50 protein-coding genes (2 of these 50 running past the window's edge) are annotated in these 57,671 nt (G+C 53.3%); 19 read left to right on the forward strand and 31 right to left on the reverse strand.

What is annotated here, in order from left to right:
• From LWL52_RS11935 to LWL52_RS11955, 4 genes are all read left to right on the forward strand, one after another.
• On the forward strand, positions 1–1,143 hold the 3' portion of the coding sequence (locus LWL52_RS11935; RefSeq protein ID WP_242920091.1) for a neutral/alkaline non-lysosomal ceramidase N-terminal domain-containing protein. Its footprint begins 219 nt before the window's first position; only the last 1,143 of its 1,362 coding nucleotides appear in the window; the start codon falls outside the window, past its left edge; it ends in the stop codon at positions 1,141–1,143.
• A 689-nt stretch (positions 1,144–1,832) separates the two neighbouring features.
• A complete protein-coding gene (locus LWL52_RS11940; RefSeq protein WP_302467790.1) occupies positions 1,833–5,471 on the forward strand; it encodes a T9SS-dependent M36 family metallopeptidase in 3,639 nt (1,212 codons plus the stop codon).
• Between the two features lie 298 nt (positions 5,472–5,769).
• Positions 5,770–5,991, forward strand: coding sequence for a hypothetical protein (locus LWL52_RS11950; protein WP_242920093.1), 222 nt, complete (start codon positions 5,770–5,772; stop codon positions 5,989–5,991).
• A 279-nt stretch (positions 5,992–6,270) separates the two neighbouring features.
• Positions 6,271–6,831 (forward strand): hypothetical protein, encoded by a 561-nt coding sequence (locus LWL52_RS11955; RefSeq protein ID WP_242920095.1) that lies wholly within the window; start codon positions 6,271–6,273, stop codon positions 6,829–6,831.
• Positions 6,832–6,920: 89 nt separating this feature from the next.
• Here LWL52_RS11955 and LWL52_RS11960 read toward each other — a convergent pair whose 3' ends face one another.
• Positions 6,921–7,391: a peroxiredoxin gene (locus LWL52_RS11960; protein WP_242920097.1), complete on the reverse strand. Its 471-nt coding sequence runs from the start codon at positions 7,389–7,391 to the stop codon at positions 6,921–6,923.
• 417 nt (positions 7,392–7,808) lie between these two features.
• Here LWL52_RS11960 and LWL52_RS11965 point away from each other — a divergent pair, with 417 nt between their 5' ends.
• Positions 7,809–9,137 carry an MptA/MptB family glycosyltransferase gene (locus tag LWL52_RS11965; RefSeq protein ID WP_242920099.1) on the forward strand — a complete coding sequence of 443 codons (1,329 nt, stop codon included), beginning with the start codon at positions 7,809–7,811 and terminating at the stop codon, positions 9,135–9,137.
• A gap of 1 nt (position 9,138) precedes the next feature.
• On the opposite strand, the gene LWL52_RS11970 is transcribed toward LWL52_RS11965, so the two are convergent.
• A complete protein-coding gene (locus tag LWL52_RS11970) occupies positions 9,139–9,819 on the reverse strand; it encodes a DUF2461 domain-containing protein (RefSeq protein ID WP_242920101.1) in 681 nt (226 codons plus the stop codon).
• Positions 9,820–10,030: 211 nt separating this feature from the next.
• On the opposite strand from LWL52_RS11970, the gene LWL52_RS11975 reads away from it, so the two are divergent.
• Entirely contained in the window at positions 10,031–11,188 is a 1,158-nt protein-coding gene (locus LWL52_RS11975; protein ID WP_242920103.1) for a L,D-transpeptidase family protein, read from the forward strand.
• Positions 11,189–11,352: 164 nt separating this feature from the next.
• Positions 11,353–12,717: an NAD-dependent succinate-semialdehyde dehydrogenase gene (locus LWL52_RS11980; RefSeq protein WP_242920105.1), complete on the forward strand. Its 1,365-nt coding sequence runs from the start codon at positions 11,353–11,355 to the stop codon at positions 12,715–12,717.
• A gap of 95 nt (positions 12,718–12,812) precedes the next feature.
• Here the strand turns inward: LWL52_RS11980 and LWL52_RS11985 are convergent, their stop codons facing one another.
• From LWL52_RS11985 to LWL52_RS12000, 4 genes are all read right to left on the reverse strand, one after another.
• The gene (locus LWL52_RS11985) at positions 12,813–13,577 is read right to left on the reverse strand and encodes a YdcF family protein (protein WP_242920107.1); all 765 of its coding nucleotides are present in this window, start codon (positions 13,575–13,577) and stop codon (positions 12,813–12,815) included.
• A gap of 151 nt (positions 13,578–13,728) precedes the next feature.
• Positions 13,729–13,950 carry a DUF2905 domain-containing protein gene (locus LWL52_RS11990; protein ID WP_242920109.1) on the reverse strand — a complete coding sequence of 74 codons (222 nt, stop codon included), beginning with the start codon at positions 13,948–13,950 and terminating at the stop codon, positions 13,729–13,731.
• A gap of 23 nt (positions 13,951–13,973) precedes the next feature.
• Positions 13,974–14,582, reverse strand: coding sequence for a hypothetical protein (locus LWL52_RS11995; protein WP_242920111.1), 609 nt, complete (start codon positions 14,580–14,582; stop codon positions 13,974–13,976).
• A 13-nt stretch (positions 14,583–14,595) separates the two neighbouring features.
• Positions 14,596–15,423, reverse strand: a complete 828-nt coding sequence (locus LWL52_RS12000; RefSeq protein ID WP_242920113.1) for a metallophosphoesterase family protein — start codon at positions 15,421–15,423, stop codon at positions 14,596–14,598.
• Positions 15,424–16,639: 1,216 nt separating this feature from the next.
• Here LWL52_RS12000 and LWL52_RS12005 point away from each other — a divergent pair.
• A complete protein-coding gene (locus LWL52_RS12005) occupies positions 16,640–19,087 on the forward strand; it encodes a type IA DNA topoisomerase (RefSeq protein WP_242920115.1) in 2,448 nt (815 codons plus the stop codon).
• A 141-nt stretch (positions 19,088–19,228) separates the two neighbouring features.
• Here the strand turns inward: LWL52_RS12005 and hemA are convergent, their stop codons facing one another.
• The 5 genes from hemA to LWL52_RS12030 form a co-directional block, all read right to left on the reverse strand.
• Positions 19,229–20,497: a glutamyl-tRNA reductase gene (hemA, locus tag LWL52_RS12010; protein ID WP_242920694.1), complete on the reverse strand. Its 1,269-nt coding sequence runs from the start codon at positions 20,495–20,497 to the stop codon at positions 19,229–19,231.
• A gap of 999 nt (positions 20,498–21,496) precedes the next feature.
• Positions 21,497–22,558 carry a response regulator gene (locus LWL52_RS12015; protein WP_242920116.1) on the reverse strand — a complete coding sequence of 354 codons (1,062 nt, stop codon included), beginning with the start codon at positions 22,556–22,558 and terminating at the stop codon, positions 21,497–21,499.
• The gene (locus LWL52_RS12020; protein ID WP_242920117.1) at positions 22,555–23,790 is read right to left on the reverse strand and encodes a hybrid sensor histidine kinase/response regulator; all 1,236 of its coding nucleotides are present in this window, start codon (positions 23,788–23,790) and stop codon (positions 22,555–22,557) included. Before LWL52_RS12020 ends, LWL52_RS12015 begins: the two co-directional genes overlap by 4 nt.
• A 300-nt stretch (positions 23,791–24,090) precedes the next feature.
• Positions 24,091–24,537 (reverse strand): response regulator, encoded by a 447-nt coding sequence (locus LWL52_RS12025; protein ID WP_242920118.1) that lies wholly within the window; start codon positions 24,535–24,537, stop codon positions 24,091–24,093.
• Between the two features lie 8 nt (positions 24,538–24,545).
• Positions 24,546–26,057 (reverse strand): sensor histidine kinase, encoded by a 1,512-nt coding sequence (locus tag LWL52_RS12030; RefSeq protein WP_242920119.1) that lies wholly within the window; start codon positions 26,055–26,057, stop codon positions 24,546–24,548.
• 253 nt (positions 26,058–26,310) lie between these two features.
• On the opposite strand from LWL52_RS12030, the gene LWL52_RS12035 reads away from it, so the two are divergent.
• Positions 26,311–27,054, forward strand: a complete 744-nt coding sequence (locus LWL52_RS12035; protein ID WP_242920120.1) for a universal stress protein — start codon at positions 26,311–26,313, stop codon at positions 27,052–27,054.
• Between the two features lie 23 nt (positions 27,055–27,077).
• Here the strand turns inward: LWL52_RS12035 and LWL52_RS12040 are convergent, their stop codons facing one another.
• The 6 genes from LWL52_RS12040 to ric form a co-directional block, all read right to left on the reverse strand.
• Complete coding sequence (locus LWL52_RS12040) at positions 27,078–27,536, reverse strand: RrF2 family transcriptional regulator (RefSeq protein ID WP_242920121.1); 459 nt, start codon at positions 27,534–27,536, stop codon at positions 27,078–27,080.
• Between the two features lie 144 nt (positions 27,537–27,680).
• A complete protein-coding gene (locus tag LWL52_RS12045; protein WP_242920123.1) occupies positions 27,681–27,995 on the reverse strand; it encodes a metal-sulfur cluster assembly factor in 315 nt (104 codons plus the stop codon).
• Positions 27,976–29,283, reverse strand: coding sequence for a cytochrome C oxidase subunit I (locus LWL52_RS12050; protein ID WP_242920125.1), 1,308 nt, complete (start codon positions 29,281–29,283; stop codon positions 27,976–27,978). Before LWL52_RS12050 ends, LWL52_RS12045 begins: the two co-directional genes overlap by 20 nt.
• A gap of 4 nt (positions 29,284–29,287) precedes the next feature.
• Entirely contained in the window at positions 29,288–30,118 is an 831-nt protein-coding gene (locus tag LWL52_RS12055) for a DUF2249 domain-containing protein (RefSeq protein WP_242920127.1), read from the reverse strand.
• Entirely contained in the window at positions 30,115–30,627 is a 513-nt protein-coding gene (locus tag LWL52_RS12060) for a hemerythrin domain-containing protein (protein ID WP_242920129.1), read from the reverse strand. Before LWL52_RS12060 ends, LWL52_RS12055 begins: the two co-directional genes overlap by 4 nt.
• Before the next feature lie 112 nt (positions 30,628–30,739).
• On the reverse strand, positions 30,740–31,699 hold the full coding sequence (ric, locus tag LWL52_RS12065; protein WP_242920132.1) for an iron-sulfur cluster repair di-iron protein: 960 nt from the start codon (positions 31,697–31,699) through the stop codon (positions 30,740–30,742).
• Between the two features lie 196 nt (positions 31,700–31,895).
• On the opposite strand from ric, the gene LWL52_RS12070 reads away from it, so the two are divergent.
• Positions 31,896–35,174: a vitamin B12-dependent ribonucleotide reductase gene (locus LWL52_RS12070; protein WP_242920134.1), complete on the forward strand. Its 3,279-nt coding sequence runs from the start codon at positions 31,896–31,898 to the stop codon at positions 35,172–35,174.
• A gap of 197 nt (positions 35,175–35,371) precedes the next feature.
• On the opposite strand, the gene LWL52_RS12075 is transcribed toward LWL52_RS12070, so the two are convergent.
• On the reverse strand, positions 35,372–36,670 hold the full coding sequence (locus LWL52_RS12075; protein WP_242920135.1) for a hypothetical protein: 1,299 nt from the start codon (positions 36,668–36,670) through the stop codon (positions 35,372–35,374).
• A gap of 17 nt (positions 36,671–36,687) precedes the next feature.
• Positions 36,688–37,329: a thioredoxin family protein gene (locus LWL52_RS12080; RefSeq protein ID WP_242920137.1), complete on the reverse strand. Its 642-nt coding sequence runs from the start codon at positions 37,327–37,329 to the stop codon at positions 36,688–36,690.
• Between the two features lie 229 nt (positions 37,330–37,558).
• Between LWL52_RS12080 and LWL52_RS12085 the strand changes: the two genes are divergently transcribed.
• Both LWL52_RS12085 and LWL52_RS12090 read left to right on the forward strand, forming a co-directional pair.
• Positions 37,559–39,373, forward strand: coding sequence for a hypothetical protein (locus LWL52_RS12085; protein WP_242920139.1), 1,815 nt, complete (start codon positions 37,559–37,561; stop codon positions 39,371–39,373).
• Entirely contained in the window at positions 39,370–39,819 is a 450-nt protein-coding gene (locus tag LWL52_RS12090) for a 6-pyruvoyl trahydropterin synthase family protein (protein WP_242920140.1), read from the forward strand. Before LWL52_RS12085 ends, LWL52_RS12090 begins: the two co-directional genes overlap by 4 nt.
• A gap of 135 nt (positions 39,820–39,954) precedes the next feature.
• Here LWL52_RS12090 and LWL52_RS12095 read toward each other — a convergent pair whose 3' ends face one another.
• The 7 genes from LWL52_RS12095 to LWL52_RS12125 form a co-directional block, all read right to left on the reverse strand.
• Positions 39,955–40,722: an ABC transporter permease gene (locus tag LWL52_RS12095; protein WP_242920141.1), complete on the reverse strand. Its 768-nt coding sequence runs from the start codon at positions 40,720–40,722 to the stop codon at positions 39,955–39,957.
• A gap of 3 nt (positions 40,723–40,725) precedes the next feature.
• Positions 40,726–41,436, reverse strand: a complete 711-nt coding sequence (locus tag LWL52_RS12100) for an ABC transporter ATP-binding protein (protein WP_242920142.1) — start codon at positions 41,434–41,436, stop codon at positions 40,726–40,728.
• Positions 41,433–42,689 carry a nitrous oxide reductase family maturation protein NosD gene (locus LWL52_RS12105; RefSeq protein WP_242920143.1) on the reverse strand — a complete coding sequence of 419 codons (1,257 nt, stop codon included), beginning with the start codon at positions 42,687–42,689 and terminating at the stop codon, positions 41,433–41,435. Before LWL52_RS12105 ends, LWL52_RS12100 begins: the two co-directional genes overlap by 4 nt.
• Complete coding sequence (locus LWL52_RS12110; RefSeq protein ID WP_242920144.1) at positions 42,673–43,131, reverse strand: nitrous oxide reductase accessory protein NosL; 459 nt, start codon at positions 43,129–43,131, stop codon at positions 42,673–42,675. The genes LWL52_RS12105 and LWL52_RS12110 overlap by 17 nt, the downstream gene beginning before the upstream one ends.
• Entirely contained in the window at positions 43,128–43,739 is a 612-nt protein-coding gene (locus LWL52_RS12115; protein WP_242920146.1) for a hypothetical protein, read from the reverse strand. The genes LWL52_RS12110 and LWL52_RS12115 overlap by 4 nt, the downstream gene beginning before the upstream one ends.
• 67 nt (positions 43,740–43,806) lie before the next feature.
• Positions 43,807–45,819 (reverse strand): Sec-dependent nitrous-oxide reductase, encoded by a 2,013-nt coding sequence (nosZ, locus tag LWL52_RS12120; protein WP_242920148.1) that lies wholly within the window; start codon positions 45,817–45,819, stop codon positions 43,807–43,809.
• Between the two features lie 24 nt (positions 45,820–45,843).
• Positions 45,844–46,377, reverse strand: a complete 534-nt coding sequence (locus tag LWL52_RS12125) for a c-type cytochrome (protein ID WP_242920150.1) — start codon at positions 46,375–46,377, stop codon at positions 45,844–45,846.
• Positions 46,378–46,546: 169 nt separating this feature from the next.
• On the opposite strand from LWL52_RS12125, the gene LWL52_RS12130 reads away from it, so the two are divergent.
• The 7 genes from LWL52_RS12130 to LWL52_RS12160 all read left to right on the forward strand — a co-directional run bounded on the left by LWL52_RS12130 (position 46,547) and on the right by LWL52_RS12160 (position 54,667).
• A complete protein-coding gene (locus tag LWL52_RS12130; RefSeq protein ID WP_242920152.1) occupies positions 46,547–46,918 on the forward strand; it encodes a hypothetical protein in 372 nt (123 codons plus the stop codon).
• Positions 46,919–46,980: 62 nt separating this feature from the next.
• A complete protein-coding gene (locus LWL52_RS12135) occupies positions 46,981–47,898 on the forward strand; it encodes a hypothetical protein (protein WP_242920154.1) in 918 nt (305 codons plus the stop codon).
• A 73-nt stretch (positions 47,899–47,971) separates the two neighbouring features.
• Positions 47,972–50,269, forward strand: a complete 2,298-nt coding sequence (locus tag LWL52_RS12140; RefSeq protein WP_242920156.1) for a nitric-oxide reductase large subunit — start codon at positions 47,972–47,974, stop codon at positions 50,267–50,269.
• Positions 50,270–50,470: 201 nt separating this feature from the next.
• Positions 50,471–51,202 carry a YoaK family protein gene (locus LWL52_RS12145; protein ID WP_242920159.1) on the forward strand — a complete coding sequence of 244 codons (732 nt, stop codon included), beginning with the start codon at positions 50,471–50,473 and terminating at the stop codon, positions 51,200–51,202.
• A gap of 266 nt (positions 51,203–51,468) precedes the next feature.
• Positions 51,469–52,947 carry a copper-containing nitrite reductase gene (gene nirK / locus LWL52_RS12150; RefSeq protein WP_242920161.1) on the forward strand — a complete coding sequence of 493 codons (1,479 nt, stop codon included), beginning with the start codon at positions 51,469–51,471 and terminating at the stop codon, positions 52,945–52,947.
• Positions 52,948–52,958: 11 nt separating this feature from the next.
• A complete protein-coding gene (locus tag LWL52_RS12155) occupies positions 52,959–53,756 on the forward strand; it encodes a formylglycine-generating enzyme family protein (protein WP_242920163.1) in 798 nt (265 codons plus the stop codon).
• A 257-nt stretch (positions 53,757–54,013) separates the two neighbouring features.
• Positions 54,014–54,667 carry an SCO family protein gene (locus LWL52_RS12160; protein ID WP_242920165.1) on the forward strand — a complete coding sequence of 218 codons (654 nt, stop codon included), beginning with the start codon at positions 54,014–54,016 and terminating at the stop codon, positions 54,665–54,667.
• Positions 54,668–54,914: 247 nt separating this feature from the next.
• On the opposite strand, the gene LWL52_RS12165 is transcribed toward LWL52_RS12160, so the two are convergent.
• The 5 genes from LWL52_RS12165 to LWL52_RS12185 all read right to left on the reverse strand — a co-directional run.
• Entirely contained in the window at positions 54,915–55,829 is a 915-nt protein-coding gene (locus LWL52_RS12165; RefSeq protein WP_242920167.1) for a universal stress protein, read from the reverse strand.
• Positions 55,830–56,168: 339 nt separating this feature from the next.
• Complete coding sequence (locus LWL52_RS12170; protein WP_242920169.1) at positions 56,169–56,465, reverse strand: cupin domain-containing protein; 297 nt, start codon at positions 56,463–56,465, stop codon at positions 56,169–56,171.
• 64 nt (positions 56,466–56,529) lie between these two features.
• Positions 56,530–56,772: a 2Fe-2S iron-sulfur cluster-binding protein gene (locus LWL52_RS12175; protein WP_242920171.1), complete on the reverse strand. Its 243-nt coding sequence runs from the start codon at positions 56,770–56,772 to the stop codon at positions 56,530–56,532.
• A gap of 125 nt (positions 56,773–56,897) precedes the next feature.
• A complete protein-coding gene (locus LWL52_RS12180; protein WP_242920173.1) occupies positions 56,898–57,335 on the reverse strand; it encodes an RrF2 family transcriptional regulator in 438 nt (145 codons plus the stop codon).
• A 109-nt stretch (positions 57,336–57,444) separates the two neighbouring features.
• Positions 57,445–57,671, reverse strand: partial view of a cupin domain-containing protein gene (locus tag LWL52_RS12185; RefSeq protein WP_242920175.1) — the 3' portion only. The gene runs 55 nt beyond the window's last position; only the last 227 of its 282 coding nucleotides appear in the window; its start codon lies beyond the right edge, outside the window; it ends in the stop codon at positions 57,445–57,447.

The raw sequence follows: 57,671 nt of genomic DNA on the forward strand, positions 1-57,671 counted from the left end.
GGCACACCGCTGGCAGGGTATGGCAAACGCCGCGGTATGCGCTACGGGCAGGTACACGACTCGGCCTGGGTTCGCACCTTTGCCCTCAGCAACGGCAACACCACCGCTTATATAGTAGCACTGGACATGCTCATTGCACCTATGAGCGTAGAAAAGCAGCTGGCAAAGGAATATACAAAGCTTGGCTTACGCCCGGATCAGGTATACCTTACAGCCACCCACACGCACAGCAGTTTTGGAGGTTGGCAGAAAAAGCTGGCCGGCCGGCTCATGGCAGGTAAGTATAGCAAAACCGTAGTGCAGCAAACGGTAAACCACATCTTGCAAAGTATGCAACTGGCGCAACAGCGCCAGTTGCCCGCCCGCATTGGCTATGGCCAGATAAGCGCAGCGGCCCTTGTTAAAAATCGCCTCACCGGCACCACCACCAACCTTGACTCTACCTTGCGCTTTGTAAAGTTTGAACAGGCAGACGGCCGGACGGCCCTGCTTTGTACCTTTTCGGCGCATCCCACCATTCTGCCTTCCATGCAGCCAGTGCTGTCCAGAGATTACCCCGGCGAACTGGTGGATACACTGGAACATGAGGTAACTTTCGCGGCGTTTGCGGCCGGAGCGGTAGGCAGCCACCAGGCACAGCATCCGGATGAAAGCTTCGAAAGCACTGCGGCCGTGGGCCGGCAACTGGCGCAAAAAATTCTGCAGCAGTTATCTACGCTTCCCACAGCGTATACTGCTGTGCTCCGCACGGCACAGGTACCGTTGCAACTGCCCACTCCTCAGTGGCGGCTTGGGGAGCGCAAGCGTTTTGCGCCGGCGCTGTTTTATACTTTCTTTGGCCGGTATACTGCCTTTATCAGCTCGATGCAGGTGGGCAATACTATCCTGCTGGGCGTACCGGCTGATTACTCAGGAGAGTTTATGCCCCGGTTGGCGGAACAAGCTAGGCAGCAAGGACAAGAGGTGCTTGTAACCGGATTTAACGGCGGGTATGTAGGCTACCTGATTCCGGACAAACACTACGGCTTGCACAAGTATGAAGCCCGCGCCATGAACTTTTACGGCCCGCACAGCGGCAGTTACGTTACAGCTGTTTTGCAACAGGTGCTCACCCGTTTCTCCCCTGCTGCCCGGAACGATTAATTAACGCAGGTTGCGCTTACCCCAATCCTCCTAAAACGAGCATCACCTCCTCTTTTGCGAAAATCCTACTCCTGGGAGGTCTTTAATGAATTTACATTTGCACAGCACTTGATAAGTGCAACTTACGTTCGTTTCATAGCATTACGCGGATCGTTCAGCATTTTTTTCTGAGCTGAATAGTATAATTTTTAATATTTATGAAGGCCTTATCTTGTTGTACAATCCCCTACCTAAACCAAGCAAACCACATTACCACTACATTAACATAACACAATTTTTTATTTTTATTTTAAAATATGTAAAAAAACAACAAATATAACTTTCCTTTGTTTCTATTCACCAGGCTTACTTTTCTATTTAGCGTTTAAACAATTACTTAGAAGTCTGCCACAGCTGCCAGGTAGTGCCGAAATTGGATTTATCTTCATTAGGGTGCCTCAAATAAGTGCTAAACAGCGTCTAATTCTATTCTGTTGCCGATATCCGGCTTTTATTCATTCCCGTATCTAAGTCATTGCTGAGGCAGAAAGTAATATTATACTTTGAATCGAACTGCATTTTTCAGGGAGATACCTTTTCTTCAGCAAAGTACCTGACTACAAATATTGCAACACCCTGCTTTCAATCTTTATTATCGATTACCCAATTAAATAGCGCTATGTAACACTTCTAAATCTAACCTTCAACTTATGAAACGAAATGCTTTGTACAATTTGCTCAGCCTGCTGAGCTTGTTCCTACTCCTGCTGCCGCTCACGGCAAATGCGCAGTCGGCCCTGCAGACTGCCTTACGCCACATCGACGAAACCAAAAAGGACTATAAACTAAGTGCTGCCGATATTGCTGATTATGTGGTAACAGACCAGTATGTGAGCAAAAACAACGGCATCACGCACCTCTACCTGCGCCAACGCTTCCAAGGCATCGAAGTAGAAGGAGCCAACATCAACATCAACATAGACCGTGACGGCAATGTTATTAACATTGGCAACCGTTTTATCCCGAACCTGCAGGGGCTCATTAAAAGCAGCCGAGCTTCGTTGTCGCCTGAACAGGCAGCCCAGGCAGCCGCTTCCCACCTGAAACTGAAAGTACAGAAGCCTATTGCGGTAAAAGAAAAGAAAGCGCCCACGGCCAAGCTTCCGGCGGCAGCCAAGGCGGTGCTGCTCAGCGACGGGGGCGTTTCCCTCTCTCCTATCCCGGCTAAACTAACGTACCAGCCCCTGCCTGACGGCAGTATAAAACTTGCCTGGGAAGTAGGCATTTACACGACCGATGCGCAGCACTACTGGCAGGTGAAGGTAGACGCTGCCTCGGGCAATGTGCTGCAGCAATCGGACCTGGTGGTGCATGATACCTGGGGACCCGAAGTAGTGACCGATGCCGCTGTAGCGAACGCCCCTGCGGCGAAAGCCACTATGGCTTCCCGCACGAAAGCTGCGGAGCTAAAAGCCCGGCAAGCCATATACAAACAGTTGTTTGCGCCACAGACCCAGGCAGCCGCCGCTACGGCAGCGCCGCTTTTGGCCACCAGCGGCACGTACCGCATCCTGGATGCGCCTTTTGAAGCACCTAACTTTGGCGAGCGATCGCTGGTAACAACAAAAGAAAATGCGGCTGCCTCACCCCTGGGCTGGCACAACGATGGCCTTGTATCTTACACTATTACCAAGGGCAACAACGTGCATGCCTACGAAGACCGCACTGGCGCCAATGCCGGTACCAGCCCGGATGGGGGCCTGAATTTGACTTTCGACTTCCCGATTGATTTTGCCAAAGAGCCCGATACCTATGTAAAGGCGGCCGTGACCAATTTGTTTTACTGGAATAACCTGATGCACGACGTCTTTTACCAGTTTGGCTTTGACGAAGTAAGCGGCAACTTCCAGCAAACCAACCTGACCGGCGCCGGTCAGGGACTGGATGGTGTAATGGCAGAAGCACAGGATGGCGGCGGCACCAACAATGCCAACTTCCTGACCTTGCAGGATGGCATTCCGGGCCGCATGCAGATGTATTTGTGGTCTTCGTCGCTGCCTGCCGAGCTGCTGCACATCGATGCACCGGCTTCTGTAGCGGGTGCTTACATTGGCGTGCAGGCAGGCTTTGGTCCGGCCATTGATGCCACAGGTGTGGCCGGCAAAATCGTGCTGGCCGACCCTAGCAACGGCTGCAGCGGCCTACCGGCCCTGCCAAAAGGCTCCGTGCCAGTGCCCTTCACGAATCAGGCGGCCATACTGGGCAACATCGCTTTGATAGACCGCGGCGAGTGCACGTTCCAGGAGAAAGCGCTAAATGCGCAGGCTTCCGGCGCCACAGGCGTGATCGTAGTGAACAATGCCGATGGAGAGCCAATCTCGATGGGTGGCGATGAAGTGGGCGCGGGTATCCTGATCCCGGCCATTATGATCAGCAAAGCCGATGGCGTCAAGCTGAAAGCTGCCCTGGCGCAAGGCTTAACGGGCGCTTTACGCCGCGACGGTGGCGTGCCGCCCCTTCGGGATGGTGACCTGGACAACGGTATCATTTCGCACGAGTACGGCCATGGTATTTCTACCCGCTTAACAGGCGGCCCCAGCACGCAATGCATCAGCAACGCCGAACAGGGCGGAGAAGGCTGGAGCGATTATTTTGCACTTTACATGACGATGAAGCCCGGAGATACCGGTTCGCAGGGCCGTGGGATTGGCACCTATGTGCAGTCGCAGGCACCTACCGGCCTGGGCATTCGTCCGGCCCCTTACAGCACCGACATGAGTATCAACCCTTATACGTATGGCAACATCAAAAACCCGGAACTTGCCGAAGCGCACGGGGTGGGCTTTTTGTGGGCCACCATCTTATGGGAGCTCAACTGGAGCCTGATTGAGGAGTATGGCTACGACCCGGATATTTACCACGGAAAAGGCGGCAACAACCTGGCCCTGCAGCTGGTTATGGACGGTTTGAAGCTGCAACCCTGCAGCCCTGGTTTCATAGACTCGCGCGATGCCATACTGGCTGCCGACAAGATCAACAACGGCGGCGCCAACCAATGCTACATCTGGCGGGCATTTGCCAAACGCGGCCTGGGCTACAGCGCCACACAAGGCAGCAGCGATGACCTGCTGGACGGTACCGAGGCATTTGATATGCCCCCAAGCTGCAACCCGCAGCTGGCCATCGACCTGAGCGCCAACCCAACCCCGGTGGTAGACGGACAGGTGCTTACCTACAACATCGCCGTTAAAAACAATACCGCTAGCGCCTTGTCGGGTGTGGCCATCAGCAGCCTGCTGCCTGCCGGAACCACTTTTGTGCAGGAATCAGGCAAAGAGGCGCCGAAGCTCTCCGGAGGCAAAGTAACTTTCAAGGACCTGAAAATGGCCGCCGGCGAATCGGTTACCAAATCCTATAAAGTAACCGTGAAAAAAGGCGATGGCACGAACGTCTTCTTCCAGGATAACATGGAAAATGGCGGCACGAAATGGAAAACGGCGCATGGCCTGGGCCTGAGCGACTGGCAGCTGAACACGAAAAACCCACACAGTGGCAAAACCGCTTGGTTTGCCGTAGATCCGGATGCTATCAGCGACCAGTACCTGCGCTTTGCAACACCGGTAACTGTGGGCGAGAATACCTTGCTGCGCTTCTGGCACAGCTATGCTTCGGAGGCCGGCTTCGATGGCGGCGTAGTAGAGATCAGCACAAACAGCGGCCTGACCTGGACCAACCTGGGCGATAAAATGATCCAGAACGGGTATAACAGCCAGATTCCGCTGGAGAACGCCTCCACTATCAACGGACCCGCCTTTACCGGTGGCAGCAACGGCTACATCCAGACAATTGCAGACCTGAGCAGCTACAAAGGGCAGAAAGTGCTGATCCGCTTCAGAATGGGTTCCGATATTCTGACAGGGGCAACAGGCTGGTATGTGGATGATGTAGAGATAGTTTCTAACCCGACCACCGTTACTGGCATCGCTTCCGTTACCACCAAATGGGGCGGCAATGCTTCGGACACGCTTGAAACCATGGTGCTGAAAGCCGGCACGCTGGCAACAACGCAGGTAGCTAATGCCGTGATGCCTGTCCAGCAAGCCACACTCCTGTACCCGAACCCGGCCCAGCAAAACGTAAAACTGCAACTAGCCAGCGGCATTACCGGAATGGTGGATGTGCAGGTGGTAAACGTATTTGGCCAGCAAGTGATGCAGAAACAGCTACAGGCTGCCGAAGCCCGCAACGGGGCTGTGCTGGCGCTGGATAAGCTGACCAATGGAATTTACTACGTGACTATTACAGCAAACGGAAAATCAGAAACGCAGAAACTAGTCATCCGGAAGTAGCACAGCAAAGTATATCCAGCAAAAGCCACTCCCCTCTCGGGAGTGGCTTTTGCTGGATATACTTTGCCGATAACAGGGCCGGGTAAAAGGGGCAGCATAGTTGTTTTAGCGATGCTCCATCAGAGCCGGAGGCACTTGATTAGGGTAAAATACTATTCAACCATACCAAATTATCAAATAATCCAATGCTTATCTTCAAATAGTAATAAACAAATTGGCTTCTACGGCTGTTAAACAAGTATACCTGCCGTACTGACGCAGGAATGTGAAACTTAAGATGAGAATGATGGAGGCGATAATGGCAATGATACCAAATATGATTTTCCTGGGTATGGTGGTCCTGTACCTGACACTGCTCAGCTTTATGCTGACGTGGGTATACTTTGATGCAGAGCAGCGCGGAATAAATGGCTGGGTGATTGTTTTATTCACTTTTTTATCCGGAACCCTGGCCGGCATACTGGGCTGGCTGCTACTCAGGCCAAAACTGCAACCGCAACCTATACCCGTTCGGAAATAAGCTAATTAACGAAAAGATTCTTTTAAGCGACAGCCGAAGGAAAGTATAAACGCTTTCTCTTCGGCTGTCGCATTTTTATGCCTGCAGGCCGGGCAAAGTATAACAGCCATAGCGCAGCAGCCTTTATACCATACCCCAATCTTTGCCGGAAAGGCACGGGCCCAGCGCTAAATATTTTGGCGGCATGCAACCCTTCTGTGCGTTCAAGGGTCGTGTTGATGATTCGTTCTTATTTTGAATAAACAATTTTATACCTTTATCTCTACCCTTTCTACTTTTATGAAAAGATCTTTAAGTGTTGGTTTCGCCCTGCTGCTGGGCACCGTGCTGTTCTCCTCCTGCGATACCTGTGATCCGGCCACGATCACGCCGCTGCAAACTGGCGATGAGGCCTGGCTAACGTATGAGCGCGGCGATACGATACGCTTTATCAACGAAACGAACCAGCCTGTTACCTACCTCTGTGTGGATTTATCCGGCGGCAATGTGCCTGCCGTGGGGTATGAAGGAGAGAAGTGCATCGCTAAAATGGATACCCAGGCAGGCGCTATTATCCAGGATACCAAAAACAAATACCTGGCTATGGGCACTTTCATCACACGCAGGCCCGAGAACTTTACCCTGCAGCTGGCAGTAGAAAACCGTGGCACCTGGGAAGTAGATGAAAACAACCCCAAATACCCAACACTGCAGGTAAACGGCGTTAATTATAACAATGTGTTTGAGGTAAAGCTGGACAGCACCAAAGCAAGCGATCTGAAACGCCTGCTCTATAGCAAGGAAAAAGGCTTTATCAGTGTGGAATATTACGATGGCAAAAAGCTGCTGAAGCAACCCTAAGGCAAATTGATCTATAACCAGAAAGGCCGGCTACTGAAGCCGGCCTTTCTGGTTTAAAGCCTAAGCATCCATTATACTTCTCTTCTACTTTATACTGCTGCTAGTTCCTGCAGCATTTTCAAGGCGTTGTGCACATGCTCCAGCGGCTTCGTCATGGAGTTAAAAATATAGCGCACCGTGCCGCTTTTATCGATGATGTAGGTAACGCGGCCAGGCAGCAAACCCAGCTTGCGGGGCACGCCGAATAGTTCGCGGGTGCGCCCTCCCACATCGCTCAGCAGCAGGAAAGGCAACTGAAAAGCCTGCTCAAAACGCTGATGCGACGCCCTGCTGTCTGAGCTGATGCCAACTACCTCCGCTCCATGTTCCCGGAACACTTCATACTGATCCCGAAACTCGCAGGCTTGCTTGGTACATCCCGGCGTGTTATCTTTTGGGTAAAAGTACAGGACCACGTTGCGTTCTTTCAACAGGTCGTAGAGGCGAAACAGGGTTCCATCCTGGCGCTGCAGTTCAAAGTCAGGGGCCTTGTCGCCTACTTTTATCGCATTATCTTTCATTGTTGTAGCTGCTTTTGTAAGTATAACCCGCCGCGGGCTATAATGTTATGGCTGTAAAGGAACAGCCTTCCGGTCGAAATGCCAAATAAGTCCAATATACGTGCCGTCAGCCGCAGGCAAAGCCTTTTCCCTCCCAGACTCTTAAATAGGTTTTGAACTTATTTCACCGGTTTTTTTTTCGGGATTCCTCAGCCGGAAAGCGCCTAAAAACATTTGAAATTTGGGCCCGCCACGTGAGGTGAAAACATGCTTTGCTGAACCAAAGTATATGTACCTTACCGAAACGGAAGCGGCTGCCTGCGCCATACTATGCCAGGCCATATGGGTTGGAAAACAGGGTAAAAAGGCATGCATTTACGTTCGCATGCGTTGCTTCCGCATCGCTTAAAATCATGCCGTTTATCCTGGCCAAGTAACATGAAGCCTTTAAAAAGCAACTTGCTCCCTTATATTTTGCTGCTGCTCTCGGCTGTGGCCTACGTTGCGCTGGGTTATGCTACGCAGCGTACCAGCTTTACGCAACTGCTGCTGTTGTATGGCTTTTGCTTTGGCGCTTATGTATATCTTATCAACCAGAAACTGCCCCTGTGGCTGGGGCTGGGAGCGGCCATCTTGTTCCGCATCCTACTGCTCTTAGCCCTGCCGGCCCTATCCGAAAACTTTTACCGCTATGTATGGGATGGGCGTCTATTGGCTGCCGGCATAAACCCCTACCTATACTTGCCCGCGCAGCTGTCGCGACCACTACCGGCAGGCCTTACCGAGAACCTGGTCCAACAGCTGCCTTCTGCACAGGTATACAGCACCTATTTGCCGGTGCCGCAGGCAGTATTCTGGCTGGGGGCCAGGCTGTTCCCGGCAAACCTGTTGGGCAGTGTGGTCGTGATCCGTTGCGTGCTGCTGCTGGCCGAGGTCGGCAGCCTGTTGTTGCTGCTGCGGCTGCTGCGCAAAATGGCTCTGCCTGAAAAATACCTGCTGCTCTATGCCCTCAACCCGCTGGTTATTCTGGAGCTCACGGGCAACCTGCACCTGGAGGCGCTGCTGATCTTTTTCCTGCTGCTGGCCCTGCTCCAGCTGTTCCACCGGCGGTTGGTGCTGGCGGGCATTGCCTTTGGCCTGGCAGTAGGAGTTAAGCTGTTGCCCCTGTTGTTTCTGCCCTTTATACTCCGGCGCCTCGATCTGAAAAGGTTTATGCTTTTTGGGGGCGTGATGCTGGTAACGGTGCTGGCGCTGTATTACCCGCTGGCCACTGCCGGCATGGCACAGCACCAGCTGCAAAGTATACAGGCATACTTCCACCACAATGCGTTTAATGCCAGCGTGTATTACATGCTGCGCTGGCTGGGTTTCCGCCTGGCCGGCTATGACCTGGCTGGTAGTCTGGCACCGCTCCTGGCGGCTGTTACCCTGGGCGCCGTTTTGTCCATGGCCTCTGTTAAGCGGTTGGGCTCCACGCAGCGCCTGATGGGCTACATGGCCGCTGCCCTGGCCGTATACTTTTTTTTAGCCCCATCGGTGTACCCCTGGCACCTGACGACGCTGCTGGCCCTAACCGTGGTGAGCCACTTCCGGTTTGCCGTGGTCTGGTCGGGGCTGGCCATACTTGCGTATGCAGCGTACCGCAGCCCGGCACATCAGGAAGATGTGCTGTTGCTTACGCTGGAATATATGACGGTTTTGCTGTGGCTGGTAGTTGAGTTATACCTCTACCGTAAGCGCCGCCAGCATGCCAACCTGGCCACCTGAGCTAGTTTCCTACTTCACGGAGCGGCGCCAGCAGAAATTCATTTAATGGTTGGATGGCCCGGAAGCCGTCCAACACTGCCTGCATAAAATCATCTCCCAGCACCACCTTGTCGGGCAAAGGCATCACGGCGTTCCAGCTTTTAAAGCGCAGGTAATGGATGGCCGGGTTCTCTTTGTCGTAGCCTTTAGGTGTGGTTTTGAGTTGTTCGCCCTGTATGGCGCCAAAGCGCTTTTTAAAATCCGCAGCCTCCACTATACTTGTAAACGCATCCAGGTTATAGTCCAGCTCCTGCCGGACGGCTTTTAGCTGCTCTGCCGGCGGAAACCACAGCCCCCCGGCCAGAAACGAATTGTTACCTCCTGCCAGGTGCAGGTAATAACCCGGCAGAATGGATTTGCGCCCGCCTTCGGCTACGTAGGCGCCAAAATGATCTTTGTACGGCCGCTTGTCGTTGGAGAAACGCACATCCCGGTAAATACGGAAGACCAGGTCTTTGCCCTGCTGGCCCCGTGCCGCCGGTTCAAAATGCTGCATTTCCTGCAGCAGCTCATCCAGAAACGTAATGTAGTTCTTTCGGGCAGCATCGTAGCGTTTCTTATGTTCGCCAAACCACTCGCGCGTATTATGGGTTGCCAGGTCGGCCAGAAAGGCAAGGGTGCTTTTATCTATTGTTGCAGCCATATCGGGTTGTTTGCTATACTTTAAATGATGTCTTTTCCTGCTTTATACTTGCCGAATCCGGCATCAGGCAGAACAGCACCGGCAGGAGACGGCACGTTCCTCCTCTCAACAAACTCAGGCAAAATTAGTTATAAAGCGGCACATACCACAGACCCCATCGAATTCCGTACATAGAAGCAAGCTTGCTTTCTACTTTCTTGCGATGGTGCCTTTGTGGATTTTTGTACTCTGCCTCGTCAGTACACCCCTGCTCTACGGCCAGGCCCTGCCTGCGCCTGCCGTGGTCCTTGATGCCCAGCAACAACGTTTCCTGCAGGTTATCGCCCAATATGAGAAACTGGCCGAAGCAAAGACCTGGCATACTTTCCCGGATACCCTGCTTTTAAGGCCGGGAGATAAAAATAGTTTCGTGCCGCTGCTCCAGGAGAACCTGGTGCTGGCCGGCGACTTGCCGGGAGAGAAAAAGAGTGAAAATTCAGTATACACGCCGGCAATTGAAGCCGCTGTAAAACGCTTTCAGCAACGGCATGGCCTCCGGGCCGACGGCTATATGGGGCCGCAAACCGTCCGGGCGATGAATATCCCGCCTTACCATCGGCTGTTACAGTTAGAATGGAGCCTCACCCGTTGGAATGCCGCCTCGGTGCATCTGGCGCAGCCGTATGTATTGATCAACATTCCGGACTATAGCCTGCAGGTAATAGACAGCAACCGCACCCTGCTGCACATGGCCGTTATTGTGGGCAAACCTTCTCTGCCGACCTACCCGGTGGCTAGTAAGCTAAACATGGTGGTGCTCCGCCCCGAGTGGAATGTGCCGCGCTCCATTGCTGTAAAAGAGCTTTTGCCCATCCTGCGGCGCAACCCCGGCTACCTGTCGCGCAAGCACATGCAGCTGCTAAAAGACAGGAGCGATGGCAGTGCTGTTCGCTTAAATCCCTGGCGCATAAACTGGAATAACATCAACAGCAGCAATTACAACTTCCGGATTGTGCAACTGCCTGGCAGCGACAACGAGCTCGGCCAGGTAAAGTTCTTATTTCCCAACCGCGTGGCCCAGTACATGCACGACACGCCGCATAAAGCCTTGTTTCAGACTTTCCCAAGGGCCTACAGCCACGGGTGCATGCGCCTCGAAAAACCTATACAGCTAGCCGATTACCTGCTAAAGAAAAGCTTTGGGTACAGCGATGCTGATGTTGCCCACCTCATTGCCACGTCTAAACCCAACAGCTACATCCGCCTGCGGCAGCCGTTGCCTTTAGTGATCGTGTATATGACGGCCTGGGCAGATGAGCACATGCAGGTGCAGTTCCGTGAAGATGTGTATGGCTGGGATAAAATACAGCCTATCCTCCATATAAAATAGGTTATACTTGCAAGCGGTTGCGCTTACAACTTGTTTTAACCTACGGCCCCTGGTTCACAAAACCGTATGAAATGCATACTTTGGTTTCGGCAGGCAGCGTGAAAAACAGCAACAACATACTTTGAGCGCCGTTTCTAATAAATTTACAGCACAACAAAAACAACATGGGCATAGTAACAATAAACCCGGCTACCGGCGAGCTGGTCAAGACATTTGAACCCCACACGCCTGAAGAAGTAACCCAGAAGATCCAGAGGGGGGAAAACGCTTTTCAGCAGTGGAAAAAGGTAAGCTTTGACGAGCGGGCAAAATGCATGCAGCAGCAGGCGGCTATTTTAGAGAATGAGGCAGAGAAGTATGGCCGCATCATCAGCCTGGAAATGGGCAAGCCGGTAAAGGATGCCATTGCCGAAGTAAAAAAATGCGCCAGTGTATGCCGCTACTACGCTGCCAACGCAGCTGACTTCCTCAAAGACGAAGAGATCGACACCCGGGCCTCCAAAAGCCTGATTGCCTTCGAGCCCCTGGGCATTGTGCTGGCCGTGATGCCGTGGAATTTCCCCTTCTGGCAGGTATACCGCTTCCTGGCCCCGGCACTGATGGCCGGTAACGTTGGCCTGCTGAAGCACTCTTCTAACGTGCCGCAATGCGCCCTGGCAATTGAAGAGATTGTCCGGAAAGCGGGCTTTCCGGACGACGTGTTCCAGGCGCTGCTCATCGGCTCCAAAGACGTGGATGCCGTGATTGCGCACCCGCTGGTAAAAGCCGTGACCCTGACTGGCAGTGAGGCTGCCGGCTCGAAGGTAGCCGAAAAGGCCGGGCAGGAGATAAAGAAAACCGTGCTGGAGCTGGGGGGCAGCGATGCCTTTATTGTGCTGGAAGATGCGGACCTGGAGCAGGCCGCCACCTTCGCGGTAAAATCGCGAATGGTGAACACTGGCCAAAGCTGCATTGCTGCTAAACGGTTTATTGTGGTGGAAGCTGTCGCCGACGAGTTTCTGAAGCAAATGAAGGAAAAGATGGCGAACCTGAAAACGGGCGATCCGCTGACCGAAGACTGTGACTACGGGCCCATGGCCCGCAAAGACCTGGCCGTGGAGCTGGAGCAACAGGTGCAGGACTCCGTTAAAAAAGGCGCCCAAGTGGTGCTGGAAGGCGGGCGCACCGACACGAACAGCGCCTACTTCAAACCCATGATCCTCAAGAACGTGGCGCCCGGAATGCCTGCCTACGACGAGGAAATGTTTGGCCCGGTAGCAGCCGTTTTTATCGCCCGCGACGAGGAAGAGGCTATCCGCATTGCCAACGACTCGCGTTACGGGCTGGGCGGCGCCGTGTGGACCACCGACAAAGAACGCGGACTACGTGTAGCGCGCCAGGTAGAAACCGGCGCCATGTTCGTGAATGCCATGGTCGCCTCATCTCCCGAAATGCCTTTCGGCGGAATCAAAAAGTCCGGCTATGGCCGCGAGCTCTCCTACCTGGGCATCCGCGAATTTGTAAACCAGAAAAGTATCTGGGTGGAGTGATTGGTTTGATGATGTGGAAATTTGAAGGTGTGAAAATTTGAAAATGCTTTTCATCAAATCTACTCATCTTCAAATTTCCACATCTCCAAATTTTCTTAACAATAACCCAGCACCTTATACACCAGGTAGCCCGAGATCTCGTGGATGAGCAGGTGCCAGCTCCCGAAAGCATCTACGCTGGGGATAATCAGTTCGTCGGGGGTGAACTGGCGAGGCTTGGAATAGAAATCGGTACTGAAGCTTGTTGCCGCTACGCCTGCCTTAGCGAAGCAGCCGGCTGCACGCCGCATATGGAAAGCAGAGGTTACCAGCAACAAGCGATTGATACCGGGGTGCTGCTGCAGTAGGGATGCCGTGTTAAGCGCATTTTCGTGGGTATTCCGGCTGTTGCTTTCGGTAATGATCGCCTCTGCGGGTATGCCGGCCATCAGCAGCACTTTCTCTATCTGGTCGGCTTCCGGCACGCCTCCTCCCAGCACTTTTCCATGGCCACCGGTTATAATAAATTTATCGATCTTATGCGCCCGGTAGAGCTGCAAAGGGTGCAGAAAGCGGTCAGATCCTCTGGAGGTGTTGATCCGGTCGGGGATGTCTTCGCGGTAGGAAGTCACACCAGTTAAAATAACAGCGGCATCATAATGCCCTATCGTACGGATCGGGACAGCTGCTACTTCCCAGGCACGCCAGGCTTCGTTACTCAGGAAAGGGGTGGAGAGCACAACAAGTATAACCAGCACTGCAACAAGGCAAATGCGTTTCTTTTGCGCTGACCGCAGAAAAAGGGCACCAAGAAGGAGCGCCAGCACCCATAGGAAAGGCATCAGCAGAAAATGCAGGGTTTTGGAGAGGATAAAAAACATACAGCTTGGTTCAGAACAGTAGTCAGTGCCGCCGCAATTGCAGTCCCTCCGCCAGCAAGGCAAGCACATTTACCGGCTATATCAGGTGCATAAAAGTTGACGGCACTTTGGAAGCAGCAAGATAGGAAAGTATAACGAATACGAAAATATCTTAAAAGAACCGGCGGAACAGCCAAAGCAGCAGCGACAACAGGATGCTGAGCAGCAGCATGCTCATAAAGGGCGCATAAAAGCGAACGTTCTTCCGCTCGATGCGGATATCGCCGGGCAAGTGCCCAAACCAGTTCAACTTATCGCCGGCCAGCCAGACCACCAGCCCGACAAGCACCAACACGATTCCAAGTATAACGATTGTCTTTCCGATAGGCTGCATCTGCCTGTTCTTTCAAACCATACTTACCTGATACTTATCCGTACACCCACTGCAAAATTAAGAATATCCCAGGTGGTCAGTGTCTTATCTTTGAACGCAGAAGTAGCGATGAGGTCATAGGTACCTACGTCGCCATAAAGGCTTAGTTCTTTAAAGGTGCTGCTGTTGGGCAGGGTATAATTCAGGGCCGGTCCTAAACCGCCGGTCAGCCGCAGGCTACTGGTCCACCAATAATAATCGCTGGTAGGGTACGCATTGGACCAGTTGGTAGAGAACTGGCTTCTGAAATAATAGCTCAGCCCCAGCCCTACACGCAGCGGTGTTACCGAAAAATCGTTGGTTAAAGGTACTTTCCCGAATGGCTTGTAAACGCCTTTTAAGGTGAGTAGGTGCAGGGCTTCGTCGGCATCAAATTTAGGCACAAAGCCATAGAACAACTCGGCCGTAATTTTATCGTGCGCAAAATCATAACTGGGTGCCACGGACAACAAGCCTATGTTACCGGCAAACTGCAGTGTAACCCCATCCGGCGCATACCATTTGCGCGAGGAAGTTGTGTCTGCCTCCTGGCTGCGGGCGAGGGAAGGCAATGCCATCAGGCAAACCATCCCGATCAGTAATTTTAACTTCATGGAGGTAGGGCTCTTAAAAATTGACGCGTTCAAAACTTACGTACTCCCCTGTTACCGTAAACACCAGGTACTCGCGATCTTCGGCGGCAGCGGTTTGCACATAAGGCACGGTGCCATCGTAGGGGTAATAGGCATTGAACTTATGGTTGTGGCCGTGCAATGAATAGGTAACATGATACTGGCTCATGAGCTGTTCGTAACGGGCGCGGTTCTCCTTCCCAAACTCATAGTTTCCGGGCGGTATATGCGATAAGACAAAAATATTCTTGTAACCGGCAGAGGCCGCCAGCTCTTTCTCCAACCAATCCAGGTCGGGCACCTGCTTGTCGAACTCTATATAATTTGTATTCAGCAGTATAAACCTGCTGTTGCCTATCGCAAAGCTGGTATTAAAATCACCGTACATGGCTTTGAAGGCCTGCTGCCCGTTGTTCACCGCATCATGGTTGCCTACAACCGCTACATACGGCATATGCAGGGTCCCAAAATCTTCGTTGATCAGCTTGAATTCCTTTGCCAGCCCGAAGTCTGTCAGGTCGCCGCCCAGCAGCAGAAAAGCGATATCGTTTCGCCGGTTGATATTTTTGACCATGGCCTCGTTCTCTTCATAAAACCCCTGCACATCCGAAGCCAGAATAAATTGGAATGTATCCTCGGGGGCAATGTTCAGGGCCTCAATGCGGGCGATGTTGCGTTGGTTGATCTGTTTCTCTCCCTCCTCCAGCCGAACCTCGTAGGGGCTGTACTCAAATTCTTCGCAGGCCTGGTTACTCAGTGCCAGCAGCAGAAGTAAGGCCGGGCCAAGGGCAGTGTGACCATACTGTTTTAGCTTTATAAACATAAGTGTATATATCTCTATACTTGTTGCTTCATTGTACCGTCCGGAGGGTCGGAATGTTTCGATGCAGCCGCTATCCCTTCTTTATTGTTTGTTTATATTATCAGGAAATAGCTTTTGGCTGCCACCTTCCTCTAATAAAGTTGTACTTGTTTAGGCCGAGTATCTTTTCATACTTGTTAGCCCCTGCTGGCTCCTGCCACATCATAGGGACCTGATTTATACTTTGGGTGATGGAGAACAGAATTTGACTGGTGGTTCTTGCTAAAGTATAAGCGGAGTGGTACCGGGTCCAACCACCTCTGGCCCCTCCTTGTTTTTTAAAGAGGGCCCCTACCCCCAGGAGGGGAGCTTATACTTACTTTGGCTTAAGTATAAGCAGTGTAGATACGGGCTGTTGAGAAAAGAGTAACTCGCTCCTTGCTATCATCTCGACGATAGGAGAGATGTGTCCAGAATTCCTTCAAGTGTTTGTAACACATTTCTCCTTGCGTCGAAATGACAGTTTGTAGATGGTTTTGCTAGTAAGCATACTTTAGTCAAAGTAAAAGCAGCTTAGGTTAGGTGATACCTTCCCCCTACCCCCTTCAAAGGGGGACATTGGGTTGATGGAGAAGGAACAGAACGCCTGCGTAGTAGTGGCTTCTCTCTCTTCCACCAAGATCCTTTCAGGATGACAAAAAGAGAGTAAGTTCATACTTAGGTTATACTTTCAGAGCGGCTGCCTTCGCGCGGACAGGTCGCGACCTGTCCCTACGAGTAACGGTCGTGATAGACAGTAGCTATCGAATGATTCCAGTCCTTGGGTGGAGCGCCTTGGTGTGTTGCGGTGCCCGTCAGGGCAGCCCACAGTGTAGCGAGGAGCAGCTTCACGCCACAGCGCGATGCCCAAGGACGAGGCCCCGCGGGCTTGGAGCGTTCCAAAGCTAAAGATGAAACAAGCCAAGTATAAAACTGAGGAATACAGCTAGCTACATAGTACAGCCAAAAAAACCAGCCGCCGAAAGAAAGTATAGCTGAAAGTATAAACCCAAGCGTTGAACATCCACTACCAAATATCGCAGCAAACAAAACGGAAGAATAGCAACTAGCAGATAACCTCAGCAAAAGCACCCTTTATGCCACTTACCCCCTCCGTTTTATACATCATAAAATTCGCACATACGCCTTAAAAACCGTAAATTTGACTTCTCTAGAATCCTGTAATCCTTAGAAAAGCGTGAAAGTATGCATTGCTGAAAAACCGAGCGTGGCCCGCGAAATAGCCCAGGTACTTGGCGCCAAAGCCCGCAAAGACGGCTATTTTGAAGGCAACGGCTACCAGGTTACCTGGACCTTCGGGCATTTCTGCACTTTGCGCGAGCCCGACGATTACCGCCCTGAGTGGAAGCGCTGGAGCCTCTACGACCTGCCCATGCTACCCGAAAAGTATGGTATCAAGCTGATGAAGGACAGTGGTGTGCAAAAGCAGTTCAAAATCATCAAGGAGTTGCTCGACAAGGCCGACGAGGTAATCAACTGCGGGGATGCCGGTCAGGAAGGGGAAGTGATCCAGCGCTGGGTACTAACCGAAGCGAAGTATAACAAGCCTTTTAAACGCCTTTGGATCTCATCGCTCACCGAAGACGCTATCCGTCAGGGTTTTGCCCGGCTGAAGGACGGTTCCGAGTTCGATCTGCTATACCAGGCAGGCAAGAGCCGCGCCATTGGCGACTGGCTGCTGGGCCTGAATGCCACCCGATTGTTTACACTCAAGTATGCCCAGGGCCGCCAGATGCTTTCTATCGGCCGGGTACAAACTCCCACGCTGGCCATGCTGGTGAACCGCCACCACGAAATTGCCAACTTTGTGCCCCAGCCCTACTGGGAGCTCAAAACCGTTTACCGGGACACCACCTTCTCGAGCACCAACGGCCGCTTTCAGAAAGAGGAAGAAGCCCAACAGATCATGGAAGCCATTAAAGAGGCGGAACTGACGGTAACGGACGTGGAAACCAAGAAGGGCACCGAGTCCGCGCCCCGGCTCTTCGACCTGACCTCGCTGCAGATCGAGTGCAACAACAAGCTGAGCATGTCGGCCGATGAAACCCTGAAAACGGTGCAGAGCCTCTACGAGAAAAAAGTAGTTTCTTACCCGCGGGTGGATACCGTGTTTCTGCCCGACGATATTTACCCCAAGATACCAGCCATTTTGCAGGGCCTGGGCAATTACCAGCAGGAAGTTGCCCCGCTGCTGCAGGAAAAGATCCGTAAGAGCAAAAAGGTATTTAACAACAACAAAGTTACCGACCACCACGCCATCATCCCCACCGGGGCAGCCGCAAACAGCCTGTATGGCCGCGAGGCCGATGTATACGATATCATTACGCGCCGCTTTCTGGCCGCTTTCTACCCCGACTGTATTGTGAGCAATACCACGGTGCTGGCCGAATCGGCGGGCTATGCGTTCCGGGTGCGTGGCAAGCAGATCCTGGAACCAGGCTGGCGCGTGCTCTATGGCGCAGAAGACATCAAGTCTGAGCCTGTAAGCAGCAAAGAAGGCGAGAACAAGGAAGAGGAAGAAATGGCCAGGGTGCTGCCCCACTTCGACAAAGGCGAACACGGGCCTCATGCCCCGCTCCTGGACAAGAAGATGACCAACCCGCCGAAAGAATATACCGAGGCCACGCTACTGCGCGCCATGGAAACAGCCGGCCGCCAGATAGACGACGAAGCGCTGAAAGAGGCGCTGAAAGAAAATGGCATTGGCCGCCCTTCTACCCGCGCTGCTATCATCGAAACGCTGTTCAAGCGCCAGTATATCCGCAAGGAGAAAAAGAAGCTGGTGCCTACCCAGATGGGCATCGACCTGATCGGTGTGATCCCGAACCAAACGCTCAAATCAGCAGAAATGACGGGGCAATGGGAACGCAAGCTTCGCCAGATAGAGGGCGGCGAGTTTAAAGCCGATGCCTTTCTGCGGGAGCTGCAGGAATTTGTGGTGAGCCTAGTGCAGGAAGTAAAGTATGACAAAGCCACCGTAACGCTGGAGCCCCAGCAGCAGGAGCAGAAACCCGCCGCCAAAGGTGCCAAAAAAACGCCCACTGCCGCCGCTCCGAAAGCCGCTGCTGTGGCAGGCCCGGGACTTGGCGCCTGCCCGGCCTGCCAGCAAGGCCACATTCTAAAAGGTTCCAAAGCCTACGGCTGCAGCCGCTACAAAGAAGGCTGCCGCTTCCTGCTCCCCATCGAGCAGCAGGGCAAGCAACTCACCGAAAAGCAGGTGCAGGCATTGCTCAGCAAAGGTAAAACACCTGTTATCAAAGGGTTTAAAGACGGACAGGGCGAGAGTTTTGATGCCATTCTTACACTGGATGCCAGTAAACAGGTGGTACTGGAAAAAGTAGCCAAAGCAGAAGCAAAGGACCCGTTGGCTCAATGCCCGCGCTGCAAGCAAGGCCGGTTGCTCAAAGGCAAATCGGCTTACGGCTGCAGCCGTTTCCGGGAAGGCTGCCAGTTTCTTGTGCCGTTTGAGAAAGGCGGCAAGCAGCTCACCGACAAGCATATCCATGCCTTGTTGCTGAAAGGAAAAACACCCACGATCAAAGGCTTCATCTCTGAAAAGACAGGCCAACCCTTCGACGCGGCCCTCGCGCTAAACGAGCAGTGGCAGGTGGTTTACCAGTTTTAGGGAAAGAAGGTCTTGCTGATCAGCTGCAAGTATAAACCTGGCACATCCTACCTAAAATATAAAAGCCCGGCAGAAAGCACATACTTTCTGCCGGGCTTTTATATTTGTTATAGCTGATGCCGCAACTGCTGTTAAAAGTACCTATGCCTTTACGTGGGTTTGCTCCAGGTCAAACAACAGGCGCAGGCTTTCTACCAGGGCATCGGCATCGCCACGCTGGCAAGCGGCTTTCAGTTCCAGCGCCGGCATTTTCACGATCTTGTTCAGTATATTCTGTGTGATGGCTTCTACCATTTCTTTTTCTTCGGCACCCAGCTTTTTCATGTAGCGGGCAAGTTCCTGCTGACGGATAACCTCCAGCCGGGTTTTAAATTGCTGCAGCGCCGGCGACATGATCATTTCGCGTGTCCAGTTCTGGAACTCCGCTATGGCTTCGGCCACGATCTGGTGCACCTGCGGAATGGCTGCCAGGCGTAATGCCAGCGCTTCGGTGGTTCGGTTGCGAATACCATCAATGTTGTAAACACAAGTACCAGGCAACATTTCCAGTTCCTTGTCGATGCTGCGCGGCATGGAGAGGTCGATGAAGAATTGGGGGGAGAGCTGCTTCTGTTTTTCCACGTCCGCTTTGCTGATAAAAAAGCAATCGCCGGGTACCGAAGAAATTACCACATCAGCCTGCTTTATCTCTTCCCACACGTTCTCCCAGTAAGCTGCTTTGGCCTGGCATTTCTGCGCCAGCTCCAGCGCCTTGTGGTGGGTACGGTTTACAATGGTAATGTTGCCGATACGTGATTTGCCGAAGTTATCGCACACGTTGGCCCCGATCTCGCCCACACCGATCATCAGTACCCGTGGGTCTGGCAGGTGTTGCGTGAGCTCCTCTACTAGCTCTACCGTAGCATAGGCTACCGAAGCGGCGCCATCTCGGAAGGCCGTCTCATTGGAAACACGCTTGTTTGTAAAGAAGATCGTGTGCATGAGGCGGTGGAGAAACGGGCCGGCCATACCAGCATCTGCTGCCCATTGGTAGGCGTTCTTTACCTGGTTCATGATCTGCATATCGCCCACTACCTGCGACTCCAGCCCCAGCGATACCCGGAATAAATGCTGCACTGCCTCGGCCGGGTCCGTGATGGAGAGGAAGTATGGCTGGATGCGTTTGGTAGCGACAAAGCCTTTTTCGATGGCCAGCAGCTTTACGATCTCGCGCGAAAGGTCTTTTTCAGAGGCATAGTATACTTCCGTGCGGTTGCAGGTAGAAAGCACCAGCACCTCCCGGGCCCCGGTAAACTCCCGGATCTTGTCCAGCAGGTTACGGCAGCCGATTTCGTTCAGAGCCACCTCTTCGCGAATAGCGATTGGGGCATTTTTGTAGGATAGGGTAAGTGCTTTAAACTGGTTTTGCATGGTGATCGGGTCGATTACAAATGCAAATTTCAGCAAGACCGCCCCCGGAAAACATGACAAATGTCAGTTAATATCAGGATTAATGTCAATCCGGGGAGTTTAGCTGCTCTTGGTTTTACCTCTTTTTATTGAGGAGCTTTTACATAAAACCGGGAAGGATTAGGCTGATGGTGCTTTTGAAGTATGAGCGTTGTAGTACCGGGTCCAACCACCCCTACCCTCCTTGTTTTTTAAAGAGGGCCTCTACCCCAGGAGGGGAGCTTGATATTACTTCCATTCAAGTATAAGCTTTGTGGATTAGGGCAATTGCGAAAGGAGTCACTCCGGCCATGCTGTCATCTCGACGTAAGGAGAGATCTGTTTGATATTCCTTTAGGATTCGGTTTCAGATTTCTCCTAGCGTCGAAATGACAGTTTGCTTATAGTTTTTGCCTGTGAGAACGCAAGTATACTTGCGCTGAAGTATAAACGGGTTAGTTTAGGATCAAGAGGAACATTCCCCTACCCCCTTCAAAGGGGGATTTTGGGCTGATGTAGGAGGAACAGAACGTCTTGCTTAGCATAAGTTTCATCTCCCTTCCACCAAGATCCTTTCAGGATGACAAAACAAAGAAAGAGGCAGAGAGGGCAAGTTTATACTTATACTTCTGCTGAAGTTTCATAGCTGGTGCTATCGCGCGGACAGGTCGCTACCTGTCCCTACGGGCACCGCAAACAAAGGCAGCTGCTATCGAGTTGATCCCAGTCCTTGGGTTGAGCGCCTTGGTGTGTTGCGGTGCCCGTCAGGGCAGCCCGCAGCGCCAGCGAGGAGCAGCTTCACGCCACAGCGCGAAACGCAAGGACGAGCCCTCGCGGGCTTGGAGCGCTCCAAAGCTAGAAATGAAACAAGGCAGGTCTAAGTCTGAGGAAGAAAGGCTGCTACATAGAATAGCCAGAAGTATAAACCCGCATAATACCACCAGCTACCAAACTCTGCCTGATTCCTTAAAAACAAAAAAATCAGTTCCGCATGCGTTTGAGCTTCTCCAGGTTCAGGATCATGATCTTGCTGCCCTGGCTGTCGATGAGCTTTTCGTCCTTGAAATCCGCCAGCGTGCGGATCACGGTTTCTTTGGAGGCGCCCACAATGCTGGCCAGGTCTTCGCGCGAAATCACGACCTGCGACACGTTCTGCTCTTCTTTTTTATACTGCTTTTCGACAAAGACCAGCGCTTCGGCCACGCGCTTGCGCACCGAGTTGTAGGCCAGGCGCAGCAGGCGCTCTTCCCGTTCGGCCAGGTTGTCGGACAGGAGGCGGATAAACTGGTTTGCCACCAGCCGGTTGTTATGCAGCAACATGAAAAAGTCTTCTTTGGAAATCACGTAAATTTCCGAATCTTCCATCACCATGGCCGACTCGCGGTACGCTTTTTCTTCAATCAGGTCGAGGTAGCCGATAAAGTCGCCGTCCTTGTAGAGGTTGGTGATGTACTCGCGCCCTTCCTCATTCGATTTATAGGTTTTCACCTTGCCCTTGTTCAGGAAGTAGAGTGCATTGGGGTGATTGCCTTCCGAAAACAGCGGCTGCTTTTTCTTGAAATGCTGCAGCTTTTGCTTGTCGGTGGTCAGCTTCTCGAGGTTCTCCTGCCCTTTAGCTTCCTGGATGAACTCGTTCAGGCTTTCGGCATTTTTCTGGAAACCGGCCTTGAGGGCTTCGTTCTTTTTGAGGCGCATTTCAACAGCATCCAGCAGTTCCAGGTCATCAAAAGGCTTGATCAGGTAATCGTCGGCCCCCAGGTTCATGCCTTTGCGGAAGTCTTCCTTTTCCGATTTGGCTGTTAAAAAGATAAACGGAATACCCGCCGTAGCGGGGTTGCCGCCCAGCAGGTGCAACACGCCGTAGCCATCGAGCTGGGGCATCATGATATCACACACGATCAGGTCCGGAATTTCTTTCTTGGCCAGCTCCACGCCGAGTTTACCGTTCTCCGCTTCCAGTATCTCGTAGTTGGCCAGCGTAAGGATCTCGGCAATATTCTCGCGGATTTCCTGATTGTCTTCTATCAGCAGTATCTTTTTCATAATGTAGGGTGGTTTTGCGGGAAAGTGATGGTAAAGGTGGTGCCTTTGTCGAGCTCGCTCTGGTAACTCAACGTACCTTCCATAATATCGACATAGCGTTTAACAATGTTAAGCCCCAGGCCGGTGCCCTGGATGTTGGTAACGTTCTGGGCTCTGAAAAAAGGGCTGAACAAGTATGTTTTGTCGGCATCCGGAATGCCAATGCCTTCGTCCTGTACGGTAATCGTGATGCAATCGTCGGAAGTATGCGTGGTAAAGTGGATGTCCTTGCCCTCGCCCGAATACTTGCTGGCATTGGAAAGCAGGTTGAAGAGTATATTTTTGAGTAGCTGCTTGTCCAGGTAAATAAGTGCTTTTTCGCGGTGATGCGTGTAGTGGATGCGCTGGCCCGGTTTCAGGTAGCCCTGCAGCTCATCGGCCACCTCGGCTGCAAAAGCAACCAGGTCAAACTCCGACGGCACGTTATAGATCTTTCCTTCCTCGATGCGGCTGATGGACAGGAAATCATTCAGAATGCTGGTCAGGTTACTTACCGCCGACTTGATCCTTTCCACGTGCTTTTGCCGTTTCTCGTCGTCTTCGGTGGTTTTATACTTGCCGATAAGCGAGGCCGACGAGAGCACCGTGCTGAGTGGCGTGCGGAATTCGTGCGATGCAATGGTTACGAACCGCGACTTAAGCTCGTGCAGTTCTTTCTCCTTGTTGAGGGCCTTGCGTACTTCCTTTTCGGCTTCAAAGAGGCTCCGGTTGGTTTGCTCCAGCTTGCGGATAGCTGCGCCCAGCTCCTGCGTCCGCTCCTTCACGCGCTGCTCCAGCTCCGAGTTGAGCCGCTGGATCACGGCCAGACTTTTGGCATGCTCTATACTATAGCGGATGGAGCGCTCTAACTCGTTTGGGCTGATAGTGCCTTTTACAAGATAATCCAGGGCACCGGCGCGCATCGCTTTTTCGTCTGTTTCGCGGTCGCTCTGGCCTGTCATAAGTATAAACGGGGCTGCTGCCCCTTTTCCTACCGCTTCCTTTATCAGCTCCAGGCCATCGTGGGCTCCCAACCGGTAATCGACCAGGTATACATCATGGCGTTTCTGCTCTATCTGCGCCAGTGCCTCGCTAAAAGAACCCGCCCACTCGAGCAGGTAATGGCGGCCGGGTATATCTTCAATGATATCCCGGGTGATGATGAAATCATCCTCGTCGTCGTCTACCAGCAGTATGCGGATCTTCTCTTGCATGTATTTTAGCGGATTGTTGGATTTGACGTTGAAGTTCGATGTTAGCTACTGGATGTTAGATTTTAGACATAGGACACAAGACTTTTTATTTATACTTCTCCAGGCGCTTCATTGCTCTTCCGGACTGGGAGGTCCGCTTCAGGTATACTTCCGGATTAAGAAATCCGGAAGAGCGAGTTAAAGCAAGTTATACTTCCTGGTTAAAATCCTTGCAGTAAGTGCTTCGGGCTTTCACCATTCCTGAGTCTTAAATCCTGTGTTTTGTGTCTAAAATCTAGCGTCTAAAATCTAGTACCTGCTTTACAGCTTTGGCAGCTCCACGATCTCAAACCAGTATTTGCTGAGCGTTTTCATTACATCTACCAGCGAGGTAAAGGTTACGGGTTTGGTAATGAACGAGCTCACGCCCAGGTCGTAGGTGCGCAGAATATCTTCTTCGGCTTTGGACGTTGTTAACACCACTACCGGGATCAGGCGCAGGCGCTCATCTTCTTTGATCTCTTTCAGTGCTTCCCGACCATCCTTTTTGGGCATGTTCAGGTCCAGCAAAATCAGGCCCGGCGTTGGATACTGTGCCTTGTCGGCAAAGCGGCCCTTGTGGTGCAGGTAATCCATCAGTTCCTCGCCGTTCTCCACAAAATGAATGTTGTTTTTAAGGCGGCTTTCCTCCAGCGCCTCTTTTACCAGCATCCGGTCTTCGGCGTCGTCGTCGGCAATAAGGATCACAATAGTTTTTTTATCAGCCATGGTCATGTCTATTCCTCTGGGTGTTTACGTGCGAGTGTGATGATGAAGCGGGTTCCTACCCCCAGCTGGCTACTGGCCGTAATATCGCCGCCATGCCGGATGGCAATTTTGCGGCAAACGGCCAGCCCAATACCCGATCCTTCATACTTCTGCCCTTCCAGGCGCTGAAATATATTGAAGATCCGGTCCAGGTACTTTTCATCGAACCCGATGCCGTTATCTTCCACATAAATCTCCACCAGCTCATCGCCGGGGGTAGCCGTCAGGTGCGCCCGCCGCTGCAGGCTTTTGGCGTATACATTGATGATGGGCGACTCGTCGGGCTTGCGGAACTTGATGGCGTTGCTGAGCAGGTTCTGGAACAGCTGCCGTATCTGGGTCGGCTCCGCCTCAATATCGGGCAAAGGCGAGCGGATGATTTCGGCATTGGTCTTTTCGATGCTTACTTCCAGGTCGGATATTACCTCCGAGAGGATGGCATCCAGGCTCACTTTCTCAAATGGCTTTGATTTGGCGGTAACCCGCGAAAAGCCCAGCAGATCGTTGATCAGGTTTTGCATGCGGGAGGCGGCATTGAGCATGCGCTCCACATAATCCTTGCCTTGGTCGCTCAGATTGTCGTATTCTTTGGTCATCAGCCGGTCGCCGAATGCCTGTATTTTGCGCAAGGGCTCCTGCAGATCGTGCGACGAGACATAAGCAAAATCCTGCAGCTCGCGGTTACTGCGCTCCAGCTCAGCGGCGTAGCGGCGCAGGCGTTCCTCGTTCAGCTTCTGAATGGTAATGTCGTGCACAAAACCGGTATACACGCGGCGACCTTCCAGCTCCACTTCGCTTATACTAAGGTAAAACGGGAAAATAGTGCCGTCTTTCCGCAAACCGGTCACTTCGCGCCCGATGCCGATAATGCGTTTTTTACCGGTTACCTCGTAGTTGTGCATGTAGCCGTCGTGCAGGCTTTTGTCGGGCTCGGGCATGAGCATGTTGATGGACTGGCCAAGCAGTTCCTCGGCACTGTAGCCAAACTGCTTTGCGGCTGCCGGGTTCACCATCTCGATGATGCCACGTTGGTTGATGGTAATAATGCCATCTACTGCACCTTGAATGATGGAGTTGATCTTATTCTCACTTTCGCGCAGGGCATGTTCCGCCTTTTTCAGGTCGGTGATGTCGTGCACAATGCCGGTAAAGATCAGTTTATCGGGCAGCTGTACTTCGCTGATGCTGAGCAGAAAAGGAAAAACTGTACCGTCTTTCTTTTTTCCCATCACCTCGCGGCCTTTCCCAATGATCTGGGCTTCGCCGGTATGCAGGTAATTTTGAATGTACTGGTCGTGGCGGCTATGGTCGGGCTCCGGCATGAGCATGTTGATGTTACTGCCTATGATCTCTTCCGGATCATAGCCAAAAATATGTGCTGCCGCCGGGTTCACGGTTTCCACAATTCCGCGCGTGTCAATGGTAATGATGCCATCGATGGCAGTATCAATAATGGCTTTTAGCCGTGTTTTAGTATCCAAACCTGGGTCCTGTTGTTTATGCACGGGTATTGTTCATTTTATAAAATTAACGACTAGCAGTTAAATATACCAATTCTACCGCCATTCATTCGCTTTAAGTGACAAGGATCATCGTTCCGGGTGCTCTCCGTCATGCGCACGGCCGGGGCAGGATGCTAATTTTACAGTCTCAAATGGGGAGCGCTGATGGGATTCGCCTGCTTTCGCGCTGCTTCCCGGCCTGTTTGAATTTAATTTACCATTGCTTTCTTACATGAAAAATTTACTGGTTGCAACGGACTTTTCTGCCAGCGCGCACAATGCGGCTGTGTATGCTGCGGCGCTTGCACGCTATGCCGGCAGCCGGATCATACTTGTGCATGTATACGCCATCCGCCTGCTGCCCGAAGACCAGGAAGAACTCCTGCAAAAGGAACCGCCGGAAGTTGCCCTGCAGAAGAAAATGGACCAACTGGCCAGGGAGCTGCACAAGGAGTACGGGGTGTCGGTTACGCGCCTGCTCAGGCCCGGTTTTGCCGCCGACGAAATTCCGGCGCTGGCCAGAAGAGTAAAAGCGGAAGTAGTGGTGCTGGGTACCCGCTGCTGCCCGCACACGGCTGTAGGCGAAACCACGGCAGCCATACTGGGCAGTGGCATTGGCGTGTTGTGCGTGCCTGAACGGGCTACCTTCAGGCCCAGAAGCGGCGTAACCTACCGCCGGCAGGAGGCAACGTTATTTACGAAAATACAGCAGGTATACGGCCCCGCCAACGTGATTCCTTTTCAGAAAGAAGGATTGGCCACCGACAAAGTGCTTGTGGCTGACGGCACCGCTACAAGTATAGCCGCGGCAAGTATAAAAGTTGCCTCCGCTATGTTAGCACCCGGTCAGCTGCTGGTTTTGTATGCTGCTGAGGCCCCCGCACCGGCAGCGGAGCTGCTGAGTTATACCAGCCAGCGTTCTCATCAAGCTACCCCCCTCCTGGTGCTGCCAGCTCCGGCAGTAGAACAAGTATAAAGCCGGCCGGTTTATACTTGCCGTTACATTTCCTCTGATGGCTTATCAGCCACGTTCTTGATAAAATATTTCCCGGAGTTGATGCCGGTGACCAGGTCCTGAATGGTTTTAACACTGTATACTTTCAGCAGCCGGTCGCGGTAAGCCTTAATGTCGTTGTGCAGTGGGCAGGGATGTATGTCGGAGCACTGGTTCAGGCCCATGCCACACTTTGTAAAAGCGGCTAACCCGTCTATTTCGCGCACTACTTCCAAAATCGAAATTTCGCTGGCCGGGCGGTGCAGGAAAAAGCCGCCGCGCGGGCCTTTTGCTGAGGCGATAATTCCTTTCCGCACCAGGTCCTGCAAGATCTTGCCCATAAAATGCACCGGCAGCTCCAGTTCCTGCGCTATTTCCTTCACGCCGGGCCTGTTCCCTGCTGCATCACCCAGCGCGATGTAAACAATGGCCCGTAAGGCATATTCCGTGGTTTTCGATAGCATGGCAATTTCAGTTTCAACTCCTTGTGCTAAGCAGAGGAGCCTATAAACACGTAACGAACGTTTCGTGTATATAGGCTCCTGTAAGGGTATAAATTTATTTGTCGCACCTACTTCGGCATAGGCACGAGCCGCTGGCGGCAGCAGTTACCTTCCTTCCAGTTGCCGCATTCCTTCGGGGGTGATCATGTCGGTAGACCAGGGCGGCGACCACACCAGGTTCACCTTTACATCGAGGTTAGGAAAACGCTTGAGCAGGATCTGTTCCGTGGCCTTGGTAATGGTGCCGCTCATGGGGCAACCGGGCGTGGTCAGCGTTAATTCTACTTCCAACACATCCTCATCCAGGCTTATCCGGTATACCAGGCCCAGGTCCACAATGTTGATCCCAATTTCAGGGTCGATGATATACTTGAGGGTTTCGAAAACTTCGTCTCCGAAATCAGGCGTTTGCGTTTCCATAGGTAAATGGTTTTAAATTGTGAGCTTTGTGCAAAAGCATCCGAAAGACGTTAGTGGCATACAGCAGGGCGGTTACCGTAAAACAGATCGCCCCGGCAAGTATAACAGGCGGCATCCGGAGCAGCACGCCCATTATGAGCAGTATAAATCCGGCCAGGTAGCACAAGTTCTGCCAGCGCAGCAACGTATGGATGTACAGGTCTTTAGGCAAGGGCGTTTTAAAGCGGCCCACATAATCTTCGTAGGCGTGCATCCAGATTATAAAAGGCAGGGTTTTAAAGGTCTGCCCCAGAATCAGCGCCGAGAGAAATCCCAGGAAAACAGAAAGGCCATACACCAGGTAAAGGGACGATAACAGCTCCTGCGGCAAGCTTCCCTTGCTACTCACCACAAACACCAGCACCAGCGGCAACAGCAACAGGGCCAGCGCCACAAACGTTTGTTTCATGCCCAGGTCCACGTCCTGCCGTTGCCGGGTTTGGGCCGCCTCGTACAGGAACCATAAAAACAAGCCTACACCAGCGGCTACCAGCGCAGCATAAAGCGGCACAAACACCGTGTGCAGGAACAGGTGGTCGAAGATGAAAAGCACCAGGCCGCCGTTCACAAAATTATAGGCCCAGTTGAGCTTTTTCGTGTTTTCGGTATGGGCCAGCAGAAACATCGGGATCAGCTTTGACCCTACGCCGATAATGAGCAGCAAAAACCAGCCCGCCATGCCAATGTGGGCATGCAGCTGCAGGTAGTGCACGTGCTGCTCGGGCAGAAAGGCATAGGTAAAGTTAAAGGCCATCAGCACGCCCACCAGCCCCGTTACCAGCAGCCAGAGCGAGGCCGTAACAATAAAGTCCGCTTCGATGGTCCATTTAGGGGCTTTGCGAGCCGTCTGGAACACATTGATAGTAAAGAGCAAAAACGCTGCAAACAAAAGGATGGCAGCCACTTGCAAAAGCGCGCCTACCTGGAAGTGCCAGAAAGCGCAGGCCAGCAACACGGTGCCTGAAGCGAGCAACCCGAAAGTATAAATAGCTAGCTTTTCGCTGTACAGGCGGCAATCCAGCAGCACGGGCAACAGCTGGTAAAGGGCCCCGAAAATGAGCATGGTGGCCCAGCCCAGCACCGTGACGTGTGTTAGCGTGAGCAGCTTGGGATTAAAATAGTGGCCGCCAAAAGCATCGGTCGAAAAAAGTAGCAGCACGCTCAGGACCACAAAAGATAAAGCGGCAAACGCGTAATGGGGCAGCACCACCCAGCGGGCAGGCGAATTGGAAGTGGAGGCAGCAGCCATGAGGTTATTTTTTATAGATCAGCAGGTATACGTCGCCGGCACCCGCATCTTTTATACTTACAGCAAAGCCCCGCTCCTGCAACTGAGGCAGCAGGAACTGCGGCACCCGTTTGTGGTGCACATACAGTGCTTCCCTGTCGGGGAGTTGCGCCAGCCGTTGCAGGATGGTGACCATGGGCTGCGGCATTTCCAGTCCGCGCACATCTACGGAGCGTATCTTGCCGGCATAGGCCGTGAGCAGTTCTTCAAAAGTTGCTCCCTCCGTTTCTGTGGTAGTTAGTTCCGGGGCGGGTGCCACGAGCGCTGTATCTTTCCAGAAGTAAGTATGCACCAGGTCCGGGCCGAGAATCTCCACAAAATGCCGGAAGCCTTTCTTTTCCAGGATAGCCAGCAGCGGGGTAGGTTCAAAGGTATTGATCAGCAGCAGCGTGCCCGTGGCAGGCAGCGTGTTCACTGCATCCATGATAAGCCGAAAAGGGTCGCTGCCACCTGCGATCTGCTGGCGCACATCCAGAACGAGGAGTTGATCCGGTGCCAACTCCTGCAGAAATGCCGGTTTTTGAACAGTTGCCGCTGACGGAGCTGTTTCTGTGTTTTCAGTTGCTGCAGATTTAGCAACCGTAAAGCCGAGCGGAGCCAGCTCCCGGTAAAAATCCTCTACCTGGCAGCCGCCAATGCGGGCAGCATCGGCTATACTTACACGCGAGGCCAGCAGCTTGCGCAGCAGCGGGTTGCGCAGTTTTTCAAAATGGCTGCTGATGCCGGCAATGGCTTCCAAAGCTGCCGGGTTGGCCTTCAGAATGGCCGCGATCTTGGTAGTGGCAGCAAGGTTCATGGCTTGGTTTCGGGAACAGGATTCACCCAGAATTCGGGAGCAAAATCATCAGTGTGACTGGTGTGCCGCTTCGCCAGCAGCTTGCCGGCCAGTTGCAGCTCTTCGGGGTCGGCGACCGTCTGCAGGTACGGAAACAGTGTGCGTTCTTCCCAGCGGATATGGTCGTTGAGGTCCTGCTGCAGGGTATCGAACAAGCGGCTCTGCAGGTGTTCCCCATCACAGATCAGCCGGATGATCGCCTCCAGCAGGCGATGCTCCTCTTCTATGCGGATGCGCAGCGTATCGTTGACCACCAGCAGCCGGCGCAGCAACCATTCTTCCTCCTGGCAATGCTCGTGCAGGATATTATCCCAGAAATAGCGCACATAGGCGCGCATCTGTTGCAGGTCGGCGCCATTCTTGAGGCCCTGCCGCAGTTTCCAGCAAAATAGCAGGCCAAAATGGTGCTCGCGGGAAAGTGGCACCAGGGTTTTATCTCTTTTCAGGGGCGTTTTTTCAGACTTTTCCATGGCAGTTATACTTAAACATAACCGGATTTTTACCACCCGCGCCCCCTCCTAAAACAGGCTGGGAGTTTATACTTCTCCCTCCTGTTTTTAGAGGAGAGCTGGGGTGGAGTAATTACTTGATCACTTCTTTTTCCATCTCTAGGGCTTTCGGGAACAGGATGTTGTTCTCGAGGTGGATATGGCGGTGCAGATCGTCTTCAAACTCCTGCAGCTTTTTAAAGGCTACCGTGTAGGTGGCGCAGGCATCGGCCGGCAAGGTAAAATCGTTGCTCAGCGTACGGATCGCTTCCATATCGTTGCCGGCTATTTCGTGCTCCATTTCCATCATATTGATCGGGTTCTGGATGGAGCCAAAAGCGGGTGCATCGAGCTTGACGCCGTTTTTCTTTGCTTCGTACAGCTGCTTGATGAACGGGAAAAGAATGCGTTCCTCCTTGGGCATATGCGCTTCGAGCTCGTTGGCTACGTTGGTAAAATGCTTGGCGATCTCGAGCAGCTCGGGATGCCGGGAGCCGTGCACGCGGGCAATTTTAGCGGTATACTCATAAAGTGCCGGAATCGCTTCGCGCACATACTTGTGGTGCACGTTCACGATGTAATCGGCCAGGAAAGAAGGCTCCCAGCTGGCATAATCGGTTTCGTTACCAGTAGCAGTATCAGGCAGCGCGTTCAGCTCCTGCTCTACTTTGCTGGAATCGATACCTTTTTCCTCGCACACCTGCTTGATGGATTTTTTGCCGCCGCAGCAGAAATCAATGCCATACTTCTTAAATACCTGCGCCTTGCGGAAATCTTTGGCTACCAGCTCGCCCACAGTTTCGCCGGCTTCCAGGTTCAGTTTGGTTATGAGCACTTCCCAAATCTCGGGGCCCTGCTCCAGGTACTGCCATTTAAAAATGTTGCCGCGCTCGCCTAGCAGCTGGTAATACACCGGCTTGGGGTCGTGGTCGTTGTGGATGATCAAACTTTCGCCACCCTTCAGGTTATCAAACCGGTCGAAGATGGTGGGATGCTTTAACCGTGGTTCGATCACAGTCACGTCTATTATTTCTGTTGTTGCGGTATTTTCCATAACACTTAATCTTTTGTCTGTTAGTAAGTTTTGTTTTAAATAATCACCGGCATAAAAGTATAAAAGTGCTTTGTTAATAAAAGAGGTAAATGTCTTTTATAGAATTGATCTTCGTCATTTTTTCTCTGCCCGAATGCCAGGACTTTTATCCCGCTTTAAATCCCAGCTAACATTTCTCAACCCTCTCCTTATCTATATGGCAAAAGCTACCCCCGCTTCAAAAGGCCTGACCATTTCCAGGCTGTTTACCAAATCAGGCACCAGCCCCTTCGACCTGTTCCGCTACGAGCGCCGCTCCTCCACCATCCGCACGCCCGATGGTAAGGTGGTAGCCGAGCGAAATGAAGTGGAAGTACCGGTCGGCTGGTCGCAGATCGCCACCGATATTTTAGCCCAGAAGTACCTGCGCCAGGCAGGCGTGCCGCAGCCCGATGGCAGCACCGGCGCCGAAACCTCTGTAAAACAGGTGGTACACCGCCTGGCCAACTGCTGGAAAGTATGGGGCCTGCGGCATGGTTATTTCCAGACCAAAGCGGATGCAACGGCATTTTATGATGAGCTGGTCTTCCTGCTACTTGGCCAGTATGCCGCCCCCAATTCGCCGCAATGGTTTAACACCGGCCTCTATGAAAGCTATGGTCTGAAAGGCAAGGCACAGGGCCACTTTTATGTAGACCCCGACACCGGCACCCTGCAGGAGTCGTCCTCGGCGTATGAGCGGCCGCAGCCCCATGCCTGCTTTATACTTGGCGTATCAGACGACCTGGTAAACAAAGGCGGCATTATGGACCTGTGGGTGCAGGAAGGGCGCATTTTCAAGTATGGCTCGGGCGTGGGCACAAACTTCTCTACCATCCGGGGCAAAGACGAGCCGCTGGGCGGTGGCGGCAGCTCCTCCGGCCTGATGTCGTTTCTGAAGATCGGCGACCGGGCGGCAGGCGCGATCAAATCCGGGGGAACCACGCGGCGGGCAGCCAAAATGGTGTGCCTGGACCTGGATCACCCCGAGATCGAGGCCTTCATTAACTGGAAAAAAGAAGAGGAGCGCAAAGTGGCCGCCTTAATTGCTGGCGGCTATAGTGCCGATTACGACGGTGAAGCGTACCAAACCGTTTCGGGGCAAAACTCCAATAACTCGGTGCGTGTGCCCGATGCTTTTATGGAAGCGCTGCAAAAAGGGGAAGACTGGGCGCTGACTGCCCGTACCGATCACAGCGAGATGAAACGCATTCCGGCCCGGCAGCTCTGGCAGCAGATTGCCGATGCGGCCTGGGCCTGCGCCGACCCAGGGCTGCAGTTCGACACCACCATCAACGACTGGCATACCTGCCCTGCCGAAGGCCCGATCCGTGCTTCGAACCCCTGCTCGGAGTACATGTTCCTGGATAATACGGCCTGCAACCTCGCGTCGCTCAACCTGCTCAAATTCTACGATACCGAAACGCAGCTTTTTGATGTGACAGCCTTTGCACATGCCTGCCGCCTATGGACGGTGGCGCTGGAAATATCGGTGCTGATGGCGCAGTTCCCATCCGAAGAAGTGGCACAACGCTCCTACGATTACCGCACCATTGGTTTGGGCTATGCCAACCTGGGGGCGCTGCTGATGGTGCAGGGCCTGCCCTACAACAGCGCGCAGGCCCGCAATACGGCAGCCGCTATCACGGCACTGATGACGGGTACGGCCTATAAAACATCCGCAGAAATGGCCGCCCTGCTCGGTGCTTTCGCAAAGTATGCTCCTAATAAAGAGGCGATGCTGCGCGTGATGCGCAACCACCGCTATGCCGCCTACAACCAGTCTGACAAGTATGAGAACCTGCATATTGCGCCGCAGGGACTGGACGAGGCCCATTGTCCGCCTTATTTAGTGCAGGCTGCCCGCCATGCCTGGGACGAAGCGCTGCAACAGGGTCTGAAGTATGGCTACCGCAATGCGCAGGCCACCGTTATCGCCCCAACAGGCACTATCGGCCTGCTGATGGATTGCGACACAACCGGCGTAGAACCTGATTTTGCGCTGGTAAAGTATAAAAAGCTGGCGGGTGGGGGCTATTTCAAGATCATCAACCAAAGTATACCCGCTGCCCTGGCGCGGCTGGGTTATACTTCAGAAGAGCAGGCCGCTATTGTAAACTATGCCAAAGGGCATGCTACCCTGCAAGGCGCACCGCACCTGAACGCGCAGGCGCTGGCGCAGCTTGGCTTTACGGCCCCGGACCAGGCTACCCTGGAGGCGGCGCTTCCGACAGCTTACGATATTGAGGCGCTTTTTAGTACGTATACCTTGGGTGAAGACTGCCTGCAGCGGCTGGGGTTCGCGCCTGCACAGTACGTGCAGCCAACTTTCAGCCTGCTGCAGGCACTGGGCTTTACGGCAAAGCAGGTAGCCGATATGAACGACTACTGCTGCGGTACCATGACGGTAGAGGGTGCCCCTTTCCTGAAACCCGAGCATTACCCGGTGTTCGACTGCGCCAACCGCTGCGGCCACAAAGGCAGCCGCTACAGTCTGCCCGAGGGCCACATCCGGATGATGGCTTCGGTGCAGCCCTTTATCTCGGGGGCCATCTCCAAAACCATCAACCTGCCGCACGAAACCACGGTGGCAGCAGTGGCCCGGTGCTACGAGCTGTCGTGGGAAATGGGCCTGAAAGCCTGCTCGCTGTACCGGGATGGCAGCAAACTCTCACAGCCGCTTTCCGCTAAAAATACCAGCACCCAAACCAGTGAACAGACCGCGGCAGAGGTAACGCCAATTGAGCTGAACCATGATGCCGAACAGGTACTGCAGGCGGCCAAAGCCATCCTGGCCGATGCCGGCCAGGCGGGTTTCCGGCAGCAACTCGCCCATTTGGTAGAGCGCCACAAACTGCCCGACAAGCGCAAAGGCTTCACCCAGAAAGCAAAGATAGACGGCCACACTGTATATATCCGCACCGGCGAGTATGCCGACGGCACGCTGGGAGAGATCTTCATCGACATGTATAAAGAAGGGGCTTCGTTCCGCTCCATTCTCAATTGCTTTGCCATTGCCGTATCGCTGGGGCTGCAGTATGGCGTGCCGCTGGAGGAGTTCGTGAACCGCTTTACTTTTACCCGTTTCGAGCCGGCAGGCCGCGTGGAGCACCCCAACATTAAATCGGCCACCTCGGTGTTCGATTACCTGTTCCGGCTGCTGGGCTATGAGTACCTGAACCGCAGCGACCTGGTGCATGTGCAGCAAGAGAAACAGCCCGAACCGCAGGCACCAGAACGCCAATCGGCCGCACCGGTGGCTGCAAGCATCAATAAAGCAAATGCCAGCTACCAGGTCGTGACGCAAAGCCGTACCCTCCTGATGGAGCAGACCCAGCAGGTGCTGGCCAGCATGATGGGCGACGCCCCGATCTGCAATACCTGCGGCCATATTACCATCCGCTCCGGCACCTGCTACAAATGCCTTAACTGCGGCAATAGCCTGGGTTGCAGCTAGGATAGTACCACCAAGAAAAAGCCTGCCTTTGGCTGACCAGATCAGCAAAAGGCAGGCTTTTTTATTTCGATGCTTCAAATAATATTTTACTTGCTCCTGTTAACCATAACCAATAACGCAGCACGCCGACGCGGACCTACGAAAGTATGCAGGCAGAGAAAAGGGAAAGTAACGAAAGAGTAAGATAGGACGGAAAATTATACCTGACTGTGCTGCAGCTCCGGTGTGAGCGGCAACCTTATACTTTTGCGGCCTGAAAACTGGGCCAGGTAAAACAGCACTATACCCAACGGCAGCGCTACGCTGATCAGGAACAGAAGTCCGAAATAGTGAGGGATCAGGCCGCTGCCAGCCCAGAAAAAGATACCCTGTAGAAAAAGGAGGGCTTCGCTGCTTATGAGCGCGGCCACGAACAAACCCATACCCCAGCGGCTTTGCCAGCTTTTAAAGCTGAGCCAGCCCTGCTGCACAAAAAATGCCAGTACGAACAGGCTGATAAAACCCAGCAGCACCAGGTGCAAGTAGCCGATCACGAAATTGCGCTGTTGGTAAGCCAGGTTGGCCACATACGGAAAAGCTGTAGCGAACTGCATGAGTATCTTCAGCACAAAAGCCAAGCCCGAGAGCAGCCATAACCTCCTGGTCCAGCTATTCCCTGAACCCGGCACAGCCGTGCGTAGGGGCAGAAGCAACCGAAGCAGCACCACCAGGCCAATAACCTGCGCGAAAGCAGCCGCGCCACCTAGCAGATAAAGTAGGGCAGGCGGTTTTGTCCAGAGCACTGAGAGCAAGTAAGCCGGCAAGCACGCCCAAAACATCCACCAGAAAAAAGCGATGGCCAGGGAGCGGTTAAAATCCAGTTTATACTTCTCCAGCAGCCAAAAGAGCAGGCCCAACACAGCAAACATAAACCAGCCGTTGTACTGGAAATGCAGGTAAAAATAAATAGCATTATAGTATAAGCTGTCGCCGTTGTGGCCGGTAGCCATAATGGGGCCCATGGCCCAGGGACCAAGCGACGAAAGCGCCATAAAAAACAGCGCCGCCCGGATGAACCGGAAGGAAACCTGCTGCTGCCCCCGGCTGATCTTCAGGGCTTTTGCATCGCGCAGGAACTGGAAAATAAACCAGTAGCTCAGCAGGATGTGCAGGGTGGAGAAAGTAATGGAAAACAGAGCATAGCCCTGCAGCGGAAAGCTCACCAGCATGCCCGCCACCGCTCCCTGCGACAGCCAGAATTGCCAGGCATAGACACGTTTCTGCTGCACCTCGGGGGGCATCCAGGCATGCAGCAGCGCTACAAAAAGCGCCGAGTACAGCCAGCCCAACAAGGCCACATGCGAGTGCCCGTGCAGAAAAAACTTATAGTTGATCCCCGCCAGGGGCGCTACAAACTGCCACCGCAGCAGCAGGCCCAGAAAGGCCACTACCACCAGGTTGCCCAGGGCTACCAGCAGCCAGTTTCTTTTCGACGCATGTAGCAAAACGTAAGTCACGGTACTTTTTTAGGCAACTACCCTACTGCTAATACCTTCTCTTCTACCTGCAGCGCCTTGCGCACCAGGGCCAGCAGGTCCTGCTGCAGGGCCCGGCTCCTGTCTTGCGCATACATAGTATGCAGGTGCGTGGCCACTTCCGCCGACGAAGCTCCGGGCGTTTCGGCTTTGTAGCGGTTCAGCTGTTCCTGAAGGGCTGTGGGCCTTGGGCCCCAGGTAAAGAGCCTCTCCCCGGTCTCTACCGCGGTGCAGATCAATTTTGGAATGGCACGGCTGCCGTTTGTCAGGCAGGAGTCCATCCAGTTTGGGTTTTCATCGCGCAGCAGTACCCGTAGCGTAATGCCGGGCGCAGCGCCGGCCACGGCCGCAATGGCCGGGATCAGCTGGGCACCGTCGCCGCACCAGCTTTCGGCCAGTACCACCCAGTGCCAGGCAGGCTGGTGGAGCAGCAGAAGCGCTTCCAGCTCGGGCAAGGGCTCAAACTGCTTTTCTACGCGCTTCATGCGTTGCAAATTAAGCCGGGTATAGCCAATGCGTTCCTCGGTCTGTTCGGGGCCGGTTGTTTTCTGCTGCCTGACAAGCTCCTCCACCACGCTGCGGTAGGCCTCGTAGGAGCGCGGGTTCAGCATTGCCGGAGCTAGGGTTTTATATATTTCCATCGGTACAATTCTTTTTTGCAAGTCTACCACAATCTGGCCGCCATTTAAATGACGCTGGTCACTTCCGGGCTGATATTCCGCTGTCCTTCGTCATTATTTTCTTTTTCGAATATTGCAATGACATCTATCACCCCCCGGACTGACGCACCTCATCCGGTGCTTTCCGCCTGCCCACTACCTTGTCGCTCTTTATACTTTCCTTATCACCCATTAAATTTAAGTATTCCTTATGCAACCCACTTCACCTCATACCTTCCATATCCCGGTTATGGGTCTGGCTTTTACCGTGGATTCTCCTTTAAAGGTGGCCCGCTTCGGCATTTCGTCTGTAGTTTCGATCGGCGATGACAGCCTGCTGGAGCAAATGCGGGCGCACTACTGCCAGCAGTACCTGCGGCCTTACACGCCCATTGCCATGGATCAGGAAGATTACCGGGCGCGGCGCATTACCGCTTATCTCGACCTGCTGGATGAAGTGGTGAAAGAACAGATAGAGGCGCTGCGGCACGAGGATTTTACGCCCGCTTCGGAGCTGACCAAATACTTTACCCTGCTGCCCGAGAGCTCCCCTTTGCGTGCACTCTACCTGCAAATGCTGCACACCACGGATTCCGAACAAAAACATCACCTGCAACAGGCCCTGCGCGAAGCAGTGGTGCCGGGCAGGATCGATGTGAACATTATGACGAAACTCGACAAGACCAACTACGCCAAAAACGGGGAGCCTCTGCCGCAGGAGTATTGTGATGCCCTAGCGGCGCTCCGCGGTTTTGCCAACAGCACCGTGCAGGCAGCTGTGGTGTTCTCGGCAGGCATGAACATGCGCCTGTATAGTTACCTGGACCAGTTTGCCTGCTTTCTACCAGGTAAAAACGGCGAACTCCAAAAGCAGGTCATCATCAAGGTGAGCGACTACCGCTCAGCTTATGTGCAAGGTAAAATACTGGCAAAAAAGGGCATCTGGGTGTCGGAATTCCGGATTGAATCAGGCCTGAACTGCGGCGGCCACGCCTTTGCCACCGACGGCTATTTGCTGGGCCCCATTTTGGAAGAATTCAAGCAGAACCGCGCCGCCATGCGCACGGAACTGGAAAGTATGTGCTGCGCTGCGCTGGCGGGCAAAGGTCTGCCGGTTCTGCAGGCCCAGGCGTTGCAGCGCATCAGCGTGCAGGGGGGCCTCGGTACCGCAAAAGAAGATGAACTGATGCTGCGCCACTACGGCATGGATGCCACCGGTTGGGGAACTCCTTTCCTGCTGGTGCCCGAAGCCACTACCGTTGACAACGACACGCTGGCAAAACTGGTGCAGGCCACCCAAAAGGATTTATACTTGAGCCCGATCTCTCCGCTGGGCGTGCCGTTCAACGCCTTGCGCGACACCTCGAGCGAGGCGCAGAAACTAGCGCGTATTGCCAGCGGCAAGCCCGGCAGCCCCTGCATCAAAAAACACCTGGTTTCTAACACCGAATTTACCGATGAACCGATCTGCACGGCTTCGCGCAAATACCAGCGCCGCAAGCTGGCGCAGCTGCAGGCTCAGAACTTAGCCCCGGAAGTATACCTAGCCCAAGAAGCCAACGTGCTGGCCAAAGAGTGCCTCTGCGATGGCCTGGCCAACGCAGCGCTCCAGTTGCTCCAGATCGGCAAAAAAGCAGCCTCCAAAGCCGTTACGATCTGCCCCGGCCCGAATCTGGCCTTTTTCTCGGGCGTGTTCAAGCTGCAGGAAATGGTTGATCATATCTACGGCCGCTTTAATGCGCTGAATGATACTTACCGCCCGCACGTGTTCGTGAACGAGCTCCGGATGTACATCGATTACTGGAAAAACAAAAAGGCCGAGCAGCTGGAAACGCTCACCGACAAGCAACGGAAATACCTGCAAAGCTTCTGGCAAAACCTACAGGAAGGCATCAGCTATTATAAACAGCAGCTGCCCACCTTGTTTGCAGACCAGCTCGAAAAGCAGGTGCTCATGCTGGATGAATTGCTGGAAGCGGAAGAACAGCTGTGGCTGGCCCGGCTAAAAGAAACAAGTATCGTATGAGCCGGATCCGGATTACGCGCCGCTTCACTTTTGAAGCGGCGCACGCCCTGCAGCACTACAACGGCGCCTGCCGCAACATCCACGGCCACTCCTATAAGCTCGAGGTAACCGTCATCGGCACACCGATCAGCGCCGAAAAGGACCCGAAAAACGGCATGGTGCTAGACTTTGGCGATCTGAAAAAGCTGGTGCAGGAAAGTATACTCGAAGCGGTAGATCATGCGCTGGTACTGCGTAGCGACAACCCGCCGGAACTAATAGCGCCCCTGCGCCTGCTGCACCACAAGCTCCTGCTCACCCCCTACCAACCCACTTGCGAGAACATGCTGCTGGATTTTAAAACCAGGTTATCAAATGTCCTGCCGGAACACGTTACGCTGCATAGCCTGAAGCTCTGGGAAACCGAAATCGCTTTTGCTGAGTGGTATGCATCGGATCAAAACTAAGCCAGGAGGTAAGCCAGACTTTTTTATACCTTACTTGTAAGATGTAACTTATAAGCAGACAGAAATACAAAACAGGCGCAAAGAGAGCTGATTCTCATTGCGCCTGTTTTGTTTTGGCGTAGTATAACTGCGTACTTAAATATCCCGTTTTGTAAAGATGCGGCTGGCGCCCAGTACCGGCAGCAGCACCCATACCAGCAACAACCCAAACGAGAGCCCCACGCCCCAGAGACTGCCTAAAATACTTTTATATAAGGCTCCGGTATAGCCCAGCAGCGCCGATACATCCAGGTGCAGCAATACCAGGATACGCCCCAGGTCGATGGGGTTGAGCGCCGCCATCGCCAGCGTAGCTGTTTCCAGGGGATATTCGCTGAAGTAGTAAAGTATAAATAACACGATGCCGTCATAGAGCAGGGCAAAGTAAAACCACAGCAACAGCGCTATACCAATGCCTTTGGCTTTGTCGCGGGTAATGACGGAAGCCAGAAAGGCAAGGGCCACAAAAATAAAGGTGATGAAAACGCCTGTCAGCACCAGGTATAAACCCGTCAGGCTGGCACCATAGAGCAGCACCGGAGCGCCCACGCCAAGTATAAACGCCCCGGACAGGGAGCAGGCAACGCCCAGGAACTCACTCAAGAATATTTTTTTGCGGTTCACAGGCTGGGCCATCAGCAGCTCAATAAACTCATAGGAGTTGTAGAAATGCGTGGTGGCAAACACAATGCTGATGAGCGGCACGGTGAGCAGCACCAGGTTCAGCAAACTCAGAATAGCTTTGCCCGGGTCTCCGCCCAGGTTAAACAAACCCACCGACAGCACCAGCAGAAACAACGTATAGGCAAGTATAATTTTGCTTCTGATAATGTCGTAAAGTACATATTTAATGATCCGGTTCATACGTTAATCCTCCTCTCCGTGCATAATTTTAGCAATGGCGCGGCTGAGGCGCTCCTCGTTTGTCTGCGCTTTCAGGGCGGCAATGGTTTCGTAGAATTTAAGGTGCCCATCCATCAGGCACAGCACCTCGTCGGCCACTTCTTCCACCTCGCTCATGATGTGGGAGGTGATGAGCACCAGCTTCCCTTTTTTCTTTTCTTTCAGGATCTTACTTTTCAGGATCTCTGCCGAGATGGGGTCCAGGCCGGCGGTTGGCTCGTCGAGGATGAGCACCTGCGGGTTGAAGAGGAAGGCCAGCGCGGCGCTTACTTTCTGCCGGGTGCCGCCCGAGAGCGATCCCATCCGCTTGTCGTATAGTTGTTCCAGCCCGTAAAGGCCCACCAGTTCCTCATCCAGCACGGGAGCATCCTTGCGGATATCCTTCAGCATATTGAATACCTGGCGAATTTTCATGTTTTCGGGGTAGCGGCCGATCTGGGGCATATAGCCCAGCTGGCTCCGGTAGGCGTGCTGCCGCAGTACGCTCTGGCCGTTGAGCTTCACATCGCCGCCGTCGGGCAGCACCATGCCCAGCAGGCACTTGATCATGGTGGTTTTGCCCGTGCCGTTAGGCCCAATAATAGACACCACTTTGCCGGGGCCAAAACTAACGCTCACGTTGCGGAGCACCTGCAGCCGGCCATACGACTTGCTTAAATTTTCTATCGCTATCATACTTCTATTCGTTTCATCACCGGTTGTTCGTCAATCAGCTGGTCCGGAATGATGCTGGGCAGCACTTTCTCCACCTTGTCCATCAGGTCTACAATAAAGCTGCGCATAAACATCACCGAGGGCGGCACGTGCTCCACCAGCATCGAATACAGGCTTACCGGGCGATAAGGCACATCGCCTACCTTGTCTTTGTTCAGGTCGTAGCCGTTATACTTGTCCCAGTAGTTGCCCGAAAAGAAGTTGAGCATAGTGTTACCGTTGGTGGCCACATCAAAGGTATTGCCGGTAAAGTTGTTGAGCCGGAACGTGTCGGCCTCACAGTTGGAGAGCACGCGCAGCGCCCAGCCGTTTCCTTCAAAATTGTTGTGTTCAACCTGCAGTTTGCTGGAGCCCTCCAGGTAAATGCCCGCCGTATTGCGCCGGAAGGTATTGCCCCGGATCACACTCCGGCTGATATCCTTGAGCAACAAACCATAAGCGGCTGCGCCCCAGTTATCTTCGAACAGGTTTTGCTGCATCACAATGTTCTTGGTATACATCACGGCCACGCCCGCGCCATTGTGCCGGAAGGTGTTGCGCTGGTACACGTTGCCATCCGAGAACATAAAGTGCAGGCCATAGCGCAGATTGCCCTGGCTTAGGTTATGCCGGATGCGGCTGTTGGTGGCAAACTCAAAGTAAATGCCGTCTCGGTGGCCCGATACCTGGTTGTCGTGCACGTTGATGGCCTGGCAGTACCAGAGGTGAATGGCGTTGCCCGACGAGGTTTCGGTTTTTCCCTGCCCCTGCACCCGGTTGCCTCCTATTTCGCAGTTGCTGGCGCGCTGCAGGTAAATGCCGAAAAAAGCGTTCAGAATCCGGTTGTCCAGGATGCGCACATGGCTGGCTTCGGCCACCCGGATGGCGGCATAATCACTCAGGTAACTCACTTCCACATCTTTCAGGGTAAAGCCCTGCACGGTAACGTGGCTGGCCCGGATGGTGAGGATCTCGCCTTTGTGCCGGCCGTCCAGCACCGGGCGTTGCCGGCCGATCAGGAAAAGGGGCTTGCGGATCTCGATGTTGCCTTCGCGGTACACACCGCCTGTTACCACCACGCTGTCGCCGGGATTTGCCTGGGCAATGGCTTGGCGGATGGAGCGCTGCGGACAGGTGGCGCATACCTGCCAGGTAGCGGCCTGCACCGGCGCGCAAAGCAACAGCAGCAGGCAGAGGGCTATACTTTGGACGATACGTTTACTGCGGCTTTTCATTTTTTTGTACAACTAACAGGGTTTGCTCCCAGGTTAGCAGCCGGCCCTGGTGCTGTTGCCGGAACTGCCCGGCAGTAGCGTTATCGGCAAAGGCAGTCAGCGACATGCCCATGGGGCTGGCCAGCTTTGCGCTCTGCAGAAAAGTGGCTTTGCGGGCATCAACCAGCTGCTTTGGGTTCGAAAAATCTGTTACCAGCACATAGGCAGCGTCTTTTTTCTTCCCGGGATTGTCGTTGAGGTAAGCGGCCAGGCATTCGGCCGAATCAAACGTATAAACCTTGCCTTTTGCGCTCACCAGCTCGGCGCCAAAGCGGCTGTCGGAAACGGTCATGTTGCAATGAGCGCAGTTTACCTGGCCATAAGCAATGGGTTTGGGCGCCACCTGGCAACTGATCAGCAACCAGAGGCAGATGCCCCATACCAGCGTGAAATGCGTTTTCATAGGACCAGGGTTTTTTCAGCTGATTTTATACTTGCGCCTTTACGCCTGCGCTCCAGAAAGAAAACCGCCAGGCCCAGCACCACGGCCAGCGCAATACCTATACTTCCGGGGCCCGGCAGCGATAGTGCATGGAAGTTGAGTAGCTGCTTGCTACCAATAAAGGGCGGGATATACGTCATGCCCGGAATAATAATGGGGGCGTGCGGGTCGAGGTTGGTGCCGAATTTGTGCAGCCACATATAAAAGTCTGCCAGGCCGGCCGCACCGGCTACCATCAACAGAAACACCCAGGGCAGCACCAGGCGCCTGGCGCCGGCAAGCGCGATCAGGGCACCTGTAAGCATAAAGAAAAAGACAATGTAGGGCATGTAGGTCAGCTCCTGAAACGAGTCGGGTTGTATCTTTTCCATGCCAATGTAGTGGTTCAGGATATTGAAGTTCTGCAGGGAGTAATCGGTGGAGCCGGATATTTTATTTACCCAGATGTGCATCTGTAAGCCTTCGGGATACTGCGGTGCCTGCACGTATATTTTCCACATCGGAAAAAGAAAGAGCAAGCCCAGCGAAATTGCTGCTGCCAGTAGCAACAGCTTGTGTAGTGTTTTCATCTTCTTATACTTAAGCGTGAAAAAAAGAGAAGGTGAAGGAGCCCCTCACCTTCTCTTATACTTGTTGTTAAGCAGCTGGCTTTTTACCTCCAGTGGAGAAGGCTACCGGCGTTTTCACGCCTTTAGGAGACACTTTGATGTAACCCTGCATCTCCTGGTGCAGCGCAGAGCAGAAGTCGGTGCAGTACATGGGCACAATGCCGGCTTTCTGGGGCACCCACTTCAGGGTCTGGGTAGCGCCCGGCATGATCAACAGCTCGGCGTTGTTGTTACCCATGATGGCAAATCCGTGGGGCACATCCCAGTCCTGCTCCAGGTTGGTCACGTGGAAGTATACTTCGTCGCCCACGTTCACGCCCTCGATGTTATCGGGCGTTAAGTGGCTTCGGATCGCCGTCATGTACACGTGCACCTGGTTGCCTTTGCGCTCTACCCGCGTATCGCTTTCCTTTTTGGTGGCCTGCGGGTGGCTGTTCTCTTCCAGGCTGTAGAACTTCACGCTGTTGGGTGCTATTTTACCCGCTTCGATGGCCTGCGCATAGTGCGGCTCGCCAATGGTCGGGAAGTCGAGCAGCAGCTTCATTTTCTCGCCGCTGATATCGATCAGCTGGGCTGAGTGCGCCAGTTCAGGGCCAGTAGGCAGGTAGCGGTCTTTGGTGATCTTGTTCATGGCGATCAGGTACTTGCCGTAAGGCTTTTTGGTATCGCCGCCAGGTATCACCAGGTGACCAACTGAGTAATATACCGGAATGCGGTCCACTACTTTAAAGTCTTTCAGCTTCCATTTCACTACTTCCGAAGACACGAACATGGAAGTATAAGCGTTGCCTTTGCCGTCGAACTCGGTGTGCAACGGTCCCAGGCCCGGTTCTTTCACCTCACCTGCCAGCACGGATTCGTAACGCAGGATCGGAATGCCGCCCACATCGCCGATAAAATCTTTCTTCTCGATGGTTTTGAGCATGTTAGAGAAAGAGTGCACCGGAATGATGGAAGCCAGCTTGCCGCTCACGATCATAAACTCGCCCGAAGGGTCCACGTCGATGCCGTGCGGTGATTTAGGCACGGGGATCAGGTACATCAGCCCGGGGCATTCTTCGGGCAGCAGGATGCGCACTTTTTTCTTTATCTCGGAAGTGGCAATGTGCGTTTTCTCATCCAGCTTGTTGTGGTAATAGTAAGCTGGCATTTCGTGCGTCTTGCCTTCGCGGGCATACTTGGCTGCCAGCTTCCAGTTAATAGCCGCCAGGAAATCCTTGTCGTTCTGCGAAGCGCCGATCTCTTTGAGTGTGCTGGCCTGCTCGGTGTTGTAGGTAGTAAAGAATACCCAGTCCGAAGAAGGGCCTTTGCCGCCATTGGCCAGGTCATAGTCAAAGCCGGGCACCAGCACCTGGAAGTCCAGGTCCATGTCGCCGGTCTTTTTATCTACCTTCACAAACGAGATAGACCCTTTGAACTTGTCTTTATACTCGCTGAAGTTCACGTCCTCATACTTGCCTTCCACGTTGATGGGCACGCTGAAGCGGGTACCCGCAATCACGTACTCGTTGTCGTTGGTGGGGTATGGCGAGCAGTGGTTACCGGCACTGTTGGGAATCTCCATGATCTCGGCGGTCTCAAAGGTTTTGAGGTCGAGACGGGCTACCCGTGGGGTATTGTTGGCGTTCACAAACAGCCAGCGGCCGTCCGTCATGCCATCGGTGCGTGAAAGCTTGGGGTGGTGCAGATCGTCCCAGGGCACAAAGCCAAAGGAGGTGTTAAGCATCGCCTTCGACTCCTCGGTGTAGCCGTAGCCATTCTCCGGATTCTGCGAGAACACCGGAATCACTTTTAACTGCCTGCCGGAGGGGATGCCGTATACTGACACCTGGCCGCTGAAACCACCCGACATAAACGAGTAGAGTTCATCGTGCTTGCCTGGCGCCACATATACTTTGGTGGCTGCATCGGCATCAGCCTGCGAAGCAACGGCCGTATTGGCCTGCGATGATTCGATACCACTGCAGCTTTGCAGCGCAGCACCGGCGGCCACTGCCAGCAGCAGAGCAGCCTTATTCACTTTTTTGTACAAGGTTTCCATAAGAGCTATGGGTTAGGTGTTGCCTTAGATCGCTTTATCGTTCTGGCGGAAGTACTCCAGAATAGCGCGGGCGTCTTGCTCGTTCACATTCTGGTTCGTCATCTGGGTCAGGTGCTCGGCCAGCAGTTTCTTGGCGGTCGGGTCCTGTTTTGTCATCTCTTCGGGGTTCAGGATCATGTTCATGACCCACTCCGGCTTGCGGCGTTCTGTTACGCCAGCCAAGCCCGGACCTACTACCTTCTGGTCGGTGAGCTGGTGGCAGGCCGAGCATTTAGCTTCAAACAAGCCTTTGCCCGTACCGGCCAGGGCCGCGTCAATGTCGGCGCCTACTTCCACCGTGGTCACAGGGCCTACTCCTTTGCCTTCGTCTGCCACTGCAGCTGTTTCAGGAGCAGCCGCTTCGGTACTGGCCGGCTGGTCCTGGGCATAAGCTTCGGCACCTGTGCCTTCGCTTTCGCCGGATGTACAGCTGTAAAGCCCCATAACCGCCAACAGCAGCATGGCACCCAACGACAGACCGGAAGCGCTTACTTTGTTTTTTCTGTTTCTGATTTTCATGATGTTTTAAATTTGAATGAATGATGGTAGTGGTGATTATCTACGGTCCAAAAGTAGCGGCCCTGTCAGGGATAATAAAAGACCTACATCTCTTTTATTAATGATCTCGATCATTTTTCCTGCCGCACGGCTATCAGACCTTTGATGCAGAAAAAAGAGGTAAAAGGAGATGAAAAGGTTTGTGTGGATATGGCTGTTTATAGGAGCGCTGGTGCAACCCTGCAGCAAAACAGGCCTATATGTGTTGTTCCGGGCAAACCAAACTTATATTGCCAGCCACCTCTGCGAAAAACGCCATGTGCCGGGCGCTACCTGCCAGGGCAAATGTTACCTGAAAAAGCAGCTGGCCAAAGATAGCGCCAGCAAACAGCGGCATCCGCGTACGCTGGCCCCTACCCCCGACCTGAGCCTGCCGGCTTCTTTTCTAATAGCGATCCCGGCGCCAGGCTTAACTGCTGCCACCTGCCTGGCCGGCTACCTGAACAGGCCCGCCTTCAGCCCGCAACGCAGCATTTTCCATCCTCCTCCCGAACAGGCTTAGCAATTACGACTGCCTGCCAAACAGGCAAATTCAAACTGTTTTAAAGAATAAATTCAATTGATATGAAAAAGATCTTCGCTCTTGCTATTGCCCTGTTTGCCTTTGGCCTGAATAGCTACGCCTGCGATGGCGGCTGCACCATTGGCGGCAGTTACCTGGGTATTCTGCCCCAGGTACACAAAAATTTCTTTGGCGTTCGCTACCTCAGCAACACCTATACTATTACCAGCACCTACACGCACTCCCACGACGGGGTGCCGGAAACGCACCACGAGCTGACCGAAAATATTTTTCGCTCTGCCGAACTCTGGGGCCGTTACACGCCGGTAAAAGGCATGCAGGTATTTGCTTTTGTGCCTTACCGCTTTAACCAGCACATCATGCCGGAAGAAACCCACCGCCCCAGCGGGCTGGGCGATATAACGTTGCTGGCCAACTATGCCGTGCTGAACACCGGCGATAGCGCGACTTATTCCCTGAGACATACCCTGCGCCTGGGAGGCGGCATTAAATTACCCACCGGCCATTTTGGCCAGGGCAGCCACCACGATGGACCGGCCAGCATGCAGCCCGGCACCGGTAGCACCGATTATATTCTTACTGGAATTTATACAATCCGCTACAACAAGATCGGCCTGAACTCTGATGTGACCTATAACCTGAACTCGGAGAACAAGGAGGGTTATCAGTTTGGCAACCGGGTGAGCGCATCTTCCAACTTGTTTTACTGGCATAATACAGGCGCTATCACCATCCTGCCCAGCGCCGGGCTATACTACGAAAAAGCCGAAGCTGATCAGTTGCATGGCGAAAAGAACCTGCAGACCGGTGGCGAGAGCATTTTTGCCACGGCAGGCCTGAGCGTGTACGTAGGTCCGGTAGCCACCAGCGTAACGGTACAGAAAAACCTGAGCACCACCACCGTGCGCGACACTAGGGGCAATAGCCGCATGCAACTTAGCCTTGCATACCTTTTCTAGTCTTTTCCGGCAAATCCACGTAACTACCTAGTATTCTACTATATACCCATCTTATATATACTTATTTACCATTATGAAATACAAAAAACTCTGGATCGGATTTATAGTCGTTATCATCGGCTCTTTCTCCGTGCTGGGCTACTTTGGCTCAGAAATCTACCGGCAGGCTCCGCCTATTCCGGATAAAGTGGTCAGTGCTTCGGGTAAAGTGCTCTTTACCGGCGAGGATATCCGAAACGGCCAGAATGTATGGCAATCCATTGGAGGCCAGGAACTGGGCTCGGTCTGGGGCCACGGCGCCTATGTAGCCCCCGACTGGACAGCTGACTGGCTGCACAAAGAGGCTATTTTTATGCTGGATGCCTGGGCAAAAGAAGCCAAAGGCACCACCTACGCCCGCCTGGATGCCGAAAACAGGGCCATGTTGCAGGCCCGTTTGCAAAAGCAGGTGCGCGCCAATACTTACAACAAGGCCACCGGCACGATCACTGTCTCCGATGCGCGGGCCGAAGCAGTGGCATCGGTTAGCCAGTTTTATGCGGGCCTGTTTACCAACAACCCCGAAATGGCCAAGTACCGCGATGCCTACGCCATTGCCGACAATGCCATCAAGGACCCGGAACGGATGCGCCAGATGAACGCTTTCTTTTTCTGGGCTACCTGGGCCTGCGTGACCGAACGGCCCGGCTCCGAAGTAACCTATACTAACAACTGGCCAGCCGAAGAGCTGGTTGGCAACCGCCCTAGCAGCGACCTGATCATCTGGACGGGCTTTAGCGTGATCATCCTGATCGGTGGTATCGGGTTACTGGCCTACTACTATGCCTCGCACAAGGACGAAGAGCTGGACATTGAACGACTGCCCAAGCAGGACCCTCTGCTGGGATTGCAGGCAACGCCCTCCATGCGGGCCACGCTCAAGTATTTCTGGGTAGTCACTGCCCTGATCCTGGTACAGATCGCCATGGGGATCGTAACGGCCCACTACGGCGTGGAAGGCCAGAAGCTTTACGGCATGCCGCTGTCAGAAATACTCCCCTACTCCGTAAGCCGCACCTGGCACGTGCAACTGGCTATCCTCTGGATCGCTACCTCGTGGCTGGCTACCGGCCTGTACATTGCACCGGCTGTTTCGGGGTATGAGCCTAAATTCCAGCGGCTGGGCGTAAACTTCCTCTTCATCTGCCTTATCATTATTGTAGCAGGCTCTATGGCTGGCCAGTGGTTTGGCGTGATGCAGAAACTGGGCTACGCCGAAAACTTCTGGCTGGGCCACCAAGGGTATGAGTATGTGGACCTGGGCCGTTTCTGGCAGATCTTCCTGCTGGTAGGGCTCGTATTGTGGCTGTTTTTGATGACGCGTGCCATCTGGCCTGCTTTCAAATCACAGGCTGAAGGCCGCCACCTACTGGGCATGTTCCTGATCTCGTCTGTAGCAATTGCGCTGTTTTATGCCGCCGGACTGATGTGGGGCCAGCATACCAACCTGGCCATTGCTGAGTACTGGCGCTGGTGGGTGGTGCACCTGTGGGTAGAAGGCTTCTTCGAAGTATTTGCCACCGTGGTGATCGCCTTCCTCTTTGTGCGCATGGGGCTGCTGCAAACTAAGATCGCGACTGGCACCGTGCTCTTCTCCACCATCATCTTCCTGTTTGGCGGCATTATCGGCACGTTTCACCACCTATACTTCAGCGGCACGCCCACCTCTATCCTGGCGTTGGGGGCCACCTTTAGCGCCCTGGAAGTAGTGCCGCTGGTGCTCATCGGGTTCGAAGCTTATCACAATCTGACGCTGAGTCGCGCTACCGAGTGGATCAAAGCTTACAAATGGCCTATCTACTGCTTTATTGCAGTGGCGTTCTGGAACCTGGTGGGCGCCGGTATCTTTGGCTTCGTGATCAACCCGCCAATCGCCTTATACTATATGCAAGGGCTCAATACCACAGCGGTGCACGGGCATGCGGCCCTGTTCGGGGTGTACGGTATACTGGGCATCGGCCTGATGCTGTTTGTGCTGAAAAGCATGGCTGCACGCCGTCGCTGGAAAAATGGGGTGATCAGCTTTGCCTTCTGGTCCATCAACATTGGCCTGACACTGATGATCGTGATCAGTTTGCTACCCATCGGCCTGATGCAGACCTGGGCAAGTGTGGAGTATGGCCTGTGGTATGCCCGCTCCATGGAGTTTATGCAAACCGACACCATGGAAACCCTGCGCTGGCTGCGCGTAGTTGGCGACACGGTATTTGCGGGTGGCGTAGTGGCGCTGGCCTGGTTTATACTTGGCCTGAAGACCGGCTGGTCTTTGGAAGAGGAAACCGATATTTCGCAGGAGAATTATCCCAGCGTGCATAAAGATGTAATGAAATAAGTTGTTTTTAATTTTAACCAGGCCCGCCTGCCGGAAGCAATTTCCGGCAGGCGGCCTTTTTTTGTGTGGCAGCTACAGCCTATCTGTAGAAAGGAAATTACCCGGAAATCCACCGCCAAATACGCCTAAAATGGCTTGTGTTTCCGCTTTCAGAAATACTCGGAATCGCGTATCTTTATACTTTCCATTTGCTCCCACCCTATGTTTCGCCACCAGGGCAAAGTCCGCACGTTTAAGCATAACCGCAAGTTGGCTGCGGCGCTCACCTTTATTGCGGGCATGGTAAATATCACCGGGGTATTGTCGCTGCACACGCTTACTACCAACGTAACGGGGCATTTTGCCTTTTTTGCCGAAGACGTGGAAAAAAAGCAGTATGGCCTGGCCTTAATCACCTTGTTATACATACTGGCTTTTCTGGCCGGCTCCTTTTCTTCCAGCTTCAGTACTCATTTCTCCCTGCGCAGGGGGTATAAGAACCCGCATGTTGTACCGATGGCAGTCGAGATCGTGCTGTTACTGTTAGCTGGTCTGTTTGGCAATTTTATACCTGGCAGCGGCGGGAGCGGCATTGCGCTTGCCGCGCTGTTGCTCTTTTCGATGGGCCTGCAGAACGCGCTGGTGACGCATGTTTCCAAGTCGGTGGTGCGCACCACCCACCTGACCGGACTCTTCACCGACCTGGGCATTGAACTCGCGCAACTGTGCTTCCGCATTGCCCCCGAGCAGCGCACCAAGCTTGTGAAAAGCGTGCGGCTCCGGCTTGTTATCATCACCTTCTTTTTCCTGGGTTGCGTGCTGGGCGGCTACATCCACCGGCTGCTTAGTATGGGCACACTGGTGGTTGCGGCCTTGCTGCTGCTCATCGCCCTCCTCTACGATTCGGCAAAGTATAACTATTACCGCCTGGCCCGAAAAAAGCACCAGGTATAGCCAAGGGAGCGCCCTGCCCCTAAAGTATCATCCTGCTAGTATAATTCAGAAAGTATAATCCGAAAGCTACGGACGGGCTGATTTCCAGACCTGTTCCGGCAAACGCCTATGCCGGCAAGCCATTGCCTGAAAGTATAGCCCGCGCATTTTGTTAATCCAAGCTGTGCACAAGTGATGAAGATCAGCGACAGGCATGACCGGCGTCATACTGCCGACCGCTGCCCGCTTATAGTTTTGTACAAGAAATCTATCTAAAACCTACGATCATGAAACGGTCCATAGTAAACAGAGCAGTGTACTTGCTGGGTGTGGCCATCTACAGCGCCGGCATTCTCAGTTCCTGCACTACCCAAGCCACCGAGCCAGCCAATATATTGACAGCCGGCACCAGCAGCACCCCGAAAGAACTCCCGGTAGTGGAAGCAGAACTTACTTCGCCACCAATGGTGCCCAAACCTATCACGCGTAAGACGGCGGCCAAAGTAGTGGTGCGCCTGGAAGTACGGGAAGTTGTAAAAAAACTGGCGGATGGCGTGGATTATACTTTCTGGACCTTTGGCGGTACCGTGCCGGGTAAGTTTATCCGTATCCGCCAGAATGATGAAGTGGAGTTTCACCTCATGAACCACCCCGACAGCAAAAACCCCCACAACATAGACCTGCACGCCGTAACCGGACCGGGCGGTGGCGCTGCCTCTTCCTTTACCCCTCCGGGCCACGAGACAGTGTTCTCTTTTAAAGCGCTCAACTCCGGTTTGTATGTATATCACTGCGCTACTGCCCCGGTAGGGATGCACATTGCTAACGGCATGTATGGCCTGATACTGGTAGAGCCCGAAGAAGGCATGGCACCGGTTGACAAGGAGTTCTACGTGATGCAGGGCGACTTTTATACCAAGGGCGCTTTTGGAGCCCCGGGCCTACAGCCTTTCGATATGCAGAAAGCCATGGATGAAAAACCTACATACGTGGTGTTTAACGGATCCGTAGGCGCCCTGACCGGCGACAATGCGCTGAAAGCCAAAACAGGCGAAAAGATTCGCATGTTTGTGGGCAACGGCGGCCCGGGCATGGTTTCCTCTTTCCACCTGATCGGCGAGATCTTCGACACAGTATATCCGGAGGGTAGCTTCAACACAAAAACCAACGTGCAAACCACCCTCATACCTGCCGGGGGCGCTGCCATTGCCGAGTTCAAAACCGACGTACCCGGCAACTATGTACTTGTAGACCACGCCATTTTCCGGGCGTTTAACAAAGGTGCCTTGGGCATGCTGAAAGTAGAAGGCCCTGAGGACAAGTCTATCTACTCCGGCCAGATCCTGGACAAGATCTACCTGCCGGAAGGCGGCACCATCCAGGAAATGCCAACAGCCAAAGCGCCTGCCGCGCCGAAAGCAGAATCTAAAGAAGAGCGTATCACACTGGGTAAAGCTGTTTTTGCCCGCAACTGCCAGGCCTGCCACCAGGCCGAAGGACAAGGGGTGAAAGGCGCCTTCCCGCCGCTGGCAAAATCTGATTACCTGAATGCGGATGTGCACCGCGCGATCGGCGTAGTAGCGCATGGCCTGGAAGGACAGATAAAAGTGAATGGCGAGCTCTACAACAGCACCATGCCTAAACTGCAGTTGTCTGACGAGGAAGTGGCCAACGTGCTGACCTATGTGCTTAATAGCTGGGGCAACAAAGGCGGTGTAGTGACAACCGAAGAGGTGATCAAGACAAAAGCGATCAGTAAAGAATAAGTTTTAAGATCATGAACCGACTGCTTCTTTTCCTGCTCCTGCTCTGCTGCCAGCCTTTGCTGGCGCAAAAGAGCACGACCCGGCAAATGGCACCTGTAGCGAGCGGCACGTTTGTGCCGCTCTATGGTGCTGCAAAAGACCGGGTGCCGGTCAAAGGTTTTCTGCTGGATAAATACCCCGTAACCAATGCCGAATTCCTGGCTTTTGTGAAGCAGCAACCCAAGTGGCAGAAATCAGCTGTAAAAAAAGTTTTTGCCGACCAGAATTACCTTCGCCACTGGGCCTCGGACCAAAGTATAGGACCTGATGCTGCCAAGCTAAACAACAGCCCGGTGATCAACGTGTCGTGGTTTGCGGCCAAGGCTTATTGCGAGTGCCAGGGCAAGCGGCTGCCCACCGTTAATGAATGGGAATATGCCGCTCTGGCCAGCGAAACAAAACGCGACGCGACCAACGACGAAGCCTTTTACCAGCGCAGTCTGGAATGGTACAGCCAGCCAAACCCCAAGTACCTGCCTGCGGTGCAAAGCAGTTTCCGCAATTACTATGGCGTGTACGGCATGATTGGGCTGGTGTGGGAATGGACCTCGGACTTCAATTCGGCAATGCTGCAGAGCGATGCCCGCGCCGGCAACAGCAACGACCAGCAGCAGTTCTGCGGCGCCGGTGCCAGCAACGCTACCAATGTAAAAAACTACGTGGCCTTTATGCGCTACGCCTTCCGCTCCAGTTTAAAACCCAGCTACACGGTGGGTAACCTGGGCTTCAGGTGCGCCCAAAGCAGCAAAGTAGAGCTAGCAAGGCGGTAATAAGTAGAAGGCACTTCATTTCACTTAAAAGATAAACCCTAGCCAGGTGCCCTTTTGACGATTTTTTGTTTGAGCGTTCAGCGAGTTCAAAATCGTCTTGATTCTTTTGCTTCCTTTTCTCTTATCGAGGGCCCCTACCCCCATCAAGGAGAAAAGGAAGGCCCCGCCGGCGAGGCGAAAAGCCAGCAATGAAATATCAGTGCTAAAGTGGGTAACAGACACCTACTAAAAAGAACAAAATATAACCGATTATACTTATGAAACGCTTCACTTACCCCCTGCTCCTGGCCCTGGCCATTGGTTTTGCCGCATGCCAGCCGCAAGAACATAGCTGCTGCGTGAAACCTACTGCGGCCGCTGATCATAACCATAACGCAGCTGTTACCACGGTAGCAAACACAAGCGGCGCCCTCACCGACATGTCGCTTTACAACCTGACCTCTGATTGGACTAACCAGAACAACCAGAAAATGAAGCTGGAAAAGCTGCGCGGCAAAGCACAGCTGGTGGCCATGATCTATACCAGCTGCGGGTATGCCTGCCCCAGAACGGTAGCCGATCTGAAAAGCATCGAACAGGAACTGGGCAAGTATAAAATTGGAGATGTAGGCATTGTGCTCGTTTCCATGGACCCGGACCGCGATACGCCTGCCAAGCTAAAAGCGTTTGCGAAAGCCAACCAGCTCGATACCCGCACCTGGACGCTGCTGACAAGCCAGCCCGACGACATCCAGGAACTGGCTGCCCTGTTGAATGTGAAGTATAGCAAAGACCTGAACGGCAATTTTTCGCACTCCAACATCATTACCGTGCTCAACGCCCAGGGCGAGATCGTGCACCAGCAGGAAGGCCTGGGCACTGCCCCCACCCAAACAGTAAAAGTGATCCAGGGTCTCGCCAAAGCAATTTAAGCAAGGCTAGTGGCCATACTACAGGACGGTATTCGTTACCTGTCCTACCAAACAAAAAGAGCGCTGCCGAGGCTATTCCGGCAGCGCTCTTTTTGTTTGGTACAACCCTGGGGGTAGCCGCTAATTACCAGTCTGCAAGTATGGCTGCTGGCAAACCCTGTAAATACCAGGGGCGGCTACTCCCGGTATGATCCGGAAATAGCCGCCCCTGGCGTATTAAACGAACGGATCGCTCCGCTTTGGTTCCTTAAAGACCGGCTACCCGGGCAAGCTCCGCCAGCTGTCGCTCGTGTTGTTTGTTGGCGCAGTTGGTGCAGCAAGTGGAGCAGGGCTTGGTTTTATGCTGATGGAAGGTAAGCAGGGGCACTTGTGTATGGTATGCCAGCGTTTTAACGTAATTACTGCTGAAGAGGCGCTCCATCAGGTAGGTATCCTGGGTAGCCAGCACCAGCATCTCAGCCGCCAGATCAGAAGCAAAATCACTGATCCCTTCCAGCATGTCTTCTTCTTCCAGCAACCGCAGGGTTACCTCGTAGCCCGAAAGCAAGGCCTGCACTTCGCGTAGCGCGGTTTTCATTTGGCAAAGCTGGCTCCGCTGGGCCGCGGTGTATACCTGTACAAGCGTTAGCTGCGCTTTGGCCTGTTTTGCAAACGCTGCTATTCGCAGCAATACCTTGGGGTCCTGATCGGTAAAATCGGTGGCAAACACCAGGTTCTGAAGCGGCGTAAATGTAGCTGCAGCAGGTACTACCATGACGGGGCAGGTAACGGCTTCCATTACACCGGCCGCATGGTTGTTGCGCTCTTTTGGATCTTCCGGCAGCGAACAGGCTTCCATCAGCACCAGGTCTACAGCATATTCTGTTACCGCCGCGGCAATGCTTTTACGCAGGTTGCTTGGGCGCACCAGGCATTCGAACGTGGTAAATCCCGTGCCCGGCTTGTATTGCCGCATCAGCACCCGCTCGGCAAACTGGCGGAACGACTGAATGATACGGTTTTGCTGTGTGTAGGTCAGCTCCGGCACCTGGGCGGCATAAAGCAATATGAGCTCTGCCCCAAGTCCTTTTGCCAGATGCCCGGCATAACTCAACAGCTTCTCTCCTTCCTGGTTAAACTGGATAGGCACCAGTATGCGCTTGATTACGTTTAGCTTGCTCATAGGCTTATACTTTTACATTTATTCACGTAAAGCTCGCAAACCAACAGCAACAAGGCAGTGATGAAAAACAGCTGAAAAGATGATAACCCTCATTGGATCTTTTCAGCAAAAATATATGCAACCCACCCCGCGATAGCTCACAAGCAGAAGCCAGGAAAATAAATCCGGCAGACGGCAGCAAGTATAACACGCTTCGGTCAGGAGCTTTTTCTCCTGTAAAGCATTATGGAAAAGAATGGAAAGTAAGTTTGGCGAGGAAGGCAGAAGGTACTGCTTTATACTTTGCGAAACGCGGAAGTTCCTATACCTGTGGCTTAGCCGGCAGAGGCTTCTGCTTTCCTAAGCTTTCTCTTTCAGAAGTAAAAACACGCTTTCTTCCAGGCCGGTTACTTCGTGGGGCACCGTGGCAGGTATATCGAAGGTGTTGTGCTCCGCCACTTCGGTGGTTGTTCCTTCCATTTCGAAAGCGATTTTGCCTTTTAAAACAACAAGCATGGCTGGCGTGGCACTCATATGCTTTTTAAGCACCTGCCCTTTTTTCAGGCCAATGGCGATAACCTGTACCTTGTCTGAATTGCGAACGGGCAGCGTAGCCGGTCGATCGTCTTGGAGGTGGAGTTCTTTTATAATATTCATACTTATATTTTTTAGTGTGTGGCTGTTGCTGTATCATCATGTATAAGCCACTCTTTTAAGGAGATCAGGCAGCATCCACCACCTGCACCACCAAGCCGTTTATACTTTTATTCACCATGATTTGGCAGGCCAGGTGGCTGTTTTCCTGCACATCGGCTAAGCGCGCCAGGGTTGTATGCTCTACCCCGTCATGGAAAAACATGCCGGTCGGGGCATGCCATACATGCACATGGCAGGTTCCGCAGCGCCCCACGCCTTTGCACTCGCCAAAGTCTTCGATGTATACCTTGTCGTAGATCAGCATCATTAAGTTGCGGTATTCGCCATCGTACGTTTACAGCTCATGCGTTTCGACGTAGGCATGCACCGTTATCCTGATATCTTTTTCCATACGCCTGGCAAAGTCCTGCTTCTACTTCCGTCAGCCCCAGGCTACACCAGGTTCTTGATGAACGCAGTGCCCTGGTTCAGCTCATTTGCTAACTGCCCGAGGGTGGTATGCTGAAAGACATCCCGAAGCGACTCGCGGGCTGCTTTAAACTTGTCGTGCATAGGACAGGGATGCGTTTCGGAGCATTTTTTCAGTCCCAGGCCGCACTCCCTAAATACCGAAGTGCCATCAATTGCATTTACGATCGTGATAACGGGCTGCTCAAGCTGGTAATCTTCGATATAAAATCCGCCATATGGCCCTTTGAGCGAGGTAAGGATGCGATGCTTGTTCAGGATCTGCAGAATTTTGGCCGTAAAAGCTTCCGGGGCATCTACCTCTTTGGCAATATCCTTCACGTTCAGCTTTACGCCTTTTCCGGCCTGCGAGGCAACATAAACAGCTGCCCGGATCCCATATTTACACGTTTTCGATATCATCCTGATTCATCCGTTACTTTATCTTGCAATAATATGGATTTCCTGCCAGCACAGAGGTAAAACAGGGCACTGCCCTTTTGTTGTGCTGCTGAAGTATAATGGGTTGGCTTCAGAGGTTGGTAAATTTGATCTGTGCCTGGCCGGCCAGCACCACGTAGGCGCTAAAATCTTCGAGCACCTGCAGGCTGTGGGGCAAACCGGCCGGAATGTGCCAGGTAGCACCCTGCACCAGTTCCACTTCCTTATCCGGCAACTGCAGCTTTACTTTTCCCTTTTCCAGGATCAGGAACGCATCGGATGAAGCAAAATGCTGGGGCATTTTTTCGCCTTTAGCTA

The sequence above is a fragment of the Pontibacter liquoris genome, assembly GCF_022758235.1.
In the GTDB taxonomy this organism is placed as follows: domain Bacteria; phylum Bacteroidota; class Bacteroidia; order Cytophagales; family Hymenobacteraceae; genus Pontibacter; species Pontibacter liquoris.

Bases quoted from the DNA above. Each gene is read 5' to 3' on its own strand.
- LWL52_RS12020 (WP_242920117.1), bottom strand. From the start codon at position 23,790: ATGCAAGAGAAGATCCGCATACTGCTGGTAGACGACGACGAGGATGAT.
- LWL52_RS12135 (WP_242920154.1), top strand. From the start codon at position 46,981: ATGAAAAAGATCTTCGCTCTTGCTATTGCCCTGTTTGCCTTTGGCCTG.
- LWL52_RS11985 (WP_242920107.1), bottom strand. From the start codon at position 13,577: ATGTTTTTTATCCTCTCCAAAACCCTGCATTTTCTGCTGATGCCTTTC.
- ric (WP_242920132.1), bottom strand. From the start codon at position 31,699: ATGGAAAATACCGCAACAACAGAAATAATAGACGTGACTGTGATCGAA.
- LWL52_RS12175 (WP_242920171.1), bottom strand. From the start codon at position 56,772: ATGATGCTGATCTACGACAAGGTATACATCGAAGACTTTGGCGAGTGC.
- LWL52_RS12080 (WP_242920137.1), bottom strand. From the start codon at position 37,329: ATGGAAATATATAAAACCCTAGCTCCGGCAATGCTGAACCCGCGCTCC.
- LWL52_RS12130 (WP_242920152.1), top strand. From the start codon at position 46,547: ATGAAAAGGTTTGTGTGGATATGGCTGTTTATAGGAGCGCTGGTGCAA.
- LWL52_RS12100 (WP_242920142.1), bottom strand. From the start codon at position 41,436: ATGATAGCGATAGAAAATTTAAGCAAGTCGTATGGCCGGCTGCAGGTG.
- LWL52_RS12000 (WP_242920113.1), bottom strand. From the start codon at position 15,423: ATGTTTATAAAGCTAAAACAGTATGGTCACACTGCCCTTGGCCCGGCC.
- LWL52_RS11940 (WP_302467790.1), top strand. From the start codon at position 1,833: ATGAAACGAAATGCTTTGTACAATTTGCTCAGCCTGCTGAGCTTGTTC.
- LWL52_RS12040 (WP_242920121.1), bottom strand. From the start codon at position 27,536: ATGCTATCGAAAACCACGGAATATGCCTTACGGGCCATTGTTTACATC.
- hemA (WP_242920694.1), bottom strand. From the start codon at position 20,497: ATGCAAAACCAGTTTAAAGCACTTACCCTATCCTACAAAAATGCCCCA.
- LWL52_RS11950 (WP_242920093.1), top strand. From the start codon at position 5,770: ATGGCAATGATACCAAATATGATTTTCCTGGGTATGGTGGTCCTGTAC.
- LWL52_RS12045 (WP_242920123.1), bottom strand. From the start codon at position 27,995: ATGGAAACGCAAACGCCTGATTTCGGAGACGAAGTTTTCGAAACCCTC.
- LWL52_RS11955 (WP_242920095.1), top strand. From the start codon at position 6,271: ATGAAAAGATCTTTAAGTGTTGGTTTCGCCCTGCTGCTGGGCACCGTG.
- LWL52_RS12090 (WP_242920140.1), top strand. From the start codon at position 39,370: ATGAGCCGGATCCGGATTACGCGCCGCTTCACTTTTGAAGCGGCGCAC.
- LWL52_RS11995 (WP_242920111.1), bottom strand. From the start codon at position 14,582: ATGAAGTTAAAATTACTGATCGGGATGGTTTGCCTGATGGCATTGCCT.
- LWL52_RS12070 (WP_242920134.1), top strand. From the start codon at position 31,896: ATGGCAAAAGCTACCCCCGCTTCAAAAGGCCTGACCATTTCCAGGCTG.
- LWL52_RS12115 (WP_242920146.1), bottom strand. From the start codon at position 43,739: ATGAAAACACTACACAAGCTGTTGCTACTGGCAGCAGCAATTTCGCTG.
- LWL52_RS11970 (WP_242920101.1), bottom strand. From the start codon at position 9,819: ATGGCTGCAACAATAGATAAAAGCACCCTTGCCTTTCTGGCCGACCTG.
- LWL52_RS11990 (WP_242920109.1), bottom strand. From the start codon at position 13,950: ATGCAGCCTATCGGAAAGACAATCGTTATACTTGGAATCGTGTTGGTG.
- LWL52_RS12160 (WP_242920165.1), top strand. From the start codon at position 54,014: ATGAAACGCTTCACTTACCCCCTGCTCCTGGCCCTGGCCATTGGTTTT.
- LWL52_RS12155 (WP_242920163.1), top strand. From the start codon at position 52,959: ATGAACCGACTGCTTCTTTTCCTGCTCCTGCTCTGCTGCCAGCCTTTG.
- LWL52_RS12145 (WP_242920159.1), top strand. From the start codon at position 50,471: ATGTTTCGCCACCAGGGCAAAGTCCGCACGTTTAAGCATAACCGCAAG.
- LWL52_RS12095 (WP_242920141.1), bottom strand. From the start codon at position 40,722: ATGAACCGGATCATTAAATATGTACTTTACGACATTATCAGAAGCAAA.
- LWL52_RS12180 (WP_242920173.1), bottom strand. From the start codon at position 57,335: ATGATATCGAAAACGTGTAAATATGGGATCCGGGCAGCTGTTTATGTT.
- LWL52_RS12015 (WP_242920116.1), bottom strand. From the start codon at position 22,558: ATGAAAAAGATACTGCTGATAGAAGACAATCAGGAAATCCGCGAGAAT.
- LWL52_RS12085 (WP_242920139.1), top strand. From the start codon at position 37,559: ATGCAACCCACTTCACCTCATACCTTCCATATCCCGGTTATGGGTCTG.
- LWL52_RS12035 (WP_242920120.1), top strand. From the start codon at position 26,311: ATGAAAAATTTACTGGTTGCAACGGACTTTTCTGCCAGCGCGCACAAT.
- LWL52_RS12050 (WP_242920125.1), bottom strand. From the start codon at position 29,283: ATGGCTGCTGCCTCCACTTCCAATTCGCCTGCCCGCTGGGTGGTGCTG.
- LWL52_RS12170 (WP_242920169.1), bottom strand. From the start codon at position 56,465: ATGAATATTATAAAAGAACTCCACCTCCAAGACGATCGACCGGCTACG.
- LWL52_RS12110 (WP_242920144.1), bottom strand. From the start codon at position 43,131: ATGAAAACGCATTTCACGCTGGTATGGGGCATCTGCCTCTGGTTGCTG.
- LWL52_RS12125 (WP_242920150.1), bottom strand. From the start codon at position 46,377: ATGAAAATCAGAAACAGAAAAAACAAAGTAAGCGCTTCCGGTCTGTCG.
- LWL52_RS12140 (WP_242920156.1), top strand. From the start codon at position 47,972: ATGAAATACAAAAAACTCTGGATCGGATTTATAGTCGTTATCATCGGC.
- nosZ (WP_242920148.1), bottom strand. From the start codon at position 45,819: ATGGAAACCTTGTACAAAAAAGTGAATAAGGCTGCTCTGCTGCTGGCA.
- LWL52_RS12060 (WP_242920129.1), bottom strand. From the start codon at position 30,627: ATGGAAAAGTCTGAAAAAACGCCCCTGAAAAGAGATAAAACCCTGGTG.
- LWL52_RS12165 (WP_242920167.1), bottom strand. From the start codon at position 55,829: ATGAGCAAGCTAAACGTAATCAAGCGCATACTGGTGCCTATCCAGTTT.
- nirK (WP_242920161.1), top strand. From the start codon at position 51,469: ATGAAACGGTCCATAGTAAACAGAGCAGTGTACTTGCTGGGTGTGGCC.
- LWL52_RS12055 (WP_242920127.1), bottom strand. From the start codon at position 30,118: ATGAACCTTGCTGCCACTACCAAGATCGCGGCCATTCTGAAGGCCAAC.
- LWL52_RS12105 (WP_242920143.1), bottom strand. From the start codon at position 42,689: ATGAAAAGCCGCAGTAAACGTATCGTCCAAAGTATAGCCCTCTGCCTG.
- LWL52_RS11965 (WP_242920099.1), top strand. From the start codon at position 7,809: ATGAAGCCTTTAAAAAGCAACTTGCTCCCTTATATTTTGCTGCTGCTC.
- LWL52_RS11960 (WP_242920097.1), bottom strand. From the start codon at position 7,391: ATGAAAGATAATGCGATAAAAGTAGGCGACAAGGCCCCTGACTTTGAA.
- LWL52_RS12025 (WP_242920118.1), bottom strand. From the start codon at position 24,537: ATGGCTGATAAAAAAACTATTGTGATCCTTATTGCCGACGACGACGCC.
- LWL52_RS11980 (WP_242920105.1), top strand. From the start codon at position 11,353: ATGGGCATAGTAACAATAAACCCGGCTACCGGCGAGCTGGTCAAGACA.